At 35.1% G+C, this 40472-nt stretch carries 36 protein-coding genes and 2 tRNA genes; 3 read left to right on the top strand and 35 right to left on the bottom strand.

Annotated features, from left to right (window positions below):
- Positions 1–405: 405 nt before the first annotated feature.
- The 15 genes from HMPREF1630_RS09180 to HMPREF1630_RS09275 form a co-directional block, all read right to left on the bottom strand.
- The gene (locus HMPREF1630_RS09180) at positions 406–1506 is read right to left on the bottom strand and encodes a tetratricopeptide repeat protein (RefSeq protein ID WP_037328898.1); all 1101 of its coding nucleotides are present in this window, start codon (positions 1504–1506) and stop codon (positions 406–408) included.
- The gene (locus HMPREF1630_RS09175; RefSeq protein WP_037328897.1) at positions 1506–2207 is read right to left on the bottom strand and encodes a hypothetical protein; all 702 of its coding nucleotides are present in this window, start codon (positions 2205–2207) and stop codon (positions 1506–1508) included. The genes HMPREF1630_RS09180 and HMPREF1630_RS09175 overlap by 1 nt, the downstream gene beginning before the upstream one ends.
- Complete coding sequence (argS, locus tag HMPREF1630_RS09170) at positions 2208–3905, bottom strand: arginine--tRNA ligase (protein ID WP_037328896.1); 1698 nt, start codon at positions 3903–3905, stop codon at positions 2208–2210. It lies immediately after the preceding gene.
- 9 nt (positions 3906–3914) lie between these two features.
- Complete coding sequence (locus HMPREF1630_RS09165; RefSeq protein ID WP_037328895.1) at positions 3915–6260, bottom strand: endonuclease MutS2; 2346 nt, start codon at positions 6258–6260, stop codon at positions 3915–3917.
- Positions 6260–8470, bottom strand: coding sequence for a peptidase U32 family protein (locus HMPREF1630_RS09160; RefSeq protein ID WP_037328894.1), 2211 nt, complete (start codon positions 8468–8470; stop codon positions 6260–6262). Before HMPREF1630_RS09160 ends, HMPREF1630_RS09165 begins: the two co-directional genes overlap by 1 nt.
- Complete coding sequence (gene zapA / locus HMPREF1630_RS09155) at positions 8463–8960, bottom strand: cell division protein ZapA (protein ID WP_004826511.1); 498 nt, start codon at positions 8958–8960, stop codon at positions 8463–8465. The genes HMPREF1630_RS09160 and zapA overlap by 8 nt, the downstream gene beginning before the upstream one ends.
- Before the next feature lie 9 nt (positions 8961–8969).
- Positions 8970–11357 (bottom strand): phenylalanine--tRNA ligase subunit beta, encoded by a 2388-nt coding sequence (pheT, locus tag HMPREF1630_RS09150; protein WP_037328893.1) that lies wholly within the window; start codon positions 11355–11357, stop codon positions 8970–8972.
- Positions 11358–11365: 8 nt separating this feature from the next.
- A complete protein-coding gene (pheS, locus tag HMPREF1630_RS09145) occupies positions 11366–12388 on the bottom strand; it encodes a phenylalanine--tRNA ligase subunit alpha (RefSeq protein ID WP_037328892.1) in 1023 nt (340 codons plus the stop codon).
- Between the two features lie 227 nt (positions 12389–12615).
- Positions 12616–13335, bottom strand: coding sequence for a TrmH family RNA methyltransferase (locus HMPREF1630_RS09140; RefSeq protein WP_037328890.1), 720 nt, complete (start codon positions 13333–13335; stop codon positions 12616–12618).
- Positions 13335–13688: a 50S ribosomal protein L20 gene (gene rplT / locus HMPREF1630_RS09135; RefSeq protein WP_004826519.1), complete on the bottom strand. Its 354-nt coding sequence runs from the start codon at positions 13686–13688 to the stop codon at positions 13335–13337. Before rplT ends, HMPREF1630_RS09140 begins: the two co-directional genes overlap by 1 nt.
- A 10-nt stretch (positions 13689–13698) precedes the next feature.
- A complete protein-coding gene (gene rpmI / locus HMPREF1630_RS09130) occupies positions 13699–13899 on the bottom strand; it encodes a 50S ribosomal protein L35 (protein ID WP_037328888.1) in 201 nt (66 codons plus the stop codon).
- Position 13900: 1 nt separating this feature from the next.
- Positions 13901–14458 carry a translation initiation factor IF-3 gene (gene infC, locus HMPREF1630_RS09125; protein WP_004826522.1) on the bottom strand — a complete coding sequence of 186 codons (558 nt, stop codon included), beginning with the start codon at positions 14456–14458 and terminating at the stop codon, positions 13901–13903.
- A gap of 163 nt (positions 14459–14621) precedes the next feature.
- Complete coding sequence (locus HMPREF1630_RS09120; protein WP_004826524.1) at positions 14622–15476, bottom strand: DegV family protein; 855 nt, start codon at positions 15474–15476, stop codon at positions 14622–14624.
- A complete protein-coding gene (locus HMPREF1630_RS09115) occupies positions 15464–15988 on the bottom strand; it encodes a DUF1836 domain-containing protein (protein WP_037328887.1) in 525 nt (174 codons plus the stop codon). The genes HMPREF1630_RS09120 and HMPREF1630_RS09115 overlap by 13 nt, the downstream gene beginning before the upstream one ends.
- Positions 15989–16028: 40 nt before the next feature.
- Positions 16029–16775: a hypothetical protein gene (locus HMPREF1630_RS09275; protein ID WP_052039427.1), complete on the bottom strand. Its 747-nt coding sequence runs from the start codon at positions 16773–16775 to the stop codon at positions 16029–16031.
- Between the two features lie 75 nt (positions 16776–16850).
- Here HMPREF1630_RS09275 and HMPREF1630_RS09105 point away from each other — a divergent pair, with 75 nt between their 5' ends.
- A complete protein-coding gene (locus HMPREF1630_RS09105; RefSeq protein ID WP_004826530.1) occupies positions 16851–17330 on the top strand; it encodes an aminoacyl-tRNA deacylase in 480 nt (159 codons plus the stop codon).
- Positions 17327–18007: a hypothetical protein gene (locus HMPREF1630_RS09100; protein WP_037328886.1), complete on the top strand. Its 681-nt coding sequence runs from the start codon at positions 17327–17329 to the stop codon at positions 18005–18007. The genes HMPREF1630_RS09105 and HMPREF1630_RS09100 overlap by 4 nt, the downstream gene beginning before the upstream one ends.
- A 43-nt stretch (positions 18008–18050) precedes the next feature.
- Here HMPREF1630_RS09100 and HMPREF1630_RS09095 read toward each other — a convergent pair whose 3' ends face one another.
- From HMPREF1630_RS09095 to HMPREF1630_RS09065, 7 genes are all read right to left on the bottom strand, one after another.
- On the bottom strand, positions 18051–19400 hold the full coding sequence (locus HMPREF1630_RS09095; protein WP_037328884.1) for an acetyl-CoA hydrolase/transferase C-terminal domain-containing protein: 1350 nt from the start codon (positions 19398–19400) through the stop codon (positions 18051–18053).
- A 154-nt stretch (positions 19401–19554) separates the two neighbouring features.
- Complete coding sequence (locus tag HMPREF1630_RS09090; RefSeq protein WP_004826537.1) at positions 19555–20736, bottom strand: acetyl-CoA C-acetyltransferase; 1182 nt, start codon at positions 20734–20736, stop codon at positions 19555–19557.
- A 35-nt stretch (positions 20737–20771) separates the two neighbouring features.
- A complete protein-coding gene (locus tag HMPREF1630_RS09085; protein ID WP_004826539.1) occupies positions 20772–21614 on the bottom strand; it encodes a 3-hydroxybutyryl-CoA dehydrogenase in 843 nt (280 codons plus the stop codon).
- 12 nt (positions 21615–21626) lie between these two features.
- The gene (locus HMPREF1630_RS09080; protein WP_004826540.1) at positions 21627–22406 is read right to left on the bottom strand and encodes an enoyl-CoA hydratase-related protein; all 780 of its coding nucleotides are present in this window, start codon (positions 22404–22406) and stop codon (positions 21627–21629) included.
- A gap of 239 nt (positions 22407–22645) precedes the next feature.
- The gene (locus HMPREF1630_RS09075) at positions 22646–23647 is read right to left on the bottom strand and encodes an electron transfer flavoprotein subunit alpha/FixB family protein (RefSeq protein WP_004826543.1); all 1002 of its coding nucleotides are present in this window, start codon (positions 23645–23647) and stop codon (positions 22646–22648) included.
- A gap of 9 nt (positions 23648–23656) precedes the next feature.
- The gene (locus HMPREF1630_RS09070) at positions 23657–24466 is read right to left on the bottom strand and encodes an electron transfer flavoprotein subunit beta/FixA family protein (RefSeq protein WP_004826544.1); all 810 of its coding nucleotides are present in this window, start codon (positions 24464–24466) and stop codon (positions 23657–23659) included.
- A gap of 18 nt (positions 24467–24484) precedes the next feature.
- A complete protein-coding gene (locus tag HMPREF1630_RS09065) occupies positions 24485–25621 on the bottom strand; it encodes an acyl-CoA dehydrogenase (protein WP_004826546.1) in 1137 nt (378 codons plus the stop codon).
- 394 nt (positions 25622–26015) lie between these two features.
- On the opposite strand from HMPREF1630_RS09065, the gene HMPREF1630_RS09060 reads away from it, so the two are divergent.
- Complete coding sequence (locus HMPREF1630_RS09060) at positions 26016–27440, top strand: FAD-binding oxidoreductase (RefSeq protein WP_037328882.1); 1425 nt, start codon at positions 26016–26018, stop codon at positions 27438–27440.
- A gap of 69 nt (positions 27441–27509) precedes the next feature.
- Here HMPREF1630_RS09060 and hisS read toward each other — a convergent pair whose 3' ends face one another.
- The 13 genes from hisS to HMPREF1630_RS09575 form a co-directional block, all read right to left on the bottom strand.
- Entirely contained in the window at positions 27510–28796 is a 1287-nt protein-coding gene (gene hisS / locus HMPREF1630_RS09055; RefSeq protein WP_037328880.1) for a histidine--tRNA ligase, read from the bottom strand.
- Between the two features lie 75 nt (positions 28797–28871).
- On the bottom strand, positions 28872–29546 hold the full coding sequence (locus tag HMPREF1630_RS09050) for a DUF6873 family GME fold protein (protein WP_004826552.1): 675 nt from the start codon (positions 29544–29546) through the stop codon (positions 28872–28874).
- Positions 29547–29588: 42 nt separating this feature from the next.
- Positions 29589–29662: transfer RNA gene (locus HMPREF1630_RS09045), tRNA-Cys, on the bottom strand.
- Between the two features lie 11 nt (positions 29663–29673).
- Positions 29674–29748, bottom strand: a tRNA-Gly gene (locus HMPREF1630_RS09040).
- Between the two features lie 227 nt (positions 29749–29975).
- A complete protein-coding gene (locus tag HMPREF1630_RS09035; RefSeq protein ID WP_037328879.1) occupies positions 29976–31307 on the bottom strand; it encodes an MATE family efflux transporter in 1332 nt (443 codons plus the stop codon).
- A gap of 107 nt (positions 31308–31414) precedes the next feature.
- Positions 31415–33334 (bottom strand): ABC transporter permease, encoded by a 1920-nt coding sequence (locus tag HMPREF1630_RS09030; RefSeq protein ID WP_037328878.1) that lies wholly within the window; start codon positions 33332–33334, stop codon positions 31415–31417.
- Positions 33321–34079 carry an ABC transporter ATP-binding protein gene (locus tag HMPREF1630_RS09025; RefSeq protein WP_231549542.1) on the bottom strand — a complete coding sequence of 253 codons (759 nt, stop codon included), beginning with the start codon at positions 34077–34079 and terminating at the stop codon, positions 33321–33323. Before HMPREF1630_RS09025 ends, HMPREF1630_RS09030 begins: the two co-directional genes overlap by 14 nt.
- Positions 34080–34159: 80 nt before the next feature.
- Positions 34160–35101, bottom strand: coding sequence for a sensor histidine kinase (locus HMPREF1630_RS09020; RefSeq protein WP_052039426.1), 942 nt, complete (start codon positions 35099–35101; stop codon positions 34160–34162).
- Complete coding sequence (locus tag HMPREF1630_RS09015; RefSeq protein ID WP_037328875.1) at positions 35088–35762, bottom strand: response regulator transcription factor; 675 nt, start codon at positions 35760–35762, stop codon at positions 35088–35090. Before HMPREF1630_RS09015 ends, HMPREF1630_RS09020 begins: the two co-directional genes overlap by 14 nt.
- Positions 35763–35827: 65 nt before the next feature.
- Positions 35828–37696, bottom strand: coding sequence for an ABC transporter ATP-binding protein (locus HMPREF1630_RS09010; protein WP_004826564.1), 1869 nt, complete (start codon positions 37694–37696; stop codon positions 35828–35830).
- Positions 37689–39452 carry an ABC transporter ATP-binding protein gene (locus HMPREF1630_RS09005; RefSeq protein WP_052039425.1) on the bottom strand — a complete coding sequence of 588 codons (1764 nt, stop codon included), beginning with the start codon at positions 39450–39452 and terminating at the stop codon, positions 37689–37691. Before HMPREF1630_RS09005 ends, HMPREF1630_RS09010 begins: the two co-directional genes overlap by 8 nt.
- Positions 39440–39886 (bottom strand): MarR family winged helix-turn-helix transcriptional regulator, encoded by a 447-nt coding sequence (locus HMPREF1630_RS09000; protein WP_037328873.1) that lies wholly within the window; start codon positions 39884–39886, stop codon positions 39440–39442. The genes HMPREF1630_RS09005 and HMPREF1630_RS09000 overlap by 13 nt, the downstream gene beginning before the upstream one ends.
- A gap of 302 nt (positions 39887–40188) precedes the next feature.
- On the bottom strand, positions 40189–40472 hold a 284-nt coding region (locus HMPREF1630_RS09575), incomplete at its 5' end, for a hypothetical protein (protein ID WP_037328870.1).

Genomic DNA, 40472 nt, shown 5'->3' with positions numbered 1-40472 from the left:
GTAATGAGAATCTTTCGATCTAGACTCTTCATTTACATCTAGCTTTTTGCCAAATGCGTGATTTATATTCTTTTTCAAGAATCATTATTGTAAAGAAATTAACTAGGTTAATAGTTGTTTCATTTACGATTTTTTTGATCTGTTAAGATCTTCAAAAATCATTGATATTTATTTGTTTGATTTGCTTTCGCATCTCTGGTTCTCTGTCTGGCACTTTTCGTGTGCTGACTCTATTATAGTACCACACACTTTTTTTCTTGTCAAGGATTTTTATCTTTTTTTTATGACTTTTTTCCTTTTCTTACAAGTTTTTATCTTGCCGACATTCAATACTATAACATCTGTTTTTTGCTTTGTCAAATTTTTTTATTAAAAAATTTAAAAAAGCCCATTTTTGGGCTTTTGTTATAGTTTGTAATGATGTTTTATTATTTTTAGGTTTTCTTTTATTTCCTCTGTTAGGTCATCATAGGTTAGTAGCTCTTCAATGTCTTCCTTGGCTTTTTCTGTGTTTCCTACTACCAGATTTATTTGTATCTTGTTGTAGGTCATTCTGGGATCTTGAGGATATTTTTTTAGTCCCTCTCCTATGACTTTTAATGCTTCAAACTCGTTTTTATTTAGGTATAGGCTTATAGCATAGTCATTATAAAGTTCTCTAAAGTCTGCATTTAATTCAAGAGATTGTTCAAATGCCATGATCGAATTTTCATAGTTGCCAATATTTTGATAGGCCACTCCTAAATAGTAATAGGCGTCTGCTCTTTTTGTTTTTGATAAAAGTTTGGTTAAGGTTCTTACAGCTTCATTATAATTGCTTTTTCCTATATAATATAGGGCTTGTTCAATTTCTGCATTATCATCTATTGAAATTAACTTATTTCTTATATCATTTTTCGCTATTTCATCATCTGTCAGTCTTAATGCATTGTTATAGTAAGACCTCGCTTTGATGTACTCGCCTAAGTTTGCATATATATTTCCAAGTTCGTAGTAAGATAGTTTAAATTTTTCATCATTCTTTAGGATTTCTTGGAGTATTCTTAGGGCTTCCTTTACAAAGTCATTTTGATATTGGCCATCATCTTCATAGGCTAAGGGCCAAAGTAGTCTGGCGTATAAATAGGCGTTGTATTTATTTGCTGAATCTAAAATATAACCAGCTCTTGCTAGTAATAGTGCCTTAGTTTTATCACTTTCTTCGCAGTATACAGACTTATTTGCTGTGTAATCACCTATATTTTTCAAATATTTTTTGAGTACTTTTTCATATTCTTTTCTATATAAAAAGTTCGGATCAATTGCTAAGTTTATTAGCATGGCTTCTAGAATAATTTCTAAATTTATCTCATTTTTAAAGTCACCTGTCTTGATTCCTTCTTTCATATCTTCCACATATATAGGTAGGGATATGCCTTTGAGTTCCTCGTTCAGACTATCTTCCCTTAGCTCAATATAAGCAAGCCTATCAGTGTATTTTATGAAATAACCATCTAAACTACCCATTAGCACCACCCCATGAATTTTCTTTGCCTGTAGGAATGTTTATTTAGATGTTTAAATAAGATTCCCCTAAAGAGCATGAAACCAGTATGGACAAGGGCAATTATTAGACAAGCTATTATTTTCCCCCCTCCCATTGGTTGGCCTATGGCGAATTTCAAACTTAGATAAAACTCCACTCCAATGAAAATCAAACTATAAAGTCCGTAGTGAAGCGGATTATTTTTTACAAAGTTTACTGATTCAATGATTGCATTTACACCACTTCTACCATTTAGATATATTTGTTCATATATTGATGATAGAAGAATTTGTATAAGAACAACAACAAAAATCCTCGCTTGGACTGGGAAATTTACCAAAAGTAGGTTAGTAAACATCTCTAATAGGTAAACCCAAAACATGGTTTCTATCATTGGTCCAAAAAAATTCCCCACCGAATTTTCAAGAGAAGATTTGCCAGTATTTCCGAATTTTACAACAGATACCAAGCTTTGAACAACAAAACAAGATATGATTACCCCGATAAAATAATTAATAATGCCACCTATGGTGCCAGCGATGACACCAAGGTTGAATTCATTATTTTCAAAAATTGTATTTATGAGGACGAAGATAAAGACCATATAAGACTTGTTAATCTTTTTTATAGTTTCCTTGAAAGCTATTTTAGATACACCTAAGAAGTCTTTAAATTTGTTCATTTACATCTTCTCCACAGTTTTTATTCCTAATAGTCCTAGTCCTGTTTTTATTACTACTGATGTTGCGTAGGCAAGAGCTAATCTTTCTTCCTTTAATTTTTCGTCTTCTACCATAATCTTAGAAGAATTGTAGAATTTATTGAAACTCTTTGCTATATCTGTTAGGTGTCTAGTAACTAAGGATGGCTCGTATTTTTCTTTAGCCTTTACAACTACATCTTCAAAACCAGCTAGCTTTTTAACAAGGCTAAATTCTTCATCACTGGTTATTTTTTCAATTGCCAATGGTTTGATTTCATCTTGACCTGCTTTTCTTAGGACAGATTTTGCTCTAGCATAGGTGTATTGAACATAAGGTCCTGTTTCCCCGTCAAAGTTTAGGACTTCATCCCAATCAAAAACATAGTCTTTTATCCTGTTGTTATATAATTCTTGGAATTTAACGGCGCCGATACCAACTATTCTTGATACTTCGCCAATATCATTTACTGTGTCCTCACGATTTTCCATAATTTCACGAGTTTTTTCAATTGCCTTATTTAACACATCTTCAAGAAATACTACCTGACCCTTCCTTGTAGATAGGGTTTGGTCTTTTAGACTTACCATACCGAAGGAGATGTGCTTACATCCTTTATAGAGGTCGTAGCCCATTAGTTCAAGTATTCTCCATAGTTGTTGGAAGTGGAGATTTTGTTGGGTAGCTACAACATAGAGGTTTTCGTCAAAATTGTATTCTTTTTTCCTATTTATGGCTGTAGCTATATCTCTTGTGATATAGGCAGATGAGCCGTTTGATTTTATTATTATTGATGGTGGTAGGTCAAATTGAGCAAGGTCTATAATTTGTGCCCCATCAGATTCTACTAGTAGTTTTTTTTCTTTTAATTCCTCTAAAATCTCTGGCATATATTTTGAATAATAGGCTTCACCCTTGTAATTATCAAATTCTATATCAAGAAGTTTATAAACCCTGTCAAATTCATTGAAGGAAATTTCCTTAAACCAAGACCAAAGTCTAGTTGCTTCTTCTTCGCCTTCCTCTAGATTTTTAAATTCCTTACGAGCTACTTCCATCATTTCTTCATTCTCACTTGCTTCAGTATTATATCTTACATAAAGATTTAAAAGCTCTTTGATTGGATCGGCATTTAATTTCTCATCATCACCCCAAAGTTTGTAGGCTGCAATCATGGTTCCAAACTGAGTGCCATAGTCACCGATATAGTTGGTAGCTATTGTATTGTAACCTAAAAATTCGTGGATATTTCTTAGAGCATCACCGATTACGGTTGATCTTATGTGACCAATATGGAATGGTTTAGCTATATTTACAGAAGAAAATTCTACTATGGCAGTTTTGCCCTTGCCCATGTCGGATTTGCCGTAATTTTCTTTTTTGTCAATAATTGCGTTTATAACGTCATTTTCAAATTTTTTCCTATCTAAGAAAAAGTTTATATAAGGTCCAACATTTTTTATTTCAGAAAAATCATCAATGACCAAAGTAGAAGCCAATTCTGCTGCTATTTGAGCTGGATTTTTTCTTAATGTTTTTGCTAGTTGAAAGCATGGGAAAGAATAATCCCCCATGTTTTCTTGAGGTGGAATTTCAATAAGCTGGTATATATCTTCACTTGATATACCTATACCTTGGCTGTCTAATTTTTTAGCAATAATTTCTTTATAATCTTTCATTTTTCCTCCTTAGGAAAACTTAACAATGGTAACTCCGTAACCACCTTCTTCATCATCTCCAAACCTGTAAGATTTAACTCTCTTATCGGTTTTTAAATTTTCACTTACACCCTTAATTAAGGCGCCAGTGCCCTTACCGTGGATGATTTTTGCTTGGTCAAGTCCTGCGAGCATAGCATCGTCTAGATATTTATCAAGATTTCTCATGGCTTCGTCATATCTTTGCCCTCTTAAATCTAAGCTTGCAGAAATATTCATAGCCTTTTTTACACTATACACCTTCTTGATGTTTTTCTCAGTTTGGTTCACGCCTTCAATTTTCTTTACATTCTTGATATTTGAATCCATCTTAAGGATTCCCATCTGAACTTTTATGTTGCCCTTTGAATCTGGCCCTTCTATTACTTCTGCCTTTTCATTTAAGCCTGCAACTATGATCATATCTCCAACTTTCAACTCATCTGGTGCATCCTTTGCCCTCGTTTGCCCAAACCTGTCTTCTTCTCTTTCTATATAAGAATCCTTAAATTTATTCCTAATCTTATTTAAGGACCTATCAATGTCGCGAGTGTTGGCGTTTTTAGACCTCTTAGCTTCTTTAAGCATAGCTTGGCTTTCCTTGTTGGCCTTATCAAGAATTTCATTCGCTCTCTCTTCTGCCTTTTTGATAATTTCCGCTTTAGCCTCATCTATTTCCTTGGACTTATTCCTTAGTTTGTCCTTGATAGACTGGATTTCTCGCCTATAAGCTTCAATTTCCTTATTTTTGGCTTCCATCTGATACTTGTCATCTTCGATTTGCTCTAAGATTTTATTGAAATTTTTAGTATCGTCACTAATTAAGTCTTTGGCTTTTTTCAAAATTTCTTCTGACAAACCAAGTCTTTTAGAAATTTCGAAGGCATTTGACTTACCAGGTGTACCAATCTCTAACTTGTAGGTTGGAGATAAGGTCTCTACATTAAATTCCACAGAAGCATTCATTACCTTGTCATTTTCCATTGCATAATACTTAAGCTCACTGTAGTGGGTTGTTGCAAAGGTCATAACTTCCAAGCTTGTTAGATGAGAAAGGATTGAAATTGCAAGGGCCGCTCCTTCTATAGGATCAGTTCCCGATCCAATTTCATCAAGCAAAACTAAAGAATTACTAGTCACCCTGTTTAGGATATCAACAATATTGGTAAGAGATGCAGAAAAGGTTGAAAGACTCATTTCAATTGACTGTTTATCTCCGATATCCAAAAACACATCATCAAAAACATTTACAGTGGATCCTTCATCTGCTGGTATGAAAAGAGCAGTCTGAGCCATAAGGGTAATAAGTCCTACAGTTTTTAAGGAAACTGTCTTGCCACCTGTGTTGGGTCCTGTGATGATTAAAGTTGTGTAATCGCCTCCAATCGCCACATCTATTGGCACAACCTTACCTGGCAATAGTGGGTGGATGGCTGACTTTATATTAATAATTTTTTGCTGGTTGAGTTTTGGCAGAGAATAGTCATTTTCAAGGCCAAATTTCGCCTTAGCTTGGAGAAAATCAATCCTTGCTATTATTTTTTGGTTTTCTAAGATTTCTACATCAAATTTTTGTGCCAGCCTTGATAACCTATCAAGAATCCTTCTAATCTCGGCATCTTCTTTTAATTCCAAGTCCTTGTATTGGTTGTTTAACTCAACTATGGCTGAGGGTTCGATAAATAAAGTATTCCCTGAGGCAGACTTGTCGTGGACAATACCGTTTATCACTGAGCGCTTGTTAGTTTTTATCGGCACAACATACCTGCCGTCTCTTACAGAAACTACCTTGTCTTGGAGGGAATCCTCATATTTTGAAGAAGTCACGTAGGAATTAAGTTTATTTTTGATTTCTTCTTCCTTACGTCTAAGGCTCCTTCTGACTGCCAAAAGTTCCCTTGAGGCATTATCAGCAATATCTTCTTCATTTAAAATCGACCTATCAATTTCTTCTTTAAGAAAATCATTGGTAGTAATCCTGTCAAAAAGATCTGCAATATAAGAATCGTCAATATTTTTGCTATAGTCTTTTAAATATTCTGAAACTCTTAAGAGACCTAAAATTTTCAAAAGATCGGAAGGCTCGAGAATCCCGTTTCTCCTGATATAGCCAACAATCTCTTTAAAATCATAAAGCCCAAATATATCAATGTTGCCATTTCTAGCAATAACCTTGGCCATGGCCCCTGTTTTTTCCAGTTCATCTTCCAAATAACCTACGTCTGTAGATGGCTTTAGGTCTAAGATTTGTTTTTTGACCAGGCTCGAGCGTGCCATTTTTGAAAGCTTTTCTAATATTTTATTGTATTCTAAAACTTCTAGGCTTTTTGCCTGCATTAAATAACTCCTCTTTCGTAATTTAGCTTATCTTTATAAGATTTTTTTTGATAAATCCTTAGGTCCTCATCAGAAAAAACCGAAACTAACCTTGAAACATTCTCATTAAACAGCTTTTCATCAAAGCCAGCTGGATTTGCCGGGTAAATTTTTGTTAAGGAATTTCTTCTAACAAGTTTCATCCTATCTCCATTTACAGATACGAATTCACTTTCCCTAAATTTACAAGTTTCACATCCCTTTAGCCCACAATTTTTGATGGTTGAAAAAGGACAATGGACCATATTCATTAGTTCAATCCTTCCGAAACTTAGGGCTTCAACTTCGTATCTATCCGAATTTTCATTTATATTTTCAAGCGTATTTTCAACTGAAGACTCGATTTTTTCTGCAAAGGTAGCGTAAAAGTCAAAGGTATAGGAATTCATTACATTTAAGTACCTACCAATCCTGATTTCTATGCCAGCATTTTTAAAATCATCTATAAAGTCTAAGTCCCTATAATTATTAAAAATCACTCCCTTAATTTCATTTAGCTTCACATAGGCAATCAAGTCCTTAATTTCATAATCCATATGACTATCAAGGTTTAAATACAAATCGAACCCCCTATATTTTATGTCGTAGTCTTTTATGTAGACCTTATCAAAACCTCGAAGAAGGTCCGGATTGATATTATTAGTCATAAGTTCAATATTTTTCTCCGAACTTTTTGCGCTTGGGTCAGCAAGCTTTGGTTTAACGATCTTTACAGGTTTTCTTTTGTATTTACCAGCAATTTTTTCTTTCAATAGGTTAATAGCATCTCGCCTTAATTTGTTTATAGTTTTTTTGCTTAGGAAAATCCCCTCATCAATTTTTATTTCAATGTCAACTGGCTTAAAAATTTCATCTTTAAACCTATCAAGATTATCCCTAATGCTAAGCTCATCAAGTGAAACCTTTAAAGCAGGCTCTATTGGATTTTCGTCATAAACTGAGGCTTCTATATCTTTGTAGGTTATTTTTAGCCTTGGCTTTTGCCAAATTCTTCCCTCAAAGTAAAGGTTAACTGGTAAAGATTTATAAGAAGCTAGACCATTTTCCAAATCATCTTTGATATTTTCTGCGTTTAGCATGAGGATTTGAGAATTTATTTTTGCGTCCCTATACTTATCTAAAAAAATTAACTCACCTTTTTTGAAATCTTTAGTCAAAGTTAAAGGCAACTTCTTGCACCTGTCTGTTATAACTTCAAGATTATCTCCCTTGTGAAGGTCAGAATTGGCTCTAAAGGCTTTTTTGTTGTCAATTAAATCAACAATCCCAACAGTCCTATGTTTAGTATCGCCTTCTTTTATGATATAGTCTCTTTTTTGACCGAAAATGAAACCCTTAGTATAGCCCCTATTTGAAATATCTCTGAGTTTTTCTCTGTCATAAAAATTAGCATTCACTTTTTTCTTATAGGCTACAACTGAGTTATAAACATATTCGGCACTCTTCATCCTGCCTTCTATTTTTAGGCAGTCAATACCGAGATTAATAAGCTCGTCAAGATTATCGATGACATTTAAGTCCTTCATATTTAGGTAATAATCATCACCATAAATTTTCCCATCATTAATCAATTGATATTTTTGCCTACAAGGTCCAGCACACCTGCCCCTATTGGCAGACCTTCCACCGAAATAGGAACTCATCAAACATTCCCCAGAATAAGAAACGCAAAGTGACCCATGGACAAAAACTTCCTTTTCACAAGGAAGTTTGGCTATTTTTCTTATTTCTTCTATTGGTGTCTCACGTGCGATGACAATTCTTTTAAAACCTAAGTCCATAAGAGCCTTAGCCCCATGATAATCTCTTACTGCCATCTGGGTGGAAGCGTGGAAGTCAAGGCCTGGCATTTGATCTTTAACTATGGAATAAAAGCCCATATCCTGGATTAAAATTCCATCAACTCCATACTGGTAAAGCCTTTCTATATAAGTAATAGCCTTATCTATTTCAGAATCTTTGATAAGGGTATTCATAGTTATAAAAACTTTCCTATCAAAATAATGGATATAAGCTATGACTTCCTCAATATTATCGAGGGTGAAATTTTCCGCATAGGCTCTAGCGCCGAAATCATCAAGGGCCAGATAAAAAGCATCTGCCCCTGCAGCGATTCCCGCATAAAGCATATCCATATTGCCCACTGGAGCTAGAATTTCAGGATTATTCATCAATTTTTCCCTTCAAAATTTCATTCTCCTTAGTTAGATCCATAACTTGTTTTTGGAGGGCCTTGATTTTTTCCCTTAGTTTATTGGCATCATTTTCTGCTTTTGAAAGATTTAAAATCTCTGCATCCTTTTCTTGGAGGAGAATTTTTAAATCCTTAAGCTCTGCCTTCTTATCTTCAAGGTCTTCTTTATAAGTCCCATACTCGCTTTTAAAAGTTTCTAACTCATTTTTTACAGCCGGATAAGCTTCTATAGCTTCTTTGTTTTCCTCGCAATATTCTTTGAAAGATTCCTTATCTTTAAAATATTCGTCAGCTATATTTAGGCTTGCCAAAATTAGCTGCCTATCAAAAGTGAGCTTATCAGATTTCACATCTTTAATCTTGCCGTCAACATAAGCTGCTATTTTTTCTATACTCTCTTTTGATTCTTTGCTAACAAGAGGATATTTCACACCGTCAATTTTAACTTCAAGTCTAATTTCGCTCACTTTTATCTCCTATCCACGTAATACTATGTTTTTCGCCTTTAATTCTTCAAGGATACTAGCTTCTACTCCCTTGATATCTTCTTCTTTTAGGGTCCTATCAGCTTTTCTATACCACACCCTATAAGAAAGTGATTTTTGATCGCAAGCTATGCCCTTACCTGTATAGATGTCAAATAATTCTATCTTATAAAGGAGGTCGCCAGCCTTTGCCTTTATGATTTCTTCAATCAAAGCTGATTCTAAATCCCTATCTGCCACAAAGGAATAATCACGTTCTATAGCAGGGAATTTCGGAATTTGCTTGTATTTTTTATCGGTAATTCTAAATTCTGCAATCTTGCTTAAATTAATTTCTAAGATGATTGCTCCCTTGTTTATATTATACTCTTCACGAACTTCATAAGAAATCTCACCTATCACACCGATTTTTTCGCCAGCAAAATGGATATCTGCGCACCTGCCTGCGTGGAAGGCGTATAGATTTTCATTAGCCTTATAAGAAAAACCAGTAAAACCTGTATTTCTCATTGCTTCTGTGAAGAAATCCTTCATATCATAGAAGGAATAATCGCCATAGAGTCCCATGGTTAGGGTGAGATTTTCTTTTGGAAGCTGGTCTGTTGTTTTCTCGAAAGTCCTGTCTAGTTCGAAAAATCTCATGTCTTTTTGACCGTACTTGATATTTTTTGCTATAACATCAAGCATATTAGCAATTTGAGTTGTCCTCATTACAGAGAAATCTTCGCCAAGTGGATTTATCAAACTGATATAGTCCCTAAGTTTCGAATCTTTAGCAATGCCAAGCCTGTCATATTCTCTTGGTGAGATGAAAGAGTAGGTGGCAAGTTCAGAGAATTTTTGGCCAACAAGTTTAGCCTTAAGATCATCTTTTAGAAGTCTTAATGGAGATCTTTCGCCCTTCTTAAGTGAAGATACAAGTGGCTTTGATTCGATCTTACCCATACCGTAAAGCCTTACCACTTCTTCTATTAGGTCTGCTTCTATCCCTATGTCATTTCTAAAATATGGGGCCTTTACCTCAAGAGTATCTTCGTCTATATCCTTAACTTCAAATTCCAAAAGCTCTAGGTTTCTGATTGCTTCTTCCTTGGTAAAATCTACACCTGTTAGCATATTAAGTCTTGATATTCTAAGCTTAACGATAGGATTATTGGTTTCTTTTTGGCCCTCATCATAAGAGTTTCCTACAATTTCGCCAATCTTTAGATCTTCTATGAGTTTCATAACCCTTTTTGAAGCAACATCTGCCATTTCAATAGCAACACCCTTTTCAAATCTTGAGCTTGCTTCACTTCTTAGGTTTAATTTCTTAGAAGTATCTCTAATATTATCAGCATCAAAACTTGCAGCTTCTAGGAGGATATTTGTAGTTTCATCTGTTATTTCAGAATCAAAACCTCCCATTATACCTGCTATACCAATAGCTTCCTTGCCATCAGCTATAACTAGCATTGAAGGAGTAAGTTTTCTTTCTGTGTCATCAAGGGTCTTGATAACTTCGCCCTCTTTTGCATCTCTAACTATAATTTTTTTATCAGCTAGCTTGTCAAGATCATAGGCATGAAGTGGTTGACCAGTTTCAAGCATTACAAAATTTGTTATATCTACTATATTATTTATAGGTCTAATTCCTGCAAGCATTAGGCAATTTTGTAGCCATTGAGGAGATTTACCTATCTTTACATTTTTTACAACCCTAGCTGTATATCTTAGGCAAGAATCACTTTCTATACTAATTCCATTTGCATAAGCTTTTATATCTTCGCCGTTATCCTTATAAGCTAGGCTAGGATAGGTGATTTTTTCGCCAAAACTTGCAGCTGTTTCTCTTGCCATACCCATGATAGATAGGCAGTCAGACCTGTTTGGAGTAATTTCGTATTCTATAACAGGCGTATTTGAAAAAAGAACTTCAGAAGCTAGTGTACCTGGTTTGAATTCTCCGGCTAGGACAATTACTCCTTCTCTTAATTCTTTAGGAATTACAGAATCATCATAACCAAGCTCGCTATAAGCAGTGAGCATACCTTGAGATATAATACCAAAAAAGTCGTGGTCTTCGATTACCATCCCATTATCTAGCTTGGTGCCAGATGTGATTACTGGTAGGTAATCTCCCTCTTTGGTATTTTTTGCATTAGTTATGATTGTAATTGGTGCATCTTTTCCCACGTCAATTGTTAAAACCCTTAGCCTATCAGCATCTGGATGGTCAACTTGTTTTAGAACATGGCCTACAACTATGCCCTCTAAGCCGGAAGTATGAATTTCAACTTCTTCTACGTGAGATCCAGTTTCAGAAAGCCTATCTGTGATAGTTTTTAAATCTTTATCTATATCTATATATTCTTTTTGCCAAATTAAAGGTACTAACATACTTCCTCCTAAAACTGTTCTATAAATCTCTTGTCATTATCGTAAAGTAGTCTGATGTCATCAAGGCCATATTTAACCATAGCAATCCTGTCAACTCCAAGACCAAAGGCAAAACCTGTGTACTTTTCGCTATCAATTCCACAAGCTTCAAGGACATTAGGATGAACCATACCACCACCTAATAATTCCATAGACCAGCCAGTATTACCACAAGCTGGGCAACCTTCTCCCATACATACTGGGCAAGTTACATCCACTTCTAGGGATGGCTCGGTAAATGGGAAGTGGTGAGGTCTATATCTTAAGCTCATCTTATCGCCAAACATTTCTTTAATAAAGGTCTCAAGGGTAGCTTTTAGATTTGCCATTGACACATTTTCATCCACAACTAAGCACTCTAATTGGTGGAACATTGGTGAATGGGTTGAGTCAACTTCATCATTTCTAAAAACTCTTCCGGCAGATACCATCTTAATCGGAAGTTTGCCTTCATTCATCACCCTAATTTGCATACTAGAAGTGTGAGGTCTTAATAAAACTTCATCGTTGATATAGAAAGTGTCAGATGTAGACCTAGCTGGGTGGTTTTTGGGACTGTTTAGGTCATCAAAAACATATTTAACTGTGTCAACTTCTGGGCCTGCAACAACGTCAAAGCCCATATTTTGGAAAATTGTTTCAAGCTCTTCCATAGTTTGGTTGATAACAGCAAGATGACCTGAATCATACTTGTCAAAATGAGCTGTCACGTCTATTTTTTCTTCTTTTATCTTTTCTTTTAGAAGTTCTTTTTTAATATTTTCGTTTTTATCTGCAAGAAGGCTTTCGATTTCCTTGCTAGTTTGGTTTATTAGTTTTCCTGCGCTAGGTTTTTCTTCATTAGGTAAGTTAGCTATTGACTTTTTAAGGTCGGTTATAGTTCCCTTTTTACCTAAAAATTTTATCCTAAGATCTTCTAGGACCTCTAAGCTATTTGCTTTTTCGATTTCACTCTTAGCTGTTTCTAGGGCCAGTTTTAAATTCTCTTCCATTTTTCCTCCAAATAAAAAAATCCGTCCTCTACAAAGGACAGATATAGCTCTGCGGTACCACCTTAATTGATTTATAAATAAATCCGCTCATTACTTTAACGAAAAGTTTACGTATCGACTACTTCATTCATCTCAAAGTTCATCGGTGAATAACCCTAATCGTGACTTAAAAGGCTCTCAACATCCCTTTCTTGCTGTATAAGAATAATTAAAGTCTTTCCGAATCATCACATAAGTCTATTCATAATTATGCTCGCAGCTATGGCTGCATTTAAAGATTCGATTTCGCCTTCCATAGGAATTTTTATAAAGTCATCAGTGATTTTTCTCATTTCCTGACTAAGGCCATTTGCCTCATTTCCTATAGCGATAATTATTTTAGAATCTTTCTTATAATTTCTAATATCTAGCCCATCCATATCAGCTGATAGGATTCTGTAGCAAGATTTTAGCTTTTTTATATCATCATAGGTCTTATTTAAAATATTTAGCCTAAAGATTGATCCCATAGATGCCCTGAGAGTTTTCTCATTGTAGACATCGGCTGTCCCCGGCATTAAAATCACATCTTTGAAACCAAAAGCTTCTGCTGAGCGAATCATAGTGCCAAGATTTCCTGGGTCATTTATCCCGTCCAAGAGCAAAATCTTAGCTGACGAAATATCCACAGAATCTTTCTTCTTTATGACAGCCCCAATCCCATCAGGGCTTGTCATTGATGATATTTTGGTAAAAAGGCTTTCGCAAAAGATTAAAGTCTTATGACTTGTTTCATAACTAACGCCTTCTTTTAAAAAAATAAAATCCACCTTAGCAGATGAAGCTATTGCCTCATCCACTAATTTTTTAGATTCTATTATAAATGAATTTTCTTTATCTCGATACTTTTTCATTTTAAGCTTGTTTAAGAACTTAAAATTTTGATTTGATACCGATTCTATTATCATTAAGCTTCTTTTTTAGCTGCTTCTACTAATTTTGCAAATTCTTCTGGGCTATTTACCGCAAGTTCAGCTAACATCTTTCTATTGATATCGATGTTTGCTTTTTTAAGACCACCCATAAGTTTTGAGTAGCTTGTACCATTAAGTCTTGCTGCTGCATTGATTCTTGCAATCCAAAGTTTTCTAAAGTCTCTTTTTCTATGTTTTCTACCAATATAAGCATAAGATAGAGATTTCATTACAGCTTGGTTAGCTGTTCTAAATAGAAGGCTTTTGGAACCGTAATAACCCTTTGCTTGTTTTAATACTTTTTTATGTCTTTTTTTTGCGTTAACTGCTCTTTTAATTCTTGCCATCTATATCCTCCTATGCGCCAATTAGTTTCTTAACGTTTTTGTATACAGTTTGTGAAACTTCTGCTGGTTTTCTTAATCTTCTTTTTCTGTTTGGTGATTTTTTAGCTGTTAAGTGTCCCTTGTAAGCTTTTCTTCTCATGATTTTGCCAGAGCCTGTTACTTTGAATCTCTTAGCAGCTGCTCTTTTAGTTTTAATCTTATTTTTTGCCATCTTATTCTCCTTTTTCATCATTTGGTTCTAGAAACATAACAAGAGATCTGCCTTCCATCTTAGGCTTTTTTTCAATCTTGCCACAGCCATCTAGCATACCGTTGAACTTATCCATCAATTCGTAGCCAGGTTCTTTTCTACCAAGTTCCCTACCACGGAATCTTATAGATACTTTGACTTTATCCCCGTTGTTTAAGAATTTTTTAGTTTGATTTGCCTTGGTTTGTAAGTCATTATCTTCGATATTTAAAGAAAATCTTGTCTCTTTTAATTGAGCATTCTTTTGTTTTTTCTTATTCTCTTTTTCCTTTTTCTCTTGATCATATTTGAACTTACCATAGTCCATTATCCTTGTTACAGGTGGTTTTGCGTTTGGACTCATAAGTACCAGGTCAAGATTTCTATCATCAGCCATATCTTGGGCTTCTTTTAGAGAAGTGATACCAACTTGGTTACCTTGCTCATCTATTAGTCTTACCTGACTAGCTCTAATTTCATCGTTGATTCTTAAATCTTTTATAGTTATACCTCCAATGTATTGTATAAAAAAAGCGGGCACAAAGTACCCACAAATAATCTATCAAAATAAATCTTATTAACCTAAAAGCTTATGCCGGTAGGTGAGTTTGGGTACTTCTTTGTTGTTTACATGTATGATAATACTAGTTTATCCTAATTTTGTCAAATTATTTAAGCTATTTTTTATCAGATAAAAAATCCAATTAATCTAGGATAAAAAATCCAACGCCAACTAGACCAGGTCCAGTATTTGCTCCTAGAGTTGGTGATATCTGTCCTTCCCTGTAGATTTGAGCATTTTCTATAATATCTTTTAAGCTTTCCTTTAATTTTTCATGGCCTTCTTTGTAATCGCCCTCAGATATGAAAAAGTAATAGTCTTTTACTCCTTCAAGTTTTTTTCTTATTATCTTTTCTAATTGACTTAGGGTTTTCTTTTCTCCTCTGACGATTTTTTCTATAGCAAATCCACCTTCTGGTGGGACTGTTTTAATAATTGGCTTTACAGACAGAGCATCGCCAATCTTGCCAAAAGTCTTTGGTACCCTACCACCTTCTACTATGTATTTGAAAGTAGCAATTGTAAAAAATACCTTGGAATCTTCGATTTTTTCTTCGAGTTTTTTTGTTATCTCCTCAAAAGCAAAACCGTCATCTATTAATTTTTTAGCATAGGTTGCAAAAAATCCTTGGGCCAAGGTGAGATTTCCTGTATTGAAGGCGTAAACTTCAATCCCTTCAACTTCTGCAAGCTTGCAAGCATTATAGGTGCCAGAAAATTTACTTCCTATATTTATACAAATCACCCTATCATAACCATCATCTCTAATTTTTTCCAAAAGCTCATTGATGTCTCCTGGAGAAGGCATAGATGTCTTTGGTAATTTGTTATTAGTTTTTATCCATTCATAAAAATCTTCAGGACTTATGTCAATCCTATCTTTGAGGAACTTACCATCTAAGTTTACATATAGGGGCAAATAGTAAAACCCCTCTTTGCCTATGTAGTCAAGACTTAAATCGCTTCCTGAATCTACTAATATAGCTATCTTTTCCATAACATCTCCTTGTGATCATCTATCACTAATTGGGTATATAATTTTGTAAATAAGGATATTGACAAATAAGAAAGAACCTTATCATGGTGGTCAGAAAAATTGTAAGATATATTTATATTTAAGTTTTCATCACTTGTTAAAATATCAATTCTGGCTTGGTTAAATATCCTTTCGAAATTTTCGTAAACGTCTTGTAGACCAAAAGTTGACATTTCTATATCAATCCCCTTGGCCACATCTTCTATAGTAATCACCTGCTTAAAAATAGATATTACTATTAGCTGGGCTATGGCTGGTCTAAAATACTTTTTATTCTTAGGTTTCTCTATGTAGCCCAATTTGACATAATTATTTACCATAGAAGGGCTGATCACATTCTCATCTACAACATAAAGTGGCTTTAAAACATCTTTAAGATAGGTTAGTAACTCTTCCTTATAAATGCCTTCGTCAGGTAGCTTATCCCAGCTTGGTAAGCTTATATTTTCTAATTCATTAATTTTTCTTATCATATTCTTCCATATTATACCTTATCTAGTTAATAATACTAGATTAGTCATCACTATTTAATTCTATTTCAAGAGTCTCATTCGCCTTATCTATAGCCCTTATATCTGTGGCTTTCGACTTGTAATAATTTTTAAATTCCAGACTCTTTTCTTCCCTAGATCCAATCCTTGTAGGAAAGAAAATTTGACTATTGGCCACGTCTAAAATTTCTTCTAAGTAGGAAAGAGATTCTTTTGTCAAATCTGTTATCGGCAAGAAGATTATATCTGGATTTTCGATTTCTACCTCATCAAGCAAGTCTAGGTACCTATCACCATATATTTTATTAAAATCCATTGACCCACCATAAAAAATTAAAAGTGAGTCGATTTCTATAAAAAATCCTAACCTATCTCCATCTACAGAAAGAGTTCTTACTAGAAAATCATCAATCCCAAAATTAAGCCTTAAAAAATCATTTTCTCCCAAAAGATAAACATTCTCCTTCTTATAAAGATTTTTCAAATCTTTCATGCCGAGCTCATCCTTATTAAGATAGATAATATTATCTTGGTAGGCTAGGTTACTTACATTTTTATTTAAAATATAAGCTATAGACTTTAACTTGCTCAAATTTAAAATCTCTTCTGTATAAGAATTCCCTCCCTTATCCGTCGCAAAAAATATGATGTGTTTTGATTCCGGAATCTCAAGAAGTCCCTTAGCATAATCAAAAACCAAAAAATAATCCCCGTAAGAAAGGCTATAGCAGGAATCATAAATATAATTTACAAATACTTTCTCACTCATCGTCACTCCTTATAATTTAATATACCCAATATTACATTTTTTATTATTGTCGTATAATCTTTTTGAGGTGATTTTATGAAAAAAGAAATTAAAACAAATGCAATGAGATTTCTCGATACTTTAAATATAGAATATGAACACGTAGATTATGGTTTAGACCACGAATTTGTCTCTGCTGTAGACTTAGCTAATGAAGGACACACTGACATCCATACAATTTTTAAGACCCTTGCTACTGAATCCAAGGATGGCGATGTTTATATCCTCGTTATAAATGGTGAAGATGAAATAGATTTTAAAAAAGCAGCCAAGGCCATTGGAGTCAAGAGCCTATCAATGCTTGCCTTAAAGGATCTTAGAAAAACTGTTGGATATGAAAGAGGAGCCACAACTCCCCTTGCTCTAAAAAAAGATTTTCCAGTTTTTATCGACGAAAAAGCCAAAGATATGGATTATATCAAGGTATCTGCTGGCAAGGTTGGCCATAGCTTAAAGATTAAACCAGCCGACTTACAAAAAGCCACCAAGGCAACCTTTGCTGATCTGATAAAATGATTTTAACCAAGTTTGAAAAAGGCAAGAAAACTTCTTTTGAAATAAGCGATGGATATGATTTTAAAAAAATTTCTGAAAGCGAAAGTCAAATTGAGGATGTTTTTTCATTGAGCCTAACAAATGATGTTGATGATGAAAAGTTACGACTTTTAGTAATTCTCTCGCCAATTTTTATAGCAGCCTTTGATAATGGTTCCTATGAATTAGAGTTTCTCAAAAAAACCATAGAAAATTCAGCATATCCCTATGGGCTTTATCCAAATTTTTTCGAAAATTTTGATAAAATTCAATATTTGAAAGCCTATGAGGATGCAAATAAACAAATAGTTACTGAAGATATAAGACTTAGAGAAGATAACACCATTGATTTTTATTTTAATCCTATAAAGGATTCCTACCTTAAATCCCTAGTAGTTATGGTCGATTCTTTGATTGAAGATGATAAAAATAGGAAAACTCTTCTGAAATATTTTGCAAAAATGCGCAATGACATAGTTATAAATGGCAGGAGGTCAATTTTAGCAAACGGCATCCAAGCCTTTTACCTCAATAAATATGTGGTTGTCTGGGCTCTAGAACTTTTTGATTTTATAAAAGAAAATAAGGCTGACACGAGTAAATTTTTAGAACCTATTTATGATTTAACTAATAATTTAAAGACCCCAAGACTTGCCTAAAAATTAGAAAAGCCTTAAAGTGAAACCACTTTAAGGCTTATTTTTATATTCTCTTATTAGTATTTCTGCAAATACCTATTTCTTCCGCTGCCTTGATTAATTCATCCCTGTTGTCTGGATGGGCTAGACTTACAAGAGCTTCTGCTGCTTGCCAAGTTGTTAAACCCTTGAAGTTTACAATACCTTGCTCAGTTGCTATATAGTGGGTATTGCTTCTTACAGCTGTGGCTTGAGTACCTGGTGCGAAGGTTGGTACGATGTTAGAAATTCTCTTGCCTTCTTTATTTATCTTTGATGATGTAAGGGCAATTATTGACCTACCACCCTTTGACCTATAAGCTCCAAGAACGAAGTCTAAGGCTCCACCTGCTCCTGAAATATGTTTAGTTCCTACAGACTCAGCTGAGATTTGTCCCCAAAGGTCTACTTGTAAAACTGTGTTTATTGATACAAAGTTATCAAGAGATGCTATTACATCAATATCATTCACATAGTCAACAGGAGCTGCCATTAGTTCTTCGTTATCATCTATATAATCATAAAGTTCTTGACTACCTGCTGCAAAAGCGTAGGTTTGGCGACCAACATCTATATTTTTCTTGCGTCCTGTAATTCTACCTGCTAGAGCCATTTCCCTGAAGGCGTCTACATACATTTCTGAGTGAACACCGAGGTCTTTTAGGTCAGATTTTGCAATTTCTGAACCAATAGCATTTGGAAGTCCACCTATACCTATTTGAATAGTATCTCCATCACGGAGCATATCTACTACATAGTTTGCTGCCTTAAGTTCCTCTTCACCAAAAGAAGCTTTTGGAAGGGTAAGCATTGGATAATTTGTTGATTGGTAAACGTAGTCAACATCTTTAATGTTAATGAAATTTGAAAATCCTCCAAGGGCTCTTGGTACATTTTCGTTAATTTCAAGAATTACCTTGTCAGAATTTTGGAAAGATGCCATAGCGTGGCTTACAGATACACCAAAGTTGAAGTTTCCGTGTTTATCCATTGGACTAACTTGGAAAACTGAAACTGCTGCTTTTGGAGCATTTTCATTTATATATCTTGGTAGCTCACTGTATTTGATTGGAATAAAGAAAGCGCTGTGATCTTTTGAGTTGATTAACTTTCTTTCTATGCCTGATGAATGCCAAGAATGATAAGTAATGTGCTCTCCTGTTGGATCAGCTGAAGCTGTAGGTGAATTGTAAGCAAGGATTCCGCCCCTAACCTTTACGTCTTTTAATTCATTTACCCTATCGGCTAAGGCCTTATCAAAGTCAACCGGTGTTAGGGCACACCAACCCATTTCTACCCAGTCACCGTCCTTTACCATCGCTGCTGCTTCTTTTGCAGTAATCAATTTTTCTTCATACATTTTTTTGAAATCCATATATTCCCCTTTATAGTATCGTTTTCTTAATATATTTTATATATACCCATAATTACAAATTATTATCAATCTATTCTATGTATTTAGAATTTTTTTGCCAAATAGACAAAAAAGGCATGCAGATAAGAACTATCTGCATACCTTAAAATTTATCTTATCTTTCTACTATAACTGCAGTACCCATACCGCCACCTATACAAAGTGTTGCGATACCTTTTTTAGAGTCTCTCTTTTGCATTTCATAAAGAAGTGTAGTTAGGATTCTTGCACCTGATGCACCAACTGGGTGACCGATTGCAATAGCTCCACCATTTACGTTTACGATATCTGTATTTAATCCAAGTTCTTTGATTACTGAAAGAGCTTGAGCAGCGAATGCTTCGTTAGCTTCGATTAGGTCGATATCTTCTAGAGTTAGGTTTGCTTTTTCTAGAGCTTTTCTAACTGTTGGGATTGGACCAGTACCCATGATTTTTGGATCAACACCTTCTGTTGCGTAGCTTACGATTGTAGCAAGAGGTTTAACGCCAAGTTCTTTAGCTTTTTCTTCGCTCATTACTACTAGGCAAGCAGCACCATCATTGATACCAGAAGCGTTAGCAGCTGTAACTGTACCGTCTTTGATGAAAGCTGGTTTTAATCCAGAAATACTTTCTTTTGTAACGCCTTCTTTGATATACTCATCAGTATCAACAACTGTTACTTTTCCTTTTCTGCCTTTAACTTCCACTGGTACGATTTCGTCTTTAAATCTTCCTTCAGCTCTAGCTTTAGCAGCTTTTTGTTGGCTATCTGCAGCAAGTGCGTCTTGTTCTTCTCTTGTTAGGCCGAATTTTTCAGCTATATTTTCTGCAGTAACGCCCATGTGGTAGTTGTTGAATGCATCCCAAAGACCATCTTTGATCATTTCATCTACAACTTTTTTATCACCCATTCTAGCTCCCCATCTTTCATCTGTTAATAGGTATGGAGCGTTAGACATTGATTCTGTACCACCAGCTAAAACTACATCGCAGTCACCTGCAAGAATCATTTGAGCTGCTAGGGAAACTGATCTAAGACCTGAACCACAAACGATGTTTAGGGTCATTGCTGGTTTTTCAATTGGAATTCCAGCATCTAGAGCTATTTGTCTAGCTATATTTTGGCCGTTACCTGCTTGAAGTACACAACCAAGGATTGATTCATCTATATCTTCTGGTTTGATACCAGCTCTTTCGATTGCTGCTTTAGCAGCTACTGCACCTAATTCTCTTGCTGAAACTGTTTTGAATGCACCACCGTAAGCACCAACTGGTGTTCTTGCTGCACTTGCTATAACTACTTTTTTTGTCATAATTTCTCCTTTATGTTCTCTAAAATCTATTTATCTTATTTGCTATAATCGTAGAAGCCTTTGCCTGTTTTTCTACCAAGGTCTCCAGCTCTTACCATTTGTCTTAATAGTGGGCATGGTCTATATTTGCTATCACCAAATTCTGTATAAAGAACTTCCATGATTGCTAAGCATGTATCAAGACCTATAAGATCTCCTAGAGCAAGAGGTCCCATTGGGTGATTTGCACCAAGTTGCATACCCTTATCAATATCTTCAACGCTTGCAAGTCCGTCAGCAAGTACGCCAACAGCTTCGTTAATCATTGGGATAAGAAGTCTATTAACAACAAAGCCTGGGCCTTCTTTAACTTCGATAGGTTGTTTGCCAAGTTTTTCAGCAAGTTCAAAAATAGCTTTGTTTGTTTCATCAGATGTGTGAAGACCTCTGATAACTTCAACAAGTTTCATAACTGGAACTGGATTGAAGAAGTGCATACCAATTACATTTTCTGGTCTTTTTGTAACTGCAGCAATGTCTGTGATTGAAAGAGATGATGTGTTAGAAGCAAGGATTGCACCTTCTTTAACAACTTCGTCTAATTCTTTAAAAATTTCTTTTTTGAGTTTTGGATTTTCTGTTGCAGCTTCGATAACTACGTCACAATCAGCTAAATCTTTAACTTCTGTTGTGTAAGAAATATTTTTAAGAGCAGCTTCTTTAGCTTCTTCTGTCATTCTTTCTTTAGAAACTTGTTTAGCATAAGATTTTTCTATTCTAGCTTTTGCTTTTTCTAAGAATTCATCTTTGATATCTCTAACTACAACTTCATAACTTTTAGCAGCAGTTTCTACGATACCGCCACCCATGATTCCTGATCCGATTACACCTATTTTCATAATTTATCTCCTTTATTTATTTTTAAATTCAGCTTGACCTTTGTTTATGAAGGCTTGCATTCCAGATTTTTGATCTTCTGTTGAGAAGGTTAGGGCAAATAAGTTTTCTTCAACCTTAATTGCGCTATCTATATCTACTTGTCCACCAACATTTATAGCTTCTTTTGAAGCTCTAACTGCAACTGGTGCGTTGTTAGCGATTTTTTCTGCTAATTTTTGTACTGTTTCATCAAGCTTGTCAGCTTCTACGACTTCTTGAACTAAGCCAATTTCGTAAGCCTTGTCAGCTTTGATGTTTTTAGCTGTATAGATTAAATATTTTGCATATCCAGGACCAACAAGTCTTTGAAGTCTTTGGGTACCAGCAAAACCTGGAGTAATTCCAAGACCTACTTCTGGTTGACCAAATAAAGCCTTATCACTTGCTATTCTAAAATCACAGCTCATTGCGATTTCACATCCACCACCTAAGGCAAATCCGTTGATAGCAGCTATAACTGGAATTGGTAGGCTTTCAAGTTTTCTAAATACGTGAAGTCCCTTATAACCAAATTCTTTAGCTTCTACTGGTGTGAGAGTTGACATTTCTTTAATGTCTGCTCCTGCAACAAAGCTTCTTCCTTCACCTGTAAGTATTGCTACTCTAAGATCCTTGTTAGCTCTTACTTCATCAAGAAGTGTGTTTAATTCGTCTAATACTTCTGAGTTAAGTGCGTTTAAAGCCTCTGGTCTATTGATAGTAATCTTTGCAATGTGACCATTAACTTCATATTTTACAGTTTTGTAAGTCATCCATCCCCCTTAGAATAAATCGTTTACATAGTTTTTATTAGCATAAAGTCACAATTAACTTTATAACCAACATCCGTCTTATACTTCTATTATAACAGTTGATATTTTTTTGTCAATCTTTTTTGTATAAATTTTAACAATTTTCAAAAAACGATTTTCAATCAACTAATGGGCTTATTCCCCCACTATGTATAAAAGAAAAACCACTATTTATATAAATAGTGGTTTAATTTTTTATCTCAGCCTTTTCTTGCTTTAATCTTTTCTGTTAAAGCAGGAACAATTTCAAATAGGTCACCAACAATACCATAGTCAGCTACATCGAAAATAGGTGCATCTGGGTCCTTGTTGATAGCAATAATTGTATCTGATGCGTTAATACCAGCTATATGTTGGATAGCTCCAGAAATACCTACTGCTATATATACCTTTGGTGCAACAGTTTTACCTGATTGACCAACTTGGTGAGAGTGAGAAATCCATCCAGAATCTACTAATGGACGAGATGAACCTACAGTTGCTCCTAAGGCTTCAGCTAAGTCTTCTACTAGCTTTAAGTTACTTGGATCTCCAAGTCCACGTCCACCTGATACGATAAATTCTGCACCAACTAAATCAACATCATCACCTTCATCTCTTGCGATAAAGTCAATAATCTTGGTTCTGATATCACCAGTATATTCAATATTGTCTTCGATTTCTTCTATATTATCTTTTCTACCAAAAGCTTCTTTAGGGAATACACCTGGACGTACAGTACCCATTTGTGGTCTTGAATCTGGGCATAGAATTTGTGCCATTAAGTTACCACCAAAGGCAGGTCTTGTCCATTGAACATTTCCTGTTTCAGCATCAACATCAAGTTCTGTACAGTCAGCTGTTAGACCTGTGTGAAGTCTTGAAGATACTCTTGGTCCTAAGTCTCTACCTTGGTTAGTAGCACCGATTAGGATAGTATTTGGGTTGTGTTTTTCAACAAGCTTGCATACTGCATTTGCATATACATCAGTGTTATATTCTTTATAAATATCGCCTTCGCAAGTGATGATTGCATCAACACCGTGGTCTTTTACCTCTTCTTTAGCTTTTGATACTTCTTTTCCGATTATTACAGCAACTAAATTTCCACCAAGAACATCAGCCATTCTTCTGCCTGGATTTAATAATTCTAGGCCTACATTAACTGCTGATCCATCTTCTTTAGTTTCAACTAATACCCATAGGTTTTTATTTTCTGACATAGTCCCTCCTTAAATAAGCTTCTTATCAACTAAAGCTGCTATAAGCTTATCTGCCGCTTCGCCAGCTTCCATATTTTCAAATATTTCGCCAACTTTTTCAACTGTTGGAGTATAAGATTTATTAACTCTTGTTGGTGAACCTTTTAGACCTATAGCTGTTTCATCTATGCTATCTTTAAGTTCTTCAAAAGTAATTTGTCCAATAGAAGCTTTTTTAGCTTTTAATTTATTTTTGATTTTTGGATATCTTAATTCTTCATCGCCATATTTTGTAAATGTTACTAGGGCTGGAAGAACAGATTGGATAACTTGAGCTCCACCTTCAACTTCTTTAAGAACTTTAAGTCCTTCTTCATTTAACTCTGCTGTATAAGCATAAGTTACTTGTGGAAGTCCTAAGTGTTCAGCAAGTTCTGGTCCTACTTGTGCTGTATCACCGTCGATAGCTTGTAGGCCACAGAATACCATGTCAGGATTTCCTTCAGTTTCAGCTACTTTTTTGATAGCTTCTGATAGGATATAAGATGTTGCTAGAGTATCTGAACCACCAAATTTTTTGTCAGTTACAAGGTAAGCATTGTCAGCACCAACTGCTAGACAATCTCTTAGCATTTGATCTGCTTGTGGAGGTCCCATTGAGATTACTGTAATCTTAACTTCTGGGTCTTTATCTTTGATTCTTAGAGCTTGCTCTAAAGCGAAAGCATCGTAAGTATTTAGGATACTTGGAACGCCCTTTCTAATAAGTGTGTTTGTAACCGGATCAATTTTGATTTCATTTGTATCCGGAACTTGTTTAGCACATACGAATATATTCATATATATCTCCCTTCGATATTATCTTAAAAGTGAACCGCCAACTACCATTAACATAACCTCTGAAGTACCTTCGTAGATTTCTGTTATTTTAGCGTCTCTCATCATTCTTTCAACTTCATATTCTTTTGAATAGCCGTAGCCACCAAATAATTGAACAGCCTTTGTAGTAACATCCATAGCTACTCTTGCTGCCTTAAGTTTAGCTTCTGCTGCTGCAACTGTGTAGCTTTCGCCAGCATCTTTTAGTGTTGCTGCTTTATAAACTAAGTGACGAGCAGATTCTATATCTATAGCCATTTCAGCTAATTTGAATTGTGTATTTTGGAATTTAGCAATTGGTCTACCAAATTGTTGACGTTCTTTAACGTATTTGATTGCTTTGTTTAATGCACCTTCAGCTATACCAAGTGCTTGAGCAGCTATACCAATTCTACCACCGTCAAGTGTTTGCATAGCATATTTAAAGCCCTTACCTTCTTCGCCTAATAGGTTAGCTGCAGGTATTCTACAATCTTGGAATACTAATTCCATTGTTGAAGAAGCTTTGATACCCATCTTGTCTTCTTTTGCACCAAAGTTAAAGCCAGGAGTTCCTTTTTCTACGATGAATGCAGAAATTCCTTTTGTACCTTGAGATTTATCTGTCATTGCAAATACTACATAAGTATCAGCATGACCTGCGTTTGTGATAAAGATTTTTGAACCGTTAAGAACATATTCATCACCATCTTTAACAGCTACAGTTTTTTGACCTGAAGCATCTGTACCAGCATCTGGTTCTGTTAGAGCAAAGGCACCAAGTTTTTCACCTGAAGCAAGTGGTGTAAGGAATTTTTCTTTTTGTTCTTCATTACCAAATTTATTAATGCAGTCAGCGCATAGAGATGTGTGAGCAGAAACAATAACACCTGTAGATGCGCATGCTTTAGAAAGCTCTTCTACACATAAAATATATGTAAGTGTATCTAGACCGATTCCACCGTATTCTTCATCAAATGGAATACCAAAGAAGCCTAGCTCTTGCATTTTGGCTACATTTTCTTCTGGGAATCTGTGATTTTCGTCAATTTCGATAGCTATAGGAGCTACTTCTTTTTCAGCGAAATCTCTAAACATTTTTTGCATTTCTAATTGTTCTTCAGTTAATTTATACATTTTCTCTCCTTATAATTTTGACTTTGGATACATTATCCTAACAATTATTATCCTACTGTTATTATCTTAACAATCAATTGCTCAATTGTCAAATAAAAATCAAAGTCTTTTTTGAAATGACCTTGCAGCTACTATTTCAGAAGATAATTTCTTTATTTCAAGAATGTAATTAATACTAAAAATCAATATTTAATATTAATATTACTAAACAAAAATCTCTTCTCCTACTAGCATTCAACGTGATTATACCTTAAAAAAAGACCTTGTTCAATCGTTTTCTTATAATTTCACATAATTAAGTTTATTGCCAATAATCATTATTTTTGCACTTTGTTAATTTATTTGTTATAATCTAATTACAAGTAAATGAAAATGTTATTTTATAGGAGGTAATATGACAGTTTACAACAAAGTTAATGATGAATTCATTAGCAAGCTTAGTGAGAGTGTAGAGGGAAAAGTTTTTACAGCAGACCAAATTAACGAAGACTTTTCTCATGATGAGATGCCAATTTATGGTTCTTACCAACCAGATGTTCTAGTTGCAGCTAAATCTACAGAAGATGTTTCAAAAATTCTGAAACTATGTAATGAGTACAAGATTCCAGTTCTTGCTCGTGGTGCTGGTTCTGGCCTTGTAGGTTCTGGCGTTGCTATAAACGGTGGAGTTATGATCGATATGCAAGGAATGAACAAAATTCTTGAATACGATCTTGATAACCTAGTTGTTAGAGTTCAACCTGGCGTTTACTTACACGACCTTGCTGAGGATTGCCTAACTAAAGGATATATGTATCCACCTGATCCAGGTGAAAAATTTGCTACCCTTGGTGGTAACGTGTCAACAAACGCAGGCGGTATGAGAGCTGTTAAATACGGTACAACAAGAGATTACGTAAGGGCTATGGAAGTTGTTCTTCCAACAGGTGAAATCACAAGATTTGGTGCTGTTGTTTCTAAAACATCAACAGGTTATTCCCTAAAAGACCTTATGGTAGGTTCTGAAGGAACCCTTGGTATCATCACAGAATTAACTCTTAAGATAGTTCCTCAAGCAAAACATACTATCTCTCTTATAGTTCCTTTTGAATCATTAGATGAATGTATTGCTACAGTTCCAGTATTATTCAGAGCTAACCTAAAACCACAAGCTATCGAATTTATGGAAAGAAAGATAATTCTTGCTTCTGAAAAATACATCGGTAAGGAAACTTTCCCTAAGAATATAGAAGGTACAGACGTTAATGCTTACCTACTAATCACCTTTGATGGCGATAATGAAGATGAAATTGACGTTCTTATGGAACAAGCAGCTGAATTATTAGTTGAAAACGGAGCAATAGATGTACTTGTTGCTGATACACCAAGTGCAATCAAAGATGCTTGGGCAGCAAGAAGCTCCTTCCTTGAGGCTATCAACAGCCAATACAAACTCATCGACGAATGTGACGTAGTTGTTCCAATCAACAAAATCGCACCATTCATTAACTTTGTAAATGAAATCGGCGAAAAATATGACTTTGACGTTCAATCTTTCGGTCACGCTGGTGATGGTAACCTTCATATTTACACAGTATCAAACGACGAAGATAAACTTGATGAATTTAACAAACAAGTTCATGAATTCATGGAAGAAATCTATGCTAAGGCTTATGAATTTGGTGGACAATTATCAGGTGAACACGGTGTAGGTCACGGTAAACTTAAATACCTAAAAGAATACGAAGGCCAACTAAATACAGACCTAATGAGAGGCATAAAGAAAGTATTCGATCCAAACATGATCCTAAACCCAGGAAAAGTTGTTTCTGCTGAATAAAAAAACTATTTAAAATTATAAACAAAACAAAAGAGCTTAAGTCCTAGGACCTAAGCTCTTTTAATTTCCTTAAAGATTTGCAAAATCTACGAGTTCTTGCTCACCAGTTTGCATATTTCTAATAGTTATTTTTCCTTCTTCCCTCTCACTTTGACCTATGATATAGGCATATTTCACGCCAACCTTGTCAGCATAGGAGAATTTCTTTTTAAGTTTACCTCCTTCAAGGTAAATATCAGCCCTCTTGCCTTCTTCGTGGAGCTTATTTAAAATATCTATAGCGTAGAAATTTTCTTCATCACTCATTGGGATGATTAAAATATCTGTAAGTCTTGATTCATTAGTATTAACAAGGCCAATTTCTTTAAGTTGGTAAAATAAACGGGTAAGGCCTATTGACATACCAACACCTGGTAGGGCTTGCTTAGAGAAATTTTCTGCAAGTTTTTCATACCTACCACCCGAAGAAACAGATCCAATATTTTCATAGCCATTAACAAAAGTTTCGTAGACAGTACCTGTATAATAATCAAGACCCCTAGTAATTGATGGGTCTATTTTTATATTCTTATCTGGAATACCAAGGTGGATCATGTAGGAATAGACAGTTTTTAATTCGCAAAGACCCTCCCTATATAAGTTATTATCCACAAAATCATCTAAACTCGCCAAAAGCTCTTCATTTTTAAGGTCTGATGCGATAAAGGCTAAAATTTTATCAGCTTTTTGGTTATCAACCAATTCCAAAAGCTCATTTTTTGTATTTTCCATCCCTATCTTATCTTTTTTATCAATAAGTCTAAGAACATCAGTGGTATCGGTGATATCCAAGGCATTTAAAAATCCATTTAAAAGCTTTCTATTATTAATCTTGAAAGTGACATCTGGTGTATCAAGCTTATTAAAAATTTCATAAATAACTCTTGGTGGGATAGCATCGTTGGCTATAGCGAGGCTATTGTGGCCAATAATATCTATGTCGCACTGGTAAAATTCTCTGTAGCGGCCTTTTTGATTTCTCTCACCCCTATATACTTTAGCTATGTGATAACGTTTGAAGGGGAAATTTAGGTCTGCAAAGTGCTCAGCTACATACCTAGCGAGTGGAACTGTTAGGTCAAATCTCAAACTCATATCACGAGTCTCTGATGCTATTTCATAGATTTGTTTTTCAGTTTCTCCCCCACCCTTAGCAAAAAGTATTTCATTTTTTTCTATGACTGGGGTATCAATTGGCAAAAATTGAAATTTTTTAAAAGTTTCTTCTATAATATTTTTCATCCTATCAAAAGCCAACTGGTCTTCTGGCAAAAGTTCCATAACACCAGCAATGGTTGATGGTTTTACAATCTTCATATCTTGCTCCTATATCTTATTAGTTAGCTACATTATACGATATTTTAGCCAATAAAAAAGCCCCCATCTGGCAAGCTATATTTCAATAACAGAACCAAGGTCTACTAAAGCTGTTTTTGGATAAGTTATTTCAATATTTTCCCTTTGACAGATGTCTTTTATTTTTTGATAAGCCTTATGCTCGCTTATATCTCCAGTGAAAATTAATTTATTACCTACTAAACCACAAGTGCCACCCAAAAATCCCTTGTCAAAGCCGTCTAGGTAGACATAATCTTCATCTACAAGCTCTATTGCTACCTTATCCTTAAGGACCTTATAAATTCCAAAATCACTTGTGATTAAAAAATTTTTAAGTGGTATTATAGAACACCTACTATAGCCTTGGTTAACTTTCAAAAATGAAATCTTCTTAGCCCTAAAAAAATTTTCTATATTTTTTTCTGTAAAATCATTGTGGATATAAAAATCCTTAAAGCCAACCACATTATAAAGGGAATCTTTCGGATAATTCTGGCCTACCCTTGCTCCCCTTATTAGTTTATAACCAGGCAATTTCTCCTCATAATAAGAAAATACACCCTCATCTATAACAATAGTATTATTATCAAGTTTAAACAAAGATAAGTCCGGATGATCACATATCCTAGGGTCTAAATTTGGATTTGCTATTGTTTGTATAAATGAATAGTCATTAGCTCTTAGAAAATTTTTAAACTCTTCGCTTGCCTTGTAGGAAATAACTAACATAAATATCCTCCCAATAAAAAAATCCCCGGCTGGGGATGAATTTGGAGGCGCCACCCAGATTTGAACTGGGGGTAAAGGTGTTGCAGACCTCTGCCTTACCACTTGGCTATGGCGCCTTAATAAAAAATGGAGCGGATGACGAGATTCGAACTCGCGACCCTCGCCTTGGCAAGGCGATGCTCTACCACTGAGCCACATCCGCATAAGTTTATTATAACATTTTTTTAATTTTTGTAAAGATAAAATTTATGTTTTTTAATTTTTTTATAAGCTAGGAAGCTCTTTACCCTTAAGCTTACTTTTATATTATAAGCGAGAAGACCAAACTTGTCAAGTTTTCTTTAAGCTAAACATAGAAAAACCTACCCTTTATTTTTGACAATTATTAGCAAAGATTAAATTTTCAAAACCTAAAAGCAAGGTCAAATCCTAGTGGACCTGCCTTGCCTTTTTCAATTCATTTAATTCTTCTTTTATCAAGAAAATAGATATGACCATTGTTAGGAAGTCTGAGCCAATTAAAACATACCATATCATTTCTTTTGGCATAAAAATTGTAACAAGGTAAGCAAAAATAGTTACAAACAAGTAGCCCCTAAGGATGGTGATTATAAAATCAAACCTTGGTTTGCCAACAGATGTGAGATAACCACCATTTGTAATATTAAAGCCTAGGATTAAAAAACTAATAGCAAAAATCCTGAGCGACTTTGATGCAAAGATCATGAAATCAGCTGAAACATCAGTCAAAAATATATTTATAAAAAATTCCGGCCAAAATTCTATGGCGCCCACCATCAGTAAGGATAGGACGGCAACAGACCTTAGCATATATTTTCTAATTATCGGTATCTTATCGTATTCTTTTGCCCCATAATAAAAACCCAAAAGTGGTTGGCTTGACTGGTTTATGGCAAGCATAGTGTTTACTACAAAAGTCATGACATAGGCAATTACAGAAAAGGCTGCAAGCCCCACTTCTCCGTAGAGTCTTCCAATAGCAAGGTTAAAAACCAAAATACAAAAGCCTGTCGAAAGCTCTGATAAAGATGCAGGAAAGCCGTAGGAAAAAATTTCCTTAAACATAAAGGCCTTGACCCTAAATTTTCTAAATTTCAAATATGACTTTGGCGATAAAAAATAAATCAAATAGCCAATGGTAGGTATAGTCTGGGCCAAACCTGTCGCCACAGCCGCTCCCCACAATCCCCAATGAAATTTAAAAATAAAAATATAGTCAAGAACTACATTTGTAAGAGCAGACATCAGCATAAGAATAGTCGTAAGGGATGGCCTCCCATCTGCCTTTACCATAATTTCAAACACATAGGAAGTAAGGTAAAAAGGCAAAAAGAAAATTATAATAGAGAGGTATTCCTTTACCATTTCTACCATGTGCCCCTCTGCGCCCAAAAATCTTACAAGGGGATTTATAAAAATAAAACCTACAAGCGAAAGACCCAGGGCAAAGATTACTGAAATAGCAACGCCTAAACTAAAAAATTCATCGGCACCTTCCTTGTTTTGCCTACCCTTTTCGTGGGCAATGAGGTTTAAAGACCCAATCGAAATTAAAATTGCAAAGGCAAAGGAAAGGGTCACAAAGGGCATAGAAATATTTACAGCTGCCAAGCCCTCGCTGCCAACGCCCCTCCCAACAAAAATACCATCCACCATGGTGTAGGTTGAAAACAAGGTCATGGTCGTGATGGTCGGGATTAAATATTTTAAATAACTCTTTAATAACGATTTTTCTTTCATTAACACTCCTTAAGATACATATAATATAACTCTAAGCCCCTATTTGGTCAAGAAAATACTTAAAAATAAACATTATAATAAAAAATCGACTCAAGAGAGTCGAAATTTTATGATATTATTTTATAGTATTGCCTGCTACTTAATTTGTAATAAATGAGATACAAAAGGGCAAACATTACAAATCCTATTATAAAGGAAGTTATCTTTATAGATTCATTTACGCATCCTAACATGACAAAGATTTTTGAAATCATCTTAAAGGCAAAGCCTACATGGATGCCTGCAACTATCAAAGGTAGGAAGAAAAATACCAGAACTTGCTTGTCTATAGTTTTTTTGATTTTTCCTTCTCCAATTCCTAATTTCCTTAGACTTTGGTATTTATTTCTATCGGCAAAACCCTCTTGGATTTGCTTATAATAAATTATCAATCCTGTTGCAACCATAAAAATTAAGCCAAGAAAGATTCCTACGAAAAATATTGCACCGTATAGTTTGTAGCCTTCTAAGACACAATAATCATGAAAGCCTATGCCAAATTCATTTTGGACATCCTTAGTTTTCTCCCTAAAAATCGCCATATCCTCATCGTTCAAATCGAAATTATATACATGAACTATTTTATTATCATCTATACTTAGGTTTTTATCCAATTTTTTAACTATTAGATAATAAAAATCAAACATGTAGGACAATAACGAATTCTTTCCAGAATTTTTATATGGATAGTCTTTAATATCTGCCTTTTTCTTTAATTTTTTGCCGTTAAGTTCAAGGTCTGAAATATCAGCCAACTTAGGATTTTTATAAAGCAAAAACTCCCCATCTTTTAAATCCAAAGCTTCTGGTATTGATCCATCATTGACTTCCACAAGTATTCCCATAGCCTTATCGTCAAGAGAGTTTGCATTGTCAAAGACATAAGATTCTTTGCTTGTATTAAAATTTTTGCCATCTTTTTCAAAGGCAAAGACCGCCTTGTAATCTTGAATATTTTTTGCCTCTAAATCATTTTCTTTGATAATTTTTTTAACCTGGTCTATTGAATATTCATCAACAGAAGCAAGGCCCACAGCTCTTGGATATTGCCTGTTTGCTACATCTTCAACACTCCTATAAAGAGCTATGGCTGATGATAATAAAATAATGGCAGCTGTAGACATGATTGTAATTGAAGCAAGACCCTTGGCATTTGACCTTAATCTAAAAATTAGGCTTGAAACTGAGATAAATTTTTCTGTCTTGTAATAAGATTTGGAAGCCTTCATCAATTTTAAAATCACTATTGAAAGTGATGAGAAAAGGAAGAATGTTCCTATCATTACAAGGACAACTGCCAAGAAAAAGTAGGTAAGAGCCCTTAAAGGATTGTTTATAGTTTGGGCTAAGTAATATCCAGACCCAAGCAGAATTAATGATACAAACGCACTTAAAACCATACCCCTTGGCCTTTTGAAGGTCTTTTCTTCCTTAAATAAGTCTAGGATTGATTTTCTTTTTATCTTTATAATCCTAGTCAATAAAATTAATAGGGAAATTCCTGCAAAAACCAAGAAGCTAATTATATAGGCATCTCTAGCAAAACTTAGGTAGAAATTTCCTTCCATTAGCATGAGCTTCAAAAAAATTGTTTCTAATAGTTTATAGATAACTGAAGCAGAAATTATACCAATTAAATATCCCAAAGCTGATATTATCAAGGATTCCAAGGTCAAAATTTTTGATAGATATTTTTTATCAAGGCCCAAAATCGCATAGAGCGAGATTTCCTTAAGTCTTTTGTTTAATAAAAATCCATCTGAATAATATAAAAATATCAGCGAAAAAATCCCCATTACATAAATAGCAATTTTCAATATATAATAGATGCTAGACATGGCGTAAAAATCTTTTAAAGTATCGGCATTCATTAAAAGCAGGATTGAAGTAAATGAAAAAACCATAAATCCGTAAATCAAAATATATGGCAGATAGACTTCCTTATTTTTTCTAATCCCATCTAGGGCGAGACGCTTAGTGAGTTTCATTTTTTGCCGCCCTTAAAAAGTTTAGTGAATCAGAAATTCTTTTATAAAACTGATCACGACTGTCATCTGCCTTATAAATTTCATTGAAAATCTTGCCGTCCCTGATAAATAAAACTCTTTTGGCAAAGGAAGCTGCAATATTTGAGTGGGTCACCATAAAAATTGTGTTTTTCTCGGCGTTTATTTTTTCAAAATATTTTAACAAATCTTCGCTAGATGAGGAATCGAGTTGGCCTGTTGGTTCATCTGCTAATATTATTTTTGGCCTTATAATTAAGGCCCTCGCTACAGCCACTCTTTGCTTTTGCCCACCGGATATTTCTGCCGGATACTTATTTAAAAGTTCAGCAATTCCAAGCTTATTGACAATAGGCATAAGCTTATCTTCAAAACCTTCTGGATTTTCTTCTCTTAAAACAAGGGGCAAAAGGATATTTTCCCTCACATCAAAATTATCCAAAAGATTAAAATCTTGGAAAATATAACCAAAATTATCCCTCCTAAAATCTGACTTTTCCTTATCAGATAAGGATAGGATTTCCTTGTCATCAAGGAAAATTTGCCCGCTAGTTTCCTTATCAATAAGGGAAATGATATTCAAAAGTGTGGTCTTTCCTGATCCAGACTCGCCCATGATGGCTACAAAATCCCCGTCCTCGACTTTCAAATTCACATCCTTGAGGGCAGTTACAGCATTTGCTGTATTTTCCTTATAAATTTTTCTTAAATTTTTTATTTCTAACATATTTTCACCTCTCATAATATAATTATAAAGGCTTTATAAAAATAAGTCCCTTTGCCTAGCTTACAAAGAGACTTATTTTCTTACAATTTTGTAAGTTTTGGGAAATTTATCATAATTTTTGTAAATTTCCCCTCTTCTGATTCGATTTTTATATCCAAATTTAAATCCTTACCTATAGATTTTACAAGATAAAGGCCAAGTCCAGTTGAAGAACCAAGTTTCCTGCCATTTTCACCTGTGTAACCCATTTCAAAAACCCTTGGCAAGTCTGTCCCCTTAATTCCAATCCCATTATCCTCTACAATAAGGAAATTTTTCTCAAAATATACTTTTATCTTGCCAGCTTCTGGAGTGTATTTCAAAGCATTGTTTAAAAGCTGACCAATAATAAAACCTAGCCATTTTTCATCACTCACAGTCATAAATCCAAGGTCGCCCACATCCAAGCTAATTTTTTTGGAAATAAAATCGTAAGATTTTTCCCTAATAATTTCTTTAACTATAGGCTCAATTCTTACTTCCTTAAAGACATAGTCGTTGGTTTTTGAATTGTATCTTACAAAGCCAAGGAGAATGTTTAAATAATCTTCAATTCTCTTGTTATTTTTCTTAAGGAGGTCAAGGTCTGGATTAGGCTCATCTAAAATCAGCTTGTTTTCAGAAATAGGCGTTTTTATTTCATGAATCCAAAGCCCATAAAAATCCCTAAGGTCGCCTTCAATTTCATTATAGGCAAGTAATAGGTCTTTGTATTTTTTATTGATATTCCCTAATTCATCTAAGATTATCTTTTCCCTCTGGCTTGGATTTTTAGAAATTTCTACAAAGGTTGGCTCAGCCTGATTAAAATACTTATAAATAAAATAGGCTAAAAAAATAAAAAAGCTTATCAAAAAACCATAAATTATTGGAAATTTTTCTAGATTGAAACTTATGAAAACCAACAAATAAGTAAGGCTAATAATAAAAAAGAAAATAAAAGATACCTTATTTTCCTTCAAAAAATTTTTAAGCTTCAACATAATAACCGTATCCCTGCTTGGTCATTATAAAATCATCTACCCCAAGACCTGCCAAAGACTTTCTTAGCCTAGAAATATTGACTGTAAGGGTGTTATCGTCGATGTAAATATCTGTCGACCAGAGGCTTGTCATTAGCTTTTCTCTAGAAACAACATTTCCCTTATTTACCATAAGAGTCTCTAAAATTTTAAATTCATTCTTAGACAGGTCTAAACTTTTTTCACCGTAGCTAATGGCCATTGACTTTAAATCTAGGATTAATCCCCTAATTTCAAGTCTTGACAGATTTTCCTTATAATCATAGGCCCTTCTTAAAATCGCCTTTATTTTGGCAAGTAGAAGGTCTATTTCAAAGGGTTTACTCACAAAGTCATCAGCTCCCATTTCCATGGCCATGATTTTATTCATGGTATCTTCCTTTGAGGATAAAAATATTATTGGCACATTTGAGATATCACGAATTTTTCTTGTCCAAAAATACCCATCATAAAAAGGTAGACCAATATCCATGACTACAAGGTCCGGCTTTTCACCTTTAAAGGTATCAAAAACCCTCTCAAAATTATCCGCAAGGATAACTTCAAATCCCCATTTCTCAAGTTCATTTTTTAATTTTTCTGAAATTATCTGGCTATCGTCAACCACAAATATCTTAAACATAAAATCTCCTAAAATTATTATAACACAAAAACCTCCCATTCCTAATTTGGATGAGAGGCTGTGAGTTAATCAAGTTCCAACTTACCGGTATATAATTGCCAGTAGGTTCCCTTTTCTTTTATTAATTTGTCGTGGTTTCCTCGTTCTATTATCCTTCCGTCTTCCATTACCATAATTACGTCAGAATTTTGGATGGTTGAAAGCCTGTGGGCTATAACTATGGAAGTTGAACCTGTCATTAGCTTATCCATTGCTTCTGTGACATCCTTTTCTGTGGCTGTATCAATAGATGAGGTCGCCTCATCAAGTATAAGCATCGGAGGCTCTGCGATAGCTGCCCTTGAGATTGAGATTAGCTGGTTTTGACCGTCTGATAGGCTCGATCCGTCACCTTTTATTTCGGTGTCATATTTTTCTGGAAGCCTTTTTATAAAGGAGTCTGCACCAGATAATCTCGCCGCAGCCTTGACTTCTTCATCGCTTGCCCTTAGCCTACCATACTTGATATTGCCCTCAATGGTGTCTGTAAAGAGGTTCACTTCTTGGAGAACCATACCAAAGGCACGTCTTAGGGAATCTTTTTTGATATCCCTAATATCAATACCGTCTACCATAATTGATCCATTATCAATTTCATAAAACCTAGTGATGACATTGGTAATAGTTGTCTTTCCCGCTCCGGTTGAGCCGACAAAGGCAATCTTTTCTCCTGGTTCTGCATAAAATGAAATATCCTTAAGAATTTGATTTTTGCCGTCATAGGAAAAGTCAACGTGCTTAAACTCCAGTCTGCCTTCGAGCATCTTGTAGTGTTTTCTATCGCCATCATCCCACATCCAGGCATAGCTACCTGTTAGGTCATTACACTCTGTCACAGAGCCGTCGGCATTTTCCACAGCGTGGACAAGTTCGATAAAACCTGTATCTTTCTCTATTGGCATATCAATTATTTCAAAAATCCTATCAGCCCCTGCCATAGCTTGGAAAACTGCGTTGGCCTGTTGGCTAACATTCACAATAGGATTTTGAATTTGCCTTATATTTGATAAAAAGGCTGCCAAAACTCCGACAGTCATATCTCCATTGATAGTGATATAGACCCCGTAAACGGTAATAGCAGCATAAAGAATATTTACCATATTTAGCAAAAATGGCATCATCCTACCAGCATAGGTATTGGCACGGGTAAAAGCAATCCTTACTTCCTCAGTCTTATTTCTAAAAGTGTCGAGGATTTTTTCTTCTCTTGAAAAAACTTTTACAACTTTTTGTCCAGATAGGGTTTCTTCAGAAAATCCTTGAAGGCTTGATATATGTCCCTGGCCTTCTCTAAAGGAGGTCGAAGACTTATAGATAATCCTTGATAAAATTGGAATTAAGATTGTAAGGCCAATGAGCATTGTAAAGGTCAGGTTAAAACTTAATTTAAACATGACAAGAATTGTACCCACAAGCATAATTGCTGCCCTAACTATGGTTGGAACAGTATTTGCCAAGGCCTGACTAAGAACGTCAGTATCATTTGTAAACCTTGACATAATCTCACCGTGCTTGTTGGTATCAAAAAATCCTATTGGCATCTTTTGGACTTTGTCAAAAAGTTCAATCCTGATATTTCTAATTGATCTTTCTCCAACCCTGACCATGAGCCTTGAATATATAAAGGAAGTAAGGGCGGAAACGGCGTAGATAGCTCCCATTTGAAGCGATGCTCTTTTAAGGCCAGCCACGTCTGATTTTAAGATATAAGAATCAATAATTGGCTGGAGCATATTTACTCCCCAAATCTGGGTGAGAGCTGATACTATTACGCAAACTACAATCAAAATCATCTGCCACCTATAAGCAAAAAGATAGGATAAAAGCCTTCCTATAGACGAAAATGAAACTTTTCTCCTATAGGATTTGTCATTCATCTTGTAATCATTAGTCATTATCTCCACCTCCTTGCTCTTGGATATCGACAGTCTCCCTGTAAACTCTGTTGGTCGCATAAAGCTCGTCGTGAGAACCAACTGCTTCGATTTTTCCTTCGTTCATAACTATAATCCTGTCTACATACTTGAATGAAGACACCCTCTGGGAAATAATTATTTTTGTCAAATCCTTGTTATACTTGTTAATTCCATCGATGATTGCTGTTTCGGTCTTAGTATCAACTGCTGAAGTGGAATTGTCCATAATTAGGATTTTTGGTTTTTTAAGAAGGGCACGGGCAATGGTTAGCCTTTGTTTTTGGCCACCAGACACACCTGTTCCACCTTGACCAAGGACTGATTCATAGCCATCGTGGCGATTTCTTACAAAGTCATCGGCCTGAGAAATCTTGGCTGCAAGCTCTATTTCTTCCATAGCCGCCTCATCATCACCCCACCTGAGGTTATCGGCGATAGAGCCTGAAAAGAGGGTGTTTTTTTGAAGGACAATCGCCACATCATCACGCAAAGTTTTAAGGTCATAGGTCTCCACCGGATGACCTCCCACTTTAAGTGCCCCTTTGCTTATATCATAAAGCCTTGGTATCAGCTGGACTAGGGTTGATTTCGATGATCCTGTAGGCCCCAAAATCCCAATAGCCTCCCCACTTTTGATGTGGAGATTTATATTTTCAAGCTGGTAGGAAGCCGAATCTTCTTCATACTTAAAGGAAACATTGTCAAAATCAATTGATCCATCTTCTAATTTAAGACCTTCGATTTTTTCATCATTATCCATTGAAGGCACTCTACTAATCACTTCCACAACCCTTGTAATACCAGGGGAAGCTGACATGAACATAGTAAGAACCATGCTCATTCCGATAAAGGCACCTAAAAGCATTGTTGCATACATATTAAAGGCAACAAGGTCGCCTACTTGTAGTCTTCCTTCGATGATTTCAATCCCACCAAAATAGGTAATGCCCACAAAAGTAGCAAACAAAACTACATTGGCAAGGGGAAAGACAAGAGACATTGGCCCTTGAGATCCGTCTGCGTATTCAAACATCTTTTCGTTTTGGATGCCAAACTTATCAAGCTCATATCTCTTCCTAAAAAATGCCTTGATCACACGCATATTTTTAAGATTTTCCTCTACAACTAGGTTAAGCTTGTCATATTGAAACCTCGCCTTCCTAAATTTAGGAATAGCATAGGTAGTAAGACCCATCAGAAGGGCAAACAAAACTGGAACTGCCACTAAAAATATAAGTGACAATTTTAGGCTAGACTTAAGAGCCAAAACAAAGGCCACTATAGCCATTGCTACAGTCTTAATTACAAACCTGGTTGAAACAAACATTGAAAAAGTTATCTGTTGAGTATCAGACGATAACCTTGTCAAAAGCGAAGGGACCCCAAAATAATCCAAGTCCTCAAAAGAAAAGCGCTGTATATTTTCAAACTGGGCAAGCCTAGCATTGCGGCCCATACCAGACGAGGCAATACCAGCGTTCTTAGTTGCCTGCATACCACAAAACATAGTAATTAAAGATAAAACAACCATCAAAAGTCCATACTTGATTGCAAGTCCCAAATCTTGACCCTTGACAGCTTCATTAAGGGTCATGCCCATAATAGCTGGAATAGCAAGCTCTAAGATGGTTTCAAGGCTGGTATAAATCCTTGAAATATTTCGATTTTTCTTAAATTCTCCCAAATACCTCTTGATATAGGTAAAGGACTTGTAAAATTCTTTTATACTTTCCATTCATCCTCCTTCTCAAAATCTTCCTTGATTGAATCAATCAAAATCTTAAGAGCATCGCTTATCTCCTTCACCTTTTCATCGCCCAATCTCTCGTACATTTTTTTATTGGCTTCAATAATCGGCCTTAACTTTTCATCCCTATTTTTCTTGCCCTTAGTAGTCAACCTCAAAATCCTAATCCTCTTGTCACTTTCATCTTGGATTAGCTCAATAAGACCATCATCTTCAAGGGCCTTGATTACATTGTTGATAGTCTGTTTAGGAGCCCTAAGTTTTTCTGAGATACTTTTTTGGGTTGGATTTTCCAAAAGACCAATGTGGATTAAGATAATAGTCTCCAAGTCATTTAGACCATAAAACTTTGCCCTCTCCTTACTCATACCACTGGCACACCTTAGCAAAGAAAAAATAGAGAATATTGGATCATAATTCATAAACCCTCTTTCTCTAAAATAAATAAACAAATATTTGTTAACTCTTATAAGTATTATAGTACTATTTAGGACTATGTCAAGAGGTGATTTTTGTATAGAATAGAAATCTAAAATTCATGGGATGTCTCGCATGTGCTCGACATGACAGTTAGAGCTTGACTTTTCAAGCCCACCTGTCATTCCGAACGTACGGGAGGAATCCCATAAACCCAGGATCTCTAATTAATGAAATAAGCCCCCGGCCTTCTCTTTTTTTCCTGGACAAAAAAAGACCGCAAGCTCTTGCTTACGATCTTTTGATTTTATTCTTCGTCCTTATTCTTTTTTTCTCTTGTAAAGAACAGTCCGACACTTGATGCTGCCATCAATCCTAGGTAGAATTCATAGTTTGTTATAATTCCTGTGCGTGGATTTAATACTTTGGCTAGGGCTTTCTTTGTACCGGCTACTCCGCTATTTACAGTTGCTGATACACTTCCTGCTATTTTGCCTGCAGCATTTCCTACTGTTTTCACAGTTTGGTCTATCTTCGCTTGGATTTCAACTATTTCATTACCACCCTTTTGACTTGGATTATTTCCTTTGT

This window comes from Anaerococcus lactolyticus S7-1-13 (genome assembly GCF_000758765.1).
Taxonomy (GTDB): domain Bacteria; phylum Bacillota; class Clostridia; order Tissierellales; family Peptoniphilaceae; genus Anaerococcus; species Anaerococcus lactolyticus.
Note: the sequence above shows the minus strand (reverse complement) of the source record. Positions and strands in the feature narration are given on the sequence as shown.

Bases quoted from the DNA above. Each gene is read 5' to 3' on its own strand.
- HMPREF1630_RS09070 (WP_004826544.1), bottom strand. From the start codon at position 24,466: ATGAATATATTCGTATGTGCTAAACAAGTTCCGGATACAAATGAAATC.
- rplT (WP_004826519.1), bottom strand. From the start codon at position 13,688: ATGGCAAGAATTAAAAGAGCAGTTAACGCAAAAAAAAGACATAAAAAA.
- pheS (WP_037328892.1), bottom strand. From the start codon at position 12,388: ATGGAAGAGAATTTAAAACTGGCCCTAGAAACAGCTAAGAGTGAAATC.
- HMPREF1630_RS09090 (WP_004826537.1), bottom strand. From the start codon at position 20,736: ATGACAAAAAAAGTAGTTATAGCAAGTGCAGCAAGAACACCAGTTGGT.
- argS (WP_037328896.1), bottom strand. From the start codon at position 3,905: ATGAAAGATTATAAAGAAATTATTGCTAAAAAATTAGACAGCCAAGGT.
- HMPREF1630_RS09105 (WP_004826530.1), top strand. From the start codon at position 16,851: ATGAAAAAAGAAATTAAAACAAATGCAATGAGATTTCTCGATACTTTA.
- HMPREF1630_RS09080 (WP_004826540.1), bottom strand. From the start codon at position 22,406: ATGACTTACAAAACTGTAAAATATGAAGTTAATGGTCACATTGCAAAG.
- HMPREF1630_RS09065 (WP_004826546.1), bottom strand. From the start codon at position 25,621: ATGTATAAATTAACTGAAGAACAATTAGAAATGCAAAAAATGTTTAGA.
- HMPREF1630_RS09025 (WP_231549542.1), bottom strand. From the start codon at position 34,079: ATGTTAGAAATAAAAAATTTAAGAAAAATTTATAAGGAAAATACAGCA.
- HMPREF1630_RS09005 (WP_052039425.1), bottom strand. From the start codon at position 39,452: ATGGAAAGTATAAAAGAATTTTACAAGTCCTTTACCTATATCAAGAGG.
- HMPREF1630_RS09095 (WP_037328884.1), bottom strand. From the start codon at position 19,400: ATGGATTTCAAAAAAATGTATGAAGAAAAATTGATTACTGCAAAAGAA.
- rpmI (WP_037328888.1), bottom strand. From the start codon at position 13,899: ATGGCAAAAAATAAGATTAAAACTAAAAGAGCAGCTGCTAAGAGATTC.
- HMPREF1630_RS09175 (WP_037328897.1), bottom strand. From the start codon at position 2,207: ATGAACAAATTTAAAGACTTCTTAGGTGTATCTAAAATAGCTTTCAAG.
- HMPREF1630_RS09100 (WP_037328886.1), top strand. From the start codon at position 17,327: ATGATTTTAACCAAGTTTGAAAAAGGCAAGAAAACTTCTTTTGAAATA.
- HMPREF1630_RS09010 (WP_004826564.1), bottom strand. From the start codon at position 37,696: ATGACTAATGATTACAAGATGAATGACAAATCCTATAGGAGAAAAGTT.
- HMPREF1630_RS09020 (WP_052039426.1), bottom strand. From the start codon at position 35,101: ATGTTGAAGCTTAAAAATTTTTTGAAGGAAAATAAGGTATCTTTTATT.
- HMPREF1630_RS09015 (WP_037328875.1), bottom strand. From the start codon at position 35,762: ATGTTTAAGATATTTGTGGTTGACGATAGCCAGATAATTTCAGAAAAA.
- pheT (WP_037328893.1), bottom strand. From the start codon at position 11,357: ATGTTAGTACCTTTAATTTGGCAAAAAGAATATATAGATATAGATAAA.
- HMPREF1630_RS09120 (WP_004826524.1), bottom strand. From the start codon at position 15,476: ATGGAAAAGATAGCTATATTAGTAGATTCAGGAAGCGATTTAAGTCTT.
- HMPREF1630_RS09180 (WP_037328898.1), bottom strand. From the start codon at position 1,506: ATGGGTAGTTTAGATGGTTATTTCATAAAATACACTGATAGGCTTGCT.
- HMPREF1630_RS09075 (WP_004826543.1), bottom strand. From the start codon at position 23,647: ATGTCAGAAAATAAAAACCTATGGGTATTAGTTGAAACTAAAGAAGAT.
- HMPREF1630_RS09060 (WP_037328882.1), top strand. From the start codon at position 26,016: ATGACAGTTTACAACAAAGTTAATGATGAATTCATTAGCAAGCTTAGT.
- hisS (WP_037328880.1), bottom strand. From the start codon at position 28,796: ATGAAGATTGTAAAACCATCAACCATTGCTGGTGTTATGGAACTTTTG.
- HMPREF1630_RS09085 (WP_004826539.1), bottom strand. From the start codon at position 21,614: ATGAAAATAGGTGTAATCGGATCAGGAATCATGGGTGGCGGTATCGTA.
- HMPREF1630_RS09275 (WP_052039427.1), bottom strand. From the start codon at position 16,775: ATGAGTGAGAAAGTATTTGTAAATTATATTTATGATTCCTGCTATAGC.
- HMPREF1630_RS09050 (WP_004826552.1), bottom strand. From the start codon at position 29,546: ATGTTAGTTATTTCCTACAAGGCAAGCGAAGAGTTTAAAAATTTTCTA.
- HMPREF1630_RS09030 (WP_037328878.1), bottom strand. From the start codon at position 33,334: ATGAAACTCACTAAGCGTCTCGCCCTAGATGGGATTAGAAAAAATAAG.
- HMPREF1630_RS09140 (WP_037328890.1), bottom strand. From the start codon at position 13,335: ATGATAATAGAATCGGTATCAAATCAAAATTTTAAGTTCTTAAACAAG.
- HMPREF1630_RS09115 (WP_037328887.1), bottom strand. From the start codon at position 15,988: ATGATAAGAAAAATTAATGAATTAGAAAATATAAGCTTACCAAGCTGG.
- HMPREF1630_RS09160 (WP_037328894.1), bottom strand. From the start codon at position 8,470: ATGAATAATCCTGAAATTCTAGCTCCAGTGGGCAATATGGATATGCTT.
- HMPREF1630_RS09000 (WP_037328873.1), bottom strand. From the start codon at position 39,886: ATGAATTATGATCCAATATTCTCTATTTTTTCTTTGCTAAGGTGTGCC.
- HMPREF1630_RS09035 (WP_037328879.1), bottom strand. From the start codon at position 31,307: ATGAAAGAAAAATCGTTATTAAAGAGTTATTTAAAATATTTAATCCCG.
- HMPREF1630_RS09165 (WP_037328895.1), bottom strand. From the start codon at position 6,260: ATGCAGGCAAAAAGCCTAGAAGTTTTAGAATACAATAAAATATTAGAA.